The organism is Microbulbifer maximicatervae (SeqCode) (assembly GCF_052466985.1).
Map to the genome: position 1 here is coordinate 3,190,172 of NZ_CP174298.1, position 54,829 is coordinate 3,245,000.

The 54,829-nt window shown below is 52.3% G+C and carries 59 protein-coding genes, 5 tRNA genes and 2 rRNA genes (2 of these 66 cut by a window edge); 8 read left to right on the top strand and 58 right to left on the bottom strand.

Annotated elements, in window-relative coordinates; all coding sequences use genetic code 11:
* A protein-coding gene (locus ACJJI3_RS14085) for a mannose-1-phosphate guanylyltransferase/mannose-6-phosphate isomerase (RefSeq protein WP_282934378.1) crosses the window boundary here: on the bottom strand, nucleotides 1-49 show its 5' end (the start). Its footprint begins 1,358 nt before the window's first position; the window shows 49 of its 1,407 coding nt (coding positions 1-49); the start codon lies at nucleotides 47-49; the stop codon falls past the left edge of the window.
* A 159-nt stretch (nucleotides 50-208) separates the two neighbouring features.
* On the opposite strand from ACJJI3_RS14085, the gene uvrA reads away from it, so the two are divergent.
* From uvrA to ACJJI3_RS14115, 6 genes are all read left to right on the top strand, one after another.
* Nucleotides 209-3,034 carry an excinuclease ABC subunit UvrA gene (gene uvrA, locus ACJJI3_RS14090; RefSeq protein ID WP_444918924.1) on the top strand — a complete coding sequence of 942 codons (2,826 nt, stop codon included), beginning with the start codon at nucleotides 209-211 and terminating at the stop codon, nucleotides 3,032-3,034.
* 87 nt (nucleotides 3,035-3,121) lie between these two features.
* Nucleotides 3,122-3,721: a hypothetical protein gene (locus ACJJI3_RS14095; RefSeq protein WP_444940089.1), complete on the top strand. Its 600-nt coding sequence runs from the start codon at nucleotides 3,122-3,124 to the stop codon at nucleotides 3,719-3,721.
* 66 nt (nucleotides 3,722-3,787) lie between these two features.
* Entirely contained in the window at nucleotides 3,788-4,537 is a 750-nt protein-coding gene (gene pxpA, locus ACJJI3_RS14100) for a 5-oxoprolinase subunit PxpA (protein ID WP_444918922.1), read from the top strand.
* Nucleotides 4,534-5,262 (top strand): 5-oxoprolinase subunit PxpB, encoded by a 729-nt coding sequence (gene pxpB, locus ACJJI3_RS14105; protein WP_282934382.1) that lies wholly within the window; start codon nucleotides 4,534-4,536, stop codon nucleotides 5,260-5,262. The genes pxpA and pxpB overlap by 4 nt, the downstream gene beginning before the upstream one ends.
* Before the next feature lie 12 nt (nucleotides 5,263-5,274).
* Nucleotides 5,275-6,252, top strand: a complete 978-nt coding sequence (locus tag ACJJI3_RS14110) for a 5-oxoprolinase subunit C family protein (protein WP_444918921.1) — start codon at nucleotides 5,275-5,277, stop codon at nucleotides 6,250-6,252.
* 360 nt (nucleotides 6,253-6,612) lie between these two features.
* Nucleotides 6,613-8,067, top strand: a complete 1,455-nt coding sequence (locus tag ACJJI3_RS14115; RefSeq protein ID WP_413664286.1) for a pectin acetylesterase-family hydrolase — start codon at nucleotides 6,613-6,615, stop codon at nucleotides 8,065-8,067.
* A gap of 56 nt (nucleotides 8,068-8,123) precedes the next feature.
* On the opposite strand, the gene ACJJI3_RS14120 is transcribed toward ACJJI3_RS14115, so the two are convergent.
* The 30 genes from ACJJI3_RS14120 to rpsJ form a co-directional block, all read right to left on the bottom strand.
* The gene (locus ACJJI3_RS14120) at nucleotides 8,124-8,759 is read right to left on the bottom strand and encodes a hypothetical protein (RefSeq protein WP_444940090.1); all 636 of its coding nucleotides are present in this window, start codon (nucleotides 8,757-8,759) and stop codon (nucleotides 8,124-8,126) included.
* 133 nt (nucleotides 8,760-8,892) lie between these two features.
* Nucleotides 8,893-9,150: a YeaC family protein gene (locus tag ACJJI3_RS14125; protein ID WP_413664284.1), complete on the bottom strand. Its 258-nt coding sequence runs from the start codon at nucleotides 9,148-9,150 to the stop codon at nucleotides 8,893-8,895.
* Between the two features lie 72 nt (nucleotides 9,151-9,222).
* Nucleotides 9,223-9,609, bottom strand: a complete 387-nt coding sequence (gene rplQ, locus ACJJI3_RS14130) for a 50S ribosomal protein L17 (protein ID WP_108731671.1) — start codon at nucleotides 9,607-9,609, stop codon at nucleotides 9,223-9,225.
* A 123-nt stretch (nucleotides 9,610-9,732) separates the two neighbouring features.
* A complete protein-coding gene (locus tag ACJJI3_RS14135; protein ID WP_282934387.1) occupies nucleotides 9,733-10,737 on the bottom strand; it encodes a DNA-directed RNA polymerase subunit alpha in 1,005 nt (334 codons plus the stop codon).
* A gap of 44 nt (nucleotides 10,738-10,781) precedes the next feature.
* Nucleotides 10,782-11,402, bottom strand: coding sequence for a 30S ribosomal protein S4 (rpsD, locus tag ACJJI3_RS14140; RefSeq protein ID WP_108731669.1), 621 nt, complete (start codon nucleotides 11,400-11,402; stop codon nucleotides 10,782-10,784).
* Between the two features lie 15 nt (nucleotides 11,403-11,417).
* Nucleotides 11,418-11,807, bottom strand: a complete 390-nt coding sequence (gene rpsK / locus ACJJI3_RS14145) for a 30S ribosomal protein S11 (protein ID WP_020411406.1) — start codon at nucleotides 11,805-11,807, stop codon at nucleotides 11,418-11,420.
* 89 nt (nucleotides 11,808-11,896) lie between these two features.
* A complete protein-coding gene (gene rpsM, locus ACJJI3_RS14150; protein WP_282934388.1) occupies nucleotides 11,897-12,253 on the bottom strand; it encodes a 30S ribosomal protein S13 in 357 nt (118 codons plus the stop codon).
* Between the two features lie 344 nt (nucleotides 12,254-12,597).
* On the bottom strand, nucleotides 12,598-12,714 hold the full coding sequence (gene rpmJ / locus ACJJI3_RS14155) for a 50S ribosomal protein L36 (protein ID WP_010133825.1): 117 nt from the start codon (nucleotides 12,712-12,714) through the stop codon (nucleotides 12,598-12,600).
* Between the two features lie 41 nt (nucleotides 12,715-12,755).
* Nucleotides 12,756-14,102: a preprotein translocase subunit SecY gene (secY, locus tag ACJJI3_RS14160; protein WP_282934389.1), complete on the bottom strand. Its 1,347-nt coding sequence runs from the start codon at nucleotides 14,100-14,102 to the stop codon at nucleotides 12,756-12,758.
* An 11-nt stretch (nucleotides 14,103-14,113) separates the two neighbouring features.
* Entirely contained in the window at nucleotides 14,114-14,548 is a 435-nt protein-coding gene (gene rplO / locus ACJJI3_RS14165; protein WP_282934390.1) for a 50S ribosomal protein L15, read from the bottom strand.
* 1 nt (nucleotide 14,549) lies between these two features.
* Nucleotides 14,550-14,735: a 50S ribosomal protein L30 gene (gene rpmD / locus ACJJI3_RS14170; protein ID WP_020411402.1), complete on the bottom strand. Its 186-nt coding sequence runs from the start codon at nucleotides 14,733-14,735 to the stop codon at nucleotides 14,550-14,552.
* Between the two features lie 38 nt (nucleotides 14,736-14,773).
* Nucleotides 14,774-15,280, bottom strand: coding sequence for a 30S ribosomal protein S5 (gene rpsE, locus ACJJI3_RS14175; RefSeq protein ID WP_282934391.1), 507 nt, complete (start codon nucleotides 15,278-15,280; stop codon nucleotides 14,774-14,776).
* A 10-nt stretch (nucleotides 15,281-15,290) separates the two neighbouring features.
* A complete protein-coding gene (gene rplR, locus ACJJI3_RS14180) occupies nucleotides 15,291-15,641 on the bottom strand; it encodes a 50S ribosomal protein L18 (RefSeq protein ID WP_282934392.1) in 351 nt (116 codons plus the stop codon).
* Nucleotides 15,642-15,654: 13 nt separating this feature from the next.
* The gene (gene rplF / locus ACJJI3_RS14185; RefSeq protein WP_282934393.1) at nucleotides 15,655-16,188 is read right to left on the bottom strand and encodes a 50S ribosomal protein L6; all 534 of its coding nucleotides are present in this window, start codon (nucleotides 16,186-16,188) and stop codon (nucleotides 15,655-15,657) included.
* 12 nt (nucleotides 16,189-16,200) lie between these two features.
* Nucleotides 16,201-16,593, bottom strand: a complete 393-nt coding sequence (rpsH, locus tag ACJJI3_RS14190; RefSeq protein WP_282934394.1) for a 30S ribosomal protein S8 — start codon at nucleotides 16,591-16,593, stop codon at nucleotides 16,201-16,203.
* A gap of 40 nt (nucleotides 16,594-16,633) precedes the next feature.
* Entirely contained in the window at nucleotides 16,634-16,939 is a 306-nt protein-coding gene (gene rpsN / locus ACJJI3_RS14195; protein ID WP_020411397.1) for a 30S ribosomal protein S14, read from the bottom strand.
* A 9-nt stretch (nucleotides 16,940-16,948) separates the two neighbouring features.
* Entirely contained in the window at nucleotides 16,949-17,488 is a 540-nt protein-coding gene (rplE, locus tag ACJJI3_RS14200) for a 50S ribosomal protein L5 (protein ID WP_020411396.1), read from the bottom strand.
* 31 nt (nucleotides 17,489-17,519) lie between these two features.
* Nucleotides 17,520-17,831, bottom strand: a complete 312-nt coding sequence (rplX, locus tag ACJJI3_RS14205; protein ID WP_108731661.1) for a 50S ribosomal protein L24 — start codon at nucleotides 17,829-17,831, stop codon at nucleotides 17,520-17,522.
* A gap of 20 nt (nucleotides 17,832-17,851) precedes the next feature.
* Nucleotides 17,852-18,220: a 50S ribosomal protein L14 gene (gene rplN, locus ACJJI3_RS14210; protein ID WP_067151032.1), complete on the bottom strand. Its 369-nt coding sequence runs from the start codon at nucleotides 18,218-18,220 to the stop codon at nucleotides 17,852-17,854.
* Between the two features lie 46 nt (nucleotides 18,221-18,266).
* A complete protein-coding gene (gene rpsQ / locus ACJJI3_RS14215; protein WP_108731660.1) occupies nucleotides 18,267-18,530 on the bottom strand; it encodes a 30S ribosomal protein S17 in 264 nt (87 codons plus the stop codon).
* A 2-nt stretch (nucleotides 18,531-18,532) separates the two neighbouring features.
* Entirely contained in the window at nucleotides 18,533-18,724 is a 192-nt protein-coding gene (gene rpmC / locus ACJJI3_RS14220; protein WP_020411392.1) for a 50S ribosomal protein L29, read from the bottom strand.
* Nucleotides 18,724-19,137 (bottom strand): 50S ribosomal protein L16, encoded by a 414-nt coding sequence (gene rplP / locus ACJJI3_RS14225; RefSeq protein ID WP_282934395.1) that lies wholly within the window; start codon nucleotides 19,135-19,137, stop codon nucleotides 18,724-18,726. Before rplP ends, rpmC begins: the two co-directional genes overlap by 1 nt.
* A gap of 11 nt (nucleotides 19,138-19,148) precedes the next feature.
* A complete protein-coding gene (gene rpsC, locus ACJJI3_RS14230) occupies nucleotides 19,149-19,829 on the bottom strand; it encodes a 30S ribosomal protein S3 (RefSeq protein ID WP_282934396.1) in 681 nt (226 codons plus the stop codon).
* A gap of 19 nt (nucleotides 19,830-19,848) precedes the next feature.
* On the bottom strand, nucleotides 19,849-20,181 hold the full coding sequence (gene rplV / locus ACJJI3_RS14235) for a 50S ribosomal protein L22 (protein ID WP_282934397.1): 333 nt from the start codon (nucleotides 20,179-20,181) through the stop codon (nucleotides 19,849-19,851).
* Between the two features lie 15 nt (nucleotides 20,182-20,196).
* Nucleotides 20,197-20,475, bottom strand: a complete 279-nt coding sequence (rpsS, locus tag ACJJI3_RS14240) for a 30S ribosomal protein S19 (RefSeq protein WP_069946924.1) — start codon at nucleotides 20,473-20,475, stop codon at nucleotides 20,197-20,199.
* Nucleotides 20,476-20,512: 37 nt separating this feature from the next.
* Entirely contained in the window at nucleotides 20,513-21,337 is an 825-nt protein-coding gene (gene rplB / locus ACJJI3_RS14245; protein ID WP_108731657.1) for a 50S ribosomal protein L2, read from the bottom strand.
* 14 nt (nucleotides 21,338-21,351) lie between these two features.
* Nucleotides 21,352-21,648, bottom strand: coding sequence for a 50S ribosomal protein L23 (rplW, locus tag ACJJI3_RS14250; protein ID WP_282934398.1), 297 nt, complete (start codon nucleotides 21,646-21,648; stop codon nucleotides 21,352-21,354).
* Nucleotides 21,645-22,259 carry a 50S ribosomal protein L4 gene (gene rplD / locus ACJJI3_RS14255; RefSeq protein ID WP_020411385.1) on the bottom strand — a complete coding sequence of 205 codons (615 nt, stop codon included), beginning with the start codon at nucleotides 22,257-22,259 and terminating at the stop codon, nucleotides 21,645-21,647. Before rplD ends, rplW begins: the two co-directional genes overlap by 4 nt.
* Before the next feature lie 18 nt (nucleotides 22,260-22,277).
* Nucleotides 22,278-22,913, bottom strand: a complete 636-nt coding sequence (gene rplC / locus ACJJI3_RS14260) for a 50S ribosomal protein L3 (RefSeq protein ID WP_108731654.1) — start codon at nucleotides 22,911-22,913, stop codon at nucleotides 22,278-22,280.
* Between the two features lie 110 nt (nucleotides 22,914-23,023).
* Entirely contained in the window at nucleotides 23,024-23,335 is a 312-nt protein-coding gene (gene rpsJ, locus ACJJI3_RS14265) for a 30S ribosomal protein S10 (RefSeq protein WP_010133849.1), read from the bottom strand.
* Nucleotides 23,336-23,509: 174 nt separating this feature from the next.
* Here rpsJ and ACJJI3_RS14270 point away from each other — a divergent pair, with 174 nt between their 5' ends.
* Nucleotides 23,510-23,986 carry an aminoacyl-tRNA deacylase gene (locus tag ACJJI3_RS14270; RefSeq protein WP_282934399.1) on the top strand — a complete coding sequence of 159 codons (477 nt, stop codon included), beginning with the start codon at nucleotides 23,510-23,512 and terminating at the stop codon, nucleotides 23,984-23,986.
* Nucleotides 23,987-24,176: 190 nt separating this feature from the next.
* Here ACJJI3_RS14270 and tuf (ACJJI3_RS14275) read toward each other — a convergent pair whose 3' ends face one another.
* The 25 genes from tuf (ACJJI3_RS14275) to ACJJI3_RS14395 form a co-directional block, all read right to left on the bottom strand.
* A complete protein-coding gene (gene tuf / locus ACJJI3_RS14275) occupies nucleotides 24,177-25,370 on the bottom strand; it encodes an elongation factor Tu (protein ID WP_108731642.1) in 1,194 nt (397 codons plus the stop codon).
* 76 nt (nucleotides 25,371-25,446) lie between these two features.
* Entirely contained in the window at nucleotides 25,447-27,552 is a 2,106-nt protein-coding gene (gene fusA / locus ACJJI3_RS14280) for an elongation factor G (protein ID WP_282934400.1), read from the bottom strand.
* A gap of 90 nt (nucleotides 27,553-27,642) precedes the next feature.
* Entirely contained in the window at nucleotides 27,643-28,113 is a 471-nt protein-coding gene (gene rpsG, locus ACJJI3_RS14285) for a 30S ribosomal protein S7 (RefSeq protein ID WP_152451131.1), read from the bottom strand.
* Between the two features lie 110 nt (nucleotides 28,114-28,223).
* The gene (rpsL, locus tag ACJJI3_RS14290; protein ID WP_108731651.1) at nucleotides 28,224-28,598 is read right to left on the bottom strand and encodes a 30S ribosomal protein S12; all 375 of its coding nucleotides are present in this window, start codon (nucleotides 28,596-28,598) and stop codon (nucleotides 28,224-28,226) included.
* A gap of 250 nt (nucleotides 28,599-28,848) precedes the next feature.
* The gene (gene rpoC, locus ACJJI3_RS14295; RefSeq protein WP_444940091.1) at nucleotides 28,849-33,078 is read right to left on the bottom strand and encodes a DNA-directed RNA polymerase subunit beta'; all 4,230 of its coding nucleotides are present in this window, start codon (nucleotides 33,076-33,078) and stop codon (nucleotides 28,849-28,851) included.
* Between the two features lie 135 nt (nucleotides 33,079-33,213).
* A complete protein-coding gene (gene rpoB, locus ACJJI3_RS14300) occupies nucleotides 33,214-37,287 on the bottom strand; it encodes a DNA-directed RNA polymerase subunit beta (RefSeq protein ID WP_282934402.1) in 4,074 nt (1,357 codons plus the stop codon).
* A 298-nt stretch (nucleotides 37,288-37,585) separates the two neighbouring features.
* Nucleotides 37,586-37,954, bottom strand: coding sequence for a 50S ribosomal protein L7/L12 (gene rplL / locus ACJJI3_RS14305; RefSeq protein ID WP_282934403.1), 369 nt, complete (start codon nucleotides 37,952-37,954; stop codon nucleotides 37,586-37,588).
* Between the two features lie 77 nt (nucleotides 37,955-38,031).
* Nucleotides 38,032-38,526 (bottom strand): 50S ribosomal protein L10, encoded by a 495-nt coding sequence (gene rplJ / locus ACJJI3_RS14310; RefSeq protein ID WP_282934404.1) that lies wholly within the window; start codon nucleotides 38,524-38,526, stop codon nucleotides 38,032-38,034.
* A gap of 277 nt (nucleotides 38,527-38,803) precedes the next feature.
* A complete protein-coding gene (gene rplA / locus ACJJI3_RS14315) occupies nucleotides 38,804-39,499 on the bottom strand; it encodes a 50S ribosomal protein L1 (RefSeq protein ID WP_444895283.1) in 696 nt (231 codons plus the stop codon).
* Complete coding sequence (rplK, locus tag ACJJI3_RS14320) at nucleotides 39,500-39,931, bottom strand: 50S ribosomal protein L11 (RefSeq protein ID WP_108731645.1); 432 nt, start codon at nucleotides 39,929-39,931, stop codon at nucleotides 39,500-39,502.
* Between the two features lie 154 nt (nucleotides 39,932-40,085).
* A complete protein-coding gene (gene nusG, locus ACJJI3_RS14325; RefSeq protein ID WP_108731644.1) occupies nucleotides 40,086-40,619 on the bottom strand; it encodes a transcription termination/antitermination protein NusG in 534 nt (177 codons plus the stop codon).
* A 10-nt stretch (nucleotides 40,620-40,629) separates the two neighbouring features.
* Nucleotides 40,630-40,998 carry a preprotein translocase subunit SecE gene (gene secE / locus ACJJI3_RS14330; protein ID WP_108731643.1) on the bottom strand — a complete coding sequence of 123 codons (369 nt, stop codon included), beginning with the start codon at nucleotides 40,996-40,998 and terminating at the stop codon, nucleotides 40,630-40,632.
* Nucleotides 40,999-41,114: 116 nt separating this feature from the next.
* Nucleotides 41,115-41,190 (bottom strand) — tRNA-Trp (locus ACJJI3_RS14335).
* A gap of 97 nt (nucleotides 41,191-41,287) precedes the next feature.
* Complete coding sequence (gene tuf, locus ACJJI3_RS14340) at nucleotides 41,288-42,481, bottom strand: elongation factor Tu (protein ID WP_108731642.1); 1,194 nt, start codon at nucleotides 42,479-42,481, stop codon at nucleotides 41,288-41,290.
* Between the two features lie 129 nt (nucleotides 42,482-42,610).
* Nucleotides 42,611-42,685, bottom strand: a tRNA-Thr gene (locus tag ACJJI3_RS14345).
* 69 nt (nucleotides 42,686-42,754) lie between these two features.
* Nucleotides 42,755-42,828: transfer RNA gene (locus ACJJI3_RS14350), tRNA-Gly, on the bottom strand.
* A 56-nt stretch (nucleotides 42,829-42,884) separates the two neighbouring features.
* Nucleotides 42,885-42,968, bottom strand: a tRNA-Tyr gene (locus ACJJI3_RS14355).
* A 108-nt stretch (nucleotides 42,969-43,076) separates the two neighbouring features.
* Nucleotides 43,077-43,152: transfer RNA gene (locus ACJJI3_RS14360), tRNA-Thr, on the bottom strand.
* A gap of 192 nt (nucleotides 43,153-43,344) precedes the next feature.
* Nucleotides 43,345-44,034, bottom strand: a complete 690-nt coding sequence (locus ACJJI3_RS14365; RefSeq protein ID WP_444940092.1) for an SPOR domain-containing protein — start codon at nucleotides 44,032-44,034, stop codon at nucleotides 43,345-43,347.
* A gap of 14 nt (nucleotides 44,035-44,048) precedes the next feature.
* Entirely contained in the window at nucleotides 44,049-44,786 is a 738-nt protein-coding gene (locus ACJJI3_RS14370; protein ID WP_444940093.1) for a type III pantothenate kinase, read from the bottom strand.
* Nucleotides 44,783-45,784 carry a bifunctional biotin--[acetyl-CoA-carboxylase] ligase/biotin operon repressor BirA gene (gene birA, locus ACJJI3_RS14375; protein ID WP_444940094.1) on the bottom strand — a complete coding sequence of 334 codons (1,002 nt, stop codon included), beginning with the start codon at nucleotides 45,782-45,784 and terminating at the stop codon, nucleotides 44,783-44,785. The genes ACJJI3_RS14370 and birA overlap by 4 nt, the downstream gene beginning before the upstream one ends.
* Before the next feature lie 5 nt (nucleotides 45,785-45,789).
* Nucleotides 45,790-46,902: an alanine racemase gene (gene alr / locus ACJJI3_RS14380; protein WP_444940095.1), complete on the bottom strand. Its 1,113-nt coding sequence runs from the start codon at nucleotides 46,900-46,902 to the stop codon at nucleotides 45,790-45,792.
* A gap of 27 nt (nucleotides 46,903-46,929) precedes the next feature.
* Nucleotides 46,930-48,120: an ABC transporter permease gene (locus tag ACJJI3_RS14385; RefSeq protein WP_444940096.1), complete on the bottom strand. Its 1,191-nt coding sequence runs from the start codon at nucleotides 48,118-48,120 to the stop codon at nucleotides 46,930-46,932.
* Nucleotides 48,117-48,854: an ABC transporter ATP-binding protein gene (locus ACJJI3_RS14390; RefSeq protein WP_444940097.1), complete on the bottom strand. Its 738-nt coding sequence runs from the start codon at nucleotides 48,852-48,854 to the stop codon at nucleotides 48,117-48,119. The genes ACJJI3_RS14385 and ACJJI3_RS14390 overlap by 4 nt, the downstream gene beginning before the upstream one ends.
* Nucleotides 48,851-50,299: an alpha/beta fold hydrolase gene (locus ACJJI3_RS14395; RefSeq protein WP_444940098.1), complete on the bottom strand. Its 1,449-nt coding sequence runs from the start codon at nucleotides 50,297-50,299 to the stop codon at nucleotides 48,851-48,853. Before ACJJI3_RS14395 ends, ACJJI3_RS14390 begins: the two co-directional genes overlap by 4 nt.
* 154 nt (nucleotides 50,300-50,453) lie before the next feature.
* On the opposite strand from ACJJI3_RS14395, the gene ACJJI3_RS14400 reads away from it, so the two are divergent.
* Nucleotides 50,454-51,413: a hypothetical protein gene (locus tag ACJJI3_RS14400; RefSeq protein WP_444906491.1), complete on the top strand. Its 960-nt coding sequence runs from the start codon at nucleotides 50,454-50,456 to the stop codon at nucleotides 51,411-51,413.
* A gap of 791 nt (nucleotides 51,414-52,204) precedes the next feature.
* On the opposite strand, the gene rrf is transcribed toward ACJJI3_RS14400, so the two are convergent.
* Both rrf and ACJJI3_RS14410 read right to left on the bottom strand, forming a co-directional pair.
* Nucleotides 52,205-52,320 (bottom strand): 5S ribosomal RNA (gene rrf / locus ACJJI3_RS14405).
* Nucleotides 52,321-52,523: 203 nt separating this feature from the next.
* Nucleotides 52,524-54,829, bottom strand: a 23S ribosomal RNA gene (locus tag ACJJI3_RS14410); it runs 576 nt beyond the window's last position.

Genomic DNA, 54,829 nt, shown 5'->3' on the forward strand with positions numbered 1-54,829 from the left:
GTGGCCACAGGCGCGAGCCGGTGCCACCACAGAGAATCACAGGAATCATCGAATGCTATCTGCCTGAATGTCGGGTATTGCGAAAGACAATTTTCGCACATCAGGTGGCGAGTTTATACTTGACTGTTTTTCCGGCACCGCAGTTGTGATCGCCCCGCGCGGAGCAAGTCCGAGGCCCGGCCCAGTATTAGCAGCATATAGGTAGAGCGTGGACACGATTTATGTAAGGGGTGCTCGCACCCACAACCTGAAGAATATCGACCTGGACATTCCCCGCGATAAACTGATCGTTATCACCGGCCTGTCCGGTTCCGGCAAATCTTCCCTGGCCTTTGACACCCTTTACGCAGAGGGACAGCGCCGCTACGTGGAATCACTCTCCACCTACGCCCGTCAATTCCTGTCGATGATGGAAAAGCCGGATGTGGATACCGTCGAGGGGCTATCACCGGCTATTTCAATCGAGCAGAAGTCCACCTCACACAACCCCCGCTCCACTGTGGGCACCATCACAGAGATCTATGACTACCTGCGGCTGCTATTTGCCCGGGTTGGAGAACCCCGCTGCCCCGAGCACGACGAACCCCTGCAAGCCCAGACGATCAGCCAGATGGTGGATCAGGTACTGGCTTTACCGGAAGGCAGCAAAATTATGTTGCTGGCGCCGGTAGTTCGCGATCGAAAAGGTGAGCACCAGCACGTGTTTGAACAATTGCGCCGGGACGGATTTGTGCGGGCACGGATCGACGGGGTTATCTGCGACCTGGACGACACCCCCAAGCTGGATAAGCGCCGCAAGCACACCATTGAGGTGGTGGTAGACCGCTTTAAGGTGCGTGAGGACCTGCAACTGCGTTTGGCGGAGTCCTTCGAAACTGCCCTGAATCTCACCGACGGTATCGCCTCCATCAGTTTTATGGATGGAGACCAGGAAGATCGCCTCTTCTCTGCCCGCCACGCCTGCCCCGTCTGTGATTACTCACTGGATGAGCTGGAACCGCGCCTGTTCTCCTTCAACAACCCCGCGGGTGCCTGCCCCAGCTGTGACGGCCTGGGCGTCAAACAGTTCTTCGATGAAGACAAGGTAATTATCGATTCGGAAAGCAGTATTTCCGAGGGCGCCATTCGCGGTTGGGACAGACGCAACATTTACTATTACCACATGCTCGACTCCCTCGCCGAGCACTACGGTTTCGATCTGGATAAGCCCTGGAAAAAATTACGCAAAGCCCACCGCAAGGTTATCCTGCAGGGCAGTGGCGACGAAGAGATAGACTTCAGCTACGTCAATGATCGCGGCGATGTCACCGTGCGCCAGCACACCTTCGAGGGCATTATCCCCAACTTCCAACGCCGCTATCGGGATACCGAGTCCCAATCGGTACGGGAGGAGTTAGCCAAGTATCTGAGTACCCAAAAGTGCCCAGAGTGCCACGGTACCCGCCTGCGCCGCGAGGCCCGTCATGTCTTTGTGGATAACCGCACCCTGGCGCAAATTACTGAGCTGCCTGTAGGCGATGCGTTCGAGTATTTCGACCATGAGCTGGCTTTTAAAGGCGCTCAGAAAGAGATTGCCGATAAGATTCTCAAAGAGCTCCGCGATCGATTCCGCTTCCTCGTCGATGTCGGCCTGAATTACCTGACCCTAAACCGCAGTGCAGAAACCCTCTCCGGCGGCGAAGCGCAGCGCATTCGCCTCGCCAGCCAGATCGGCGCCGGCCTCGTGGGCGTAATGTATATTCTCGACGAGCCCTCTATCGGCCTACACCAGCGAGACAACGAGCGCCTGCTCAACACCCTCACCCACCTGCGCGATATCGGCAACACGGTTATTGTGGTGGAGCACGATGAGGATGCCATTCGCAGTGCCGACTTTATTGTCGATATTGGCCCCGGTGCCGGTGTCCATGGTGGAGAAGTCGTGGCAGCGGGTACAGCCGATAAAATTGCCAAATGCAAAAAATCCCTAACCGGTCAGTACCTCTCCGGCAAAAAGAAAATTGCCGTACCGGAAGAACGCTACGTACCCGACTCGGACTATTTGTTGCGCCTCGAAGGGGCCAGTGGAAATAATTTACAGGACGTCGATCTGGAGATCCCAGTAGGATTATTTACCTGTGTAACCGGTGTATCGGGCTCTGGTAAGTCCACCCTGATTAATACAACACTCTATCCACTTGCCGCCACTGCACTTAACAAAGCAACAACTCTTAAGGCCTCTCCCTATAAAGAAGTACACGGTCTGGAGCACTTCGACAAATGCGTGGATATTGATCAGAGTCCTATCGGGCGCACTCCTCGCTCAAACCCAGCAACTTATACCGGTATTTTTACCCCAATTCGCGACTTGTTTGCCGGCACCCAGGAAGCCCGCTCAAGAGGCTATAAACCTGGACGCTTCAGCTTTAACGTCAAGGGTGGGCGCTGCGAGGCCTGCCAGGGCGACGGGGTGATTAAGGTAGAAATGCACTTTTTGCCGGATGTCTATGTACCCTGTGATACCTGCCACGGCAAGCGCTACAACCGCGAGACCCTGGAGGTACACTACAAGGGCAAGAATATCCACGAAGTATTAGAAATGACCGTGGAAGATGCACGGGAATTCTTTGACCCTGTGCCCGCAATCGCGAAGAAGTTGCAAACCCTAATGGATGTCGGCCTCTCATATATCAAGCTGGGCCAGGCTGCCACCACTCTCTCAGGTGGTGAAGCCCAACGGGTAAAACTCTCCCGCGAGCTATCCAAACGAGACACTGGGCAAACCCTGTACATCCTCGACGAACCGACTACCGGCCTGCACTTTGCCGATATCCAATTACTGCTGGATGTTCTGCATCGCCTACGCGATCACGGCAATACCATCGTAGTGATCGAACACAACCTGGACGTGATCAAAACTGCAGACTGGATTGTAGACCTTGGCCCGGAGGGTGGCTCTGGCGGCGGGCAAATTATTGCCACCGGGACACCTGAGGATGTTGCGGAAATGGACATTTCCCATACCGGACGTTTTCTAAAAACCATGCTGAACTGATTGAACAAGAAAGGATGCTGAACTATCAATCGGCATCCTTTCTTATCAACTCACTTGAAAATAACAATTAGATAGGTGCGACAAGATATGAAGTTATTCAATCGCGACCGCTTAAATTTAGTGATCGCGGTAAGTGCAATTATGATTTCTCTGGCATCCTTCTACGCCACCTACTTGCAAGCCAGAGCTGCCAATCAACAAGTCAAAATAATGACAATGCCGGTTATCCAGTTCAGCCATGGAAACTATGATGAGAAGAGAAATCAGAATAGGATCACTTTTAATTTTCACAATGCTGGAGCTGGCCCAGCCATCCTAAAATCCGTTAGTTTTAAATATAGAAATGTAGAATACTCAAGCACCCATGATTTTTTGCAAGCCTGCTGTCAGGAGGAGCATAAAATGATGAAAAATAAATTTAATAGAAACCATAGAAATCACCACCCACCCCTTGATGAAGGCTTTCAAAGCTCTTCAGAAATAAATGAAGTTATCATTCCCGCACAATCTGAGTATCCTTTCTATTCTTTAAGTCGTGGCACTGCAACTTCTGAACTATGGGAAAAAGTTAATACGGAAAGATGGGAACTTTCGGTTTCCGCCTGCTTCTGCTCACCGCTGGGAAATTGCTATGAGTCAAATTCAAAGAAAATTTCAATGGAAGTCAGCCAGTGCCCTGACAATTAACCACTTTAATAGGCAGATTCTTAGCGTTAAAACCCATTCAAAATATATTACAGGCAGGATGCCACAGTGAACATTGATATCAACTGCGATCTGGGTGAAGGTGCTGATTTACACAGCTGTGACAGGGACGCCCAAATCATGCCGTTTATTTCCCGTTGCAATATAGCTTGCGGCGGTCACGCTGGCACTCCCGAGATCATGGGTAGATCAATCGAAAACGCCCTAAAAAACAGCTTAAAAATCGGCGCGCACCCCAGCTACCCCGACAGGGAAAATTTTGGCCGCAAATCTCTAGTTATTCCTCAAAATAAATTGCTCGACTCTCTTTGCACACAAGTAAACCAACTAGAAAATATCGCGCGCAGCCTAGGAGCAACTTTAGACCATATTAAACTACACGGCGCTCTCTACAATGATACAGAGTCAAACAGAGAACTCGCTAAAAGCATTATTACCCTACTCGACAAAGAATATCCTTCACTGAAAATTATTGGGTTAGCCAACGCTGCCATGCAGTTCGCTGCTGCCAAACAAAATAAAACATTTATTCGCGAAGGATTTATGGACAGGCAGTACCTCAGCAATAACCAACTAACTCCACGCTCAATGGCGGGCGCTGTTATTGCTGAGACAGAACAGTGCTTAGAGCAAGCTATCTGCTTGGCAAAGGGTTTAGAATTTAACGATTATCATGGTGAAAAATTACAATTCTCTGTGGATACCATCTGCCTCCACGGCGATAATCCCCAAGCGCCCATTATCGCCAGACAACTTAATCAACATCTCAATGCAAACGGCGTGAGTATAGCTCGGTGACACACCCTGCCCCCCATATACCACTAGCTATTACCATTAACGGAGATTGTGCAGTAGATATCCGCTTTTCCGGCAAACCATGCAAAGCTCTTAGCCGGACAATTATCGGTTTGAGAGCGGCTCTATTAAATGAAGTTCATCCAGGTATCATTGATATCATTCCTGCATACCAGTGCTTAACTGTTATTTTCAATCCTTCCCTATGGGATCACAAAACCTTATACCAATTACTCACTAAAACTACCGAGGACTTTCTAAACAACCCTGCCCCCTTCACCAGTAGACCACGCATAGTGCGTATTCCCGTATGCTACGAAGAAGGCTTTTCTCCAGACCTTGAGGCATTATCAGAACATACCAAATTATCGTCACAGGAAATCATCAAACGACATACCGCACAACGTTACTTAGTGCATATGTTGGGCTTTACTCCAGGCTTCTTATACCTTGGCGGACTTGACCCAAAGCTATATTGCCCCAGAAAAGAAACTCCCCGAACCAGAATTCCCGCAGGCGCTGTCGGGATAGGTGGAGAACAAACAGGCATCTACCCACAAGCTACACCGGGGGGATGGCAAATTATTGGCCAGACACCCCTTAGTCTTTTTCAACCTGCGGAACCCTCCCCATTTATCGCTGCACCTTTAGATGAAATTGAATTTTATGCAATAGATTCTCAGCAATTTCATATACTCTCGCAGAGTACTAAAAGTAGTTCACCCTAAAAAGGAGGGTCTATGGGTATTCACTTTCTTCGAGCAGGGCTACAGACAAGTATTCAGGACCTGGGTCGTCCAGGCATGATGCACTGTGGAATTCCATGGGGAGGTGCTGCCGACCCACTATCGATGAAAATAGCCAACCTGTTATTAGGAAACCCGTTAGGGCACCCAACCTTTGAGATCACCCTGCTCGGTCCTAGAATCGAATTCCTCTGCAATCTCACTATCGCTATAGCCGGAGGCCAATTCAGAGGCTCCTTAAATAACGAGTCAATTGATAATTTCCGAACCTATAGGGTTAAGCCTGGTGATATTTTGGATATAGCTCAAGCTATTTCCGGTGCAAGAACCTACCTTGCGATTTCTGCCAAGATAGACGCACCCAATATCTTAGGTAGCTCTGCAACTCACGTTATAAGTAAATTTGGCGCAAATAGTGGCAAACCGATCACATCTAACGAAGTCATCCACTTTAAAGAAGTCCACACCGCAAAAGAATCTGTACTAAATAAAAGGTTTCACCTTCACTACTCACATAATTCAAAGCTACGACTAGTGGCTGGACCAGAGAGCAATTTATTTTCCAAGAAATTTATTGAACACTTTTACGGCTCAACCTATCTGGTTTCTACCCAAAGCAATCGTATGGGCATTCGTCTATCCACTAAAAACAATTCTACAATTCATAAAATTACAAACGGAAAGCCACAACTATCATCAGCAGGACTCTATCCCGGCAGCATTCAAGTACCACCCGATGCCAATCCTATTATTTCCTTTATTGAGGGACAGACTATTGGCGGGTACCCCCGAATAGGCCATATTATAAAATCGGAACTTCATCGCCTGGGTCAGCTAGCCCCAAAAAACAAAATCACATTTCAAGAAATAAGCATTGAAGAATCGCGTGAAATTTTCAAAAAGAAACAAGACCTAATTAAAAAACTCCAACAGAGCCTAAATCTTAATCACAGGGAGGCACTATCCCTTTAATACAAGCATAAACATTATCAGATACAGAACTATTTAATGCTCAAAAATAACAGCATAAAGTAGAGAATAAAAATTACGCCAAAATAGACAAAATAATTTTATTAAAAATTTAAATGGAATATTTTTGGACAAAAAAGAAAAAATATTACAGAAATTCTGTGACCGGCAAGTTTCCCCTCATATCTTTCTAGACCAAAACATCATTATTAACTAACCTCATTGGGTTTTACCCAAACAGCGATTTGGACTAGCGTGCAAGTTGATTATCTATAGGGAGCAAATAAATCTCCAAACAATTATTGCAGGATCAACAAAGCACATTCCAAAGAGAAAACACACAATACCTTAAGGGGATTAATAATGATAAAAATTCTCCGTGGTTTTATTTCAATACTCTTAGCGAGTTCTCTACTTATCACAGCGCATGCAAATGCAGAACCGGGTGATTACAACTTCTGGACTACCCTAAAGCATTTGTTTGATCCACCCAATGCCGATGCGCCAGTCACCTCACAGCAAGCTGAAGGGATGTATCCACTAACTATGGATGATCCCAGTTTTAATGATGATTTTGATCCTGGCGACTACAACACCTGGCAAAAAATTGATGTACCTACCAGTACAGGTGCCATGTGTGGGAATGGATCACCCTATAAGTTCTTTGTTCACCGTGTTCCAGATACCAGTAACACCATTTTCTATTTCGAGGGTGGTGGGGCATGCTGGGACTATGAAAGCTGCTCAGGACAAGCTGGTATTCGCGGGGCTCGCAACCCCAATGGCATTCCCGATGATTACCTAAGCAATGTGCACTTGTTAGATTTTACAAATTTCGAGAATCTTACTACCGCTGGCGTATCCCCTTTGATTTATACACATCATCCCTACGACCAGTATAAAACTGGCGAGTGGAATATGGTTTACGTGCCGTATTGCACTGGGGATATCTACGTAGGCGATAAAACTGAAATATACGAGGACACTACTGGCGAGAACCCCGACCTTATCTGGCACCACAATGGATTACGCAACGTTCAGGCAGTTACTTCCTGGGTGAAAAATAATTTGCAAAAACCGAAGCAGATGCTCGCTGCGGGTTGTAGTGCAGGCAGTATTGGTGCTCTGTTTAATTATTCGAAGTTGCGCGAGGATATGAATGTCGACTATGGCTATCTCCTCGATGATTCAGGCCCTCTCTATCAGGCACCTTTAGACGGGAGTGACAGCACCCAATATCCCTCTTTACCGCTACATAAAGAAGTGCTGCGTTCTTGGACTACCTATACCGCCGATAGCGATGAAAGCTCGGAAAATCCCATCACTATGTTAAAAGCCATAACACCGGGATTCGAAGCCAATCAGCTAGCCTCACTTTATGCTGCGCTTTCCAATAAATTCCCCTCAGATCGACTGGGTATTACGCACTTTCTTGCTGACGGGAATTTTTCATCGTACTCCTACGAGAGATTTTATGAGGATATTTATAATGATCCCGATGCAGACTCCCGTTTAAATAAATTGCGACAGCGCTGGCAGAAAGATACCCATGAAAATTTGATTCCACTGCTGGATCAAACAAGTAACTGGGGCTATTACTTCCCGATGTTCCGCAACTTGAACGAGAGCCACTGCACAACCATTATCGATTTAAACTATGGTGAGATTGCCGAGCACGGGCTTGAATTAAAAGATTTCCTCGACAACATCGTCAATCATAACGGTGGAGGAATGATTCGGGCATACGAAACCGATGAGGTTTCAGATTATGAGGACAATAGTAACTGGTTTTATGATCTGATCGGCTTGTTTATGTAATTAAAATGCCCCCAGCGCTGCCGGTAACTAGCTGGCAGCGCTGAATGATAGAAAGCCTAACTGCCATATACCGCCTCACGGGCGTCCTGAAGGCGTTTACGTAAGTATTCATGTCTACTCATACCATCGGGAAAGGACCTCATCTGCTGAACTTCCTCAACGATCGAGCGCTCAAGATCCTTATAGGTGGAAAAGCCCGGAACCTCGACATGAGGGTCGTAATCCCTGATCACCGTTTGCGCTTTATCCCGATAAATATTAAATAGCTCTTCAGCTCTTTGGGTGAACTCTGCCTGGTTAAGGCTATTTTTTTCCAGCCAGGCCAACTTCATTGAAAGCGCTTCATAGCCTGTAATACGCGATTCCCGCTCTATTTTTTCAATTGCATCCCAGGCCTCTTCACCAGAGAGATTGCCCAGGTCTGCAAAGTAGTCCTTGAGCGCCTGCTTAACATTCTCACGGTCCAGATAAGCCTGAACCCGAGGATGATTTAATAACTCTTCGACCTCCGCATGTTCCAGCTGGGACCAGGGTATGCTGTCAGAAATATTCTTTACTAATTCACTATCATCTTTTAGCGGCTCTATCATCTGGCGCACCTTGGCCACACTTGAGCGCACATCAATATCGTAGTGATCAACCCCTACAACGGCGAGCGTTACTGCTCCGGCAAGCAAAATCAGCTTTTTCATAATTAGTTACCGAGCAAATTAGAAATTATGTATTTGTCTGTCGGTAACTATCTAAGCAGAGAATTGGGAGAGCATGAAAGAAAATAACGCCCTCACCAATGAATAAAGTGCCAATATCTTACAGACTGATTAGCTAGCCAACCCAGTTAACAGCTTGCTCATCGTCTTTTTTTCCTACACAGGGCTCATCCTTGGTCTTCGGCGCCACATAGCCTACCTGTTGCTCCCGCGGAAGGTTTGCGGACTCCCAATTGGAAACCGCTTCTGCGCAAAGGCTGCGTTGCTCAGGGGATAGCGCAACACCATTAGGCCATTTTCCAAGTTCAATGGCCCGCTTTAAGCTGCCCACAATCTCGGGATTCAAACTCTTTAACAGTTGCTCAAAAGACATACAAAAATCTCCTTATGGCAAAAAAAAGGCCGGTCAAAGACCGGCCTTCCGTAGCGCTATGGCTAATAACGCTTAAGCTTCAGCAGCTTCGTCTTCTACTTGAGGACGGTCTACCAGCTCAACGTATGCCATCGGCGCCTTATCACCAGCGCGGAAACCACACTTCATGATACGGATGTAACCACCAGGACGGGCTTCGTAACGAGGACCCAGCTCGTCGAACAGCTTACGCACAGCATCCTTATCACGGATACGAGCGAAAGCCAGACGGCGGTTAGCAACACTGTCTTTCTTAGCCAGAGTGATCAGCGGCTCGGCAACGCGGCGCAGTTCTTTGGCTTTGGCCAGTGTGGTTTTGATCAGTTCGTGCTCCACCAGAGAGGCGCTCATGTTCTTGAACATGGCCTTGCGGTGAGCGCTCGTGCGGCTGAATTTACGGCCACTATAGCGATGACGCATGACTCAATTCCTTACGACCTAAGTTGCTGTCACAGCAGGTCGTTCTGGAGCGGTGTCGCGCTAAGCTGTAGCACCGCTCGGGTTCTTTCTACTAATCACGACACCGTCGCGACTACCAAATGCTTACAGGGGGCTTAACTTGCTGTCGCCTTTCAGGCTGGCCGGCGGCCAGTTTTCCAGGCGCATACCCAGGGACAAACCACGGGAAGCCAGTACGTCCTTGATTTCAGTCAGAGACTTCTTACCAAGATTCGGCGTCTTCAGCAGTTCTACTTCAGTGCGCTGAATCAGATCACCGATGTAGTAAATGTTCTCTGCCTTCAGACAGTTCGCCGAACGTACAGTCAACTCCAGGTCGTCTACCGGGCGCAGTAGTACCGGATCAACTTCAGGCTCTTCAGCCTTCGGCTGTGCATCCTTCTCGCCTTCCAGGTCCACAAATACTGCGAGCTGTTGCTGCAGAATAGTGGCGGCGCGACGAATAGCCTCTTCCGGGTCCAGGGTACCGTTGGTCTCCAGATCCAGAACCAGCTTATCCAGGTCAGTGCGCTGCTCTACACGCGCGCTTTCCACGCTGTAGGAAACACGACGCACTGGGCTGTATGAAGCATCCAGCTGCAGACGGCCAATTGCACGGCTTTCCTCTTCTTCGCCACGACGAGCATCGGCGGGCTGGTAGCCACGGCCGCGCGCTACAGTGAGACGCAGGTTGAGCTCGACATCACCAGTAATATTGGCGATCACGTGCTCAGGATTAACGATCTCGATGTCGTGATCTACCTGGATATCTCCAGCAGTCACCGCACCTGGGCCCTTTTTGCTCAGGCTCAATACCGCCTGATCCTTACCGTGCATAACAACGGCGATTTCTTTCAGGTTGAGCAGGATTTCAATTACATCTTCCTGCACACCTTCGATCGCGCTGTACTCGTGCTCGACACCTTCGATTTCCACCTCGGTGACGGCGCAGCCCGGCATGGAGGACAGCAGGATGCGACGCAGCGCATTGCCAAGAGTGTGGCCAAAGCCACGCTCCAGGGGCTCCAAAATCACTTTGGCGTGATTCGGATTGTACTCGGTGACGTCAATACGACGCGGTGTCAAAAACTCGTTGACAGCAGTCTGCATAGCCATACCTGTTTACAGTTGCATTCCTTAAAGTGGACTTATTGTTACTTGGAGTACAGTTCCACGATAAGGTTTTCGTTGATCTCTGCCGGCAGATCGACACGATCCGGAGTGCGCTTGAAAGTGCCTTCCAGTTTGCTCGCGTTTACGTCTACCCACTCGACATCGCCACGCTGGGCAGCGAGGGAAACGGAATTCTGGATACGCAGCTGCTTCTTGGCTTTCTCACGTACAGCGATAACGTCGCCTTCTTTAACCTGGAAAGAAGGGATGTTAACGGTAGTGCCGTTTACAAGAATCGCTTTGTGGGAAACCAGCTGACGCGCTTCAGAGCGAGTTGAGCCGAAGCCCATGCGGTAAACCACGTTGTCCAGACGCTGCTCGAGAAGTTGCAGCAGGTTTTCACCTGTAGCGCCCTTCAGACGTGCTGCTTCCTTATAGTAGTTACGGAACTGCTTTTCCAGTACGCCGTAGATACGACGAACTTTTTGCTTTTCACGCAGCTGAATACCGTAGTCGGACAGACGACCACGACCAGCGCCGTGCTGACCGGGTTTGGATTCTGCGCGACACTTGGAGTCGTGCGGACGAACACCACTCTTCAGCTGCAGGTCAGTCCCTTCACGACGGGACAGTTTACATTTTGGTCCAATATAACGTGCCATTTTGTCAGCCCCCTCTTACACGCGACGCTTTTTAGGTGGACGACATCCGTTATGCGGGATAGGCGTCACGTCGGTGATGTTGGTGATCTTGTAGCCGCAGTTGTTCAGTGCACGAACGGCAGATTCGCGACCGGGGCCAGGGCCCTTAACTTCTACGTCGAGGTTTTTCAGGCCGTATTCCTGAGCTGCAGTACCTGCGCGCTCAGCGGCAACCTGGGCTGCAAACGGGGTGCTCTTACGCGAGCCACGGAAGCCAGATCCACCTGCGGTGGCCCAGCTGAGGGTATTACCCTGGCGATCAGTGATCGTCACGATCGTGTTGTTGAACGATGCGTGGATGTGGGCAATACCGTCGACAACGGTCTTTTTGACCTTTTTGCGAACAGTAGTTTTTGGCTTAGCCATACCAGTATCCTAAATCCTGTATCAAATCCCCTCGGCGATTAGCCGGACGGGGCATCTTGAACCGCGATTTCGCGCCTTTTAGTTAAGGCTTACTTGCGAATCGGCTTGCGCGGACCCTTACGGGTGCGAGCATTGGTCTTGGTGCGCTGACCACGCAGCGGCAAGCTGCGACGGTGACGCAGACCGCGATAACAACCCAGGTCCATCAAACGCTTGATGTTCATGGATATTTCACGGCGCAGGTCGCCTTCCACGGTCAGTTTTGCAACTTCACCACGGATGGTTTCGATCTGCTCTTCAGACAGTTCGCGGATTTTGGTGGATTCAGCGATACCAACCGCTGCCAAAATAGACTTAGCCGTAGTGCGACCAACCCCATAAATGTGGGTCAGGGAGATTACGGCGTGCTTGTGGTCTGGTACATTGACACCAGCAATACGTGCCATAGAGGCGTACTCCACGTATTGGAGTCACTGCTTTATATTAAGTATGTGACTCTACTTTGATTTCGGCGCTGACAGCGACTAAAAAACCGGCGGCGCCACCAAAAAGGCGCGCAAGAATAGCTTTTCAGACACTAATTTGCAATAGCCAACGTCCGCATCGGTCCCCCGAAGCGGATGAAGACGACAGTCAACGCCCCCAGTTGGAAGTTTGCTGTTGCTAACTTCCCACCCCAAAAAACTTCCCGGGGTGTTGCCATTCGATACGGGGCTGTATCGAGTAGCGAATTTTTCCAGCTTTTACAGAGGCGCCCTGTGGGCGCTCTCCGCAAGGGGCTGACCCCTTCTTAGCCTTGACGCTGCTTGTGACGTGGCTCAGCGCTGCAGATTACCCGCAGAACACCCTTGCGACGCACGATTTTGCAGTTACGGCAGATCTTTTTTACAGAAGCGCGTACTTTCATGACCTTACCTCAATTCAATCAAACTGCGAGCAGGCGACGCCCTAGCGACGACCGTAGCTTTGCAGGTTAGATTTTTTCATCAAACCCTCGTACTGGTGCGACAGCAGATGCGATTGTACCTGTGCCATAAAGTCCATCACTACGACTACAACGATCAGCAGTGAGGTACCCCCCAGATAGAAGGGAACGTTAAACCCAACCACCAGGAACTGCGGCAGCAGGGATACCAGTGCGATGTATACAGCACCCACCAGAGTGAGGCGAGTCAGCACGCTATCGATATAGCGGGCCGTCTGCTCTCCAGGGCGAATGCCTGGCACATAAGCACCGGACTTTTTCAGGTTATCCGCAACTTCATTCGGGTTGAACATCAACGCCGTGTAGAAGAAACAGAAGAAACCAATCAACAGTGCGAACAGAATAATGTTCAGCGGTTGCCCTGGTCCAAGCTGCAACGCCATCCACTGCAGGATCTCTGCACCGAGACCTTCCCCGCCCTGACCAAACCACTGTGCCAGTGTGGCCGGGAACAACAGGATACTGCTGGCAAAGATTACCGGAATTACACCGGCCATATTTACCTTCAGCGGCAAGTGGCTCGCCTGTGCAGCTGGAGCCGCAGAGTAGCGTCCCGCTTGGCGCCTGGCGTGGTTGATCGTAATGCGGCGCTGGCCGCGTTCCATAACAACCACAAAGAACACTACGGCAAGAGCGATGACGCCAATCATCAACAGCATGAGTATGTGCAGCTCACCCTGTCTCGCCTGTTCAAATGCCTGGCCGATGGCACCGGGTAAACCGGCGACGATACCGGCAAAAATCAGCATGGAAATGCCGTTGCCAACACCGCGCTCAGTGATCTGCTCACCGAGCCACATCATAAATACAGCACCAGTCACCAGTGACGTTACCGCCACAAAGTAAAAACCAAACGCGGGCTCAGATGAGTAAGCCAGGTTCTGCCCTGCCAGGCCGAAAGTCATACCGATCCCCTGAATCAGGGCCAGTATTACTGTCAGATAGCGGGTGTACTGGTTGATCTTACGTCTTCCGGCCTCCCCTTCCTTCTTCAACGCTTCCAGAGAGGGAGTCACCGCGCTCATCAACTGCATGATGATGGACGCGGAGATGTAGGGCATGATGCCCAGCGCCAGAATACTCATCCTTTCCAGGGCGCCGCCTGAAAACATGTTAAACAGGCCAAGGATGGTTCCCTGGTTCTGGTTAAACAGGTTTGACAGCTTTTCCGGATCAATGCCGGGCACCGGAATATGTGTCCCCAGTCGATAAACAAGAATCGCTAGAAACAGAAAACGAAGGCGAGCCCAAAGCTCGCCCAATCCCTTGCTGTTGCCCAGGGGATTTCCACCGGATCCTGGTCGTGCCATTGGCGCCTCGATTAGTCTTCTATTTTACCGCCAGCAGCTTCAATCGCTGCCTTTGCACCTTTGGTAACTCCCAGACCCTTAACGGTAACAGCTTTGGTCAGCTCACCTGAGAGGAACACTTTGGCGCGTTTAATATGGCTGCCGATAATATCGGCATTCTTAAGCGCTGCCAAATCGATTACGTCATTTTCTACCTTCGCCAGCTCAGCCAGACGTACTTCTGCGGTAAAGCGAGAAACACGAGCGGTGAAACCGTACTTAGGAAGACGCTTCTGCAAAGGCATCTGACCGCCTTCGAAGCCCGGACGAACACTGCCGCCGGAACGCGCTTTCTGACCTTTGTGGCCGCGGCCACCAGTCTTACCAATTCCGCTACCAATACCGCGACCAACGCGCTTGGCGCTGTGCTTGTGGCCTGGTGCTGGAGACAAGTCGTTCAAACGCATGTTATTCCCCCTCAACCTTAACCAGGTAGTTTACTTTGTTGATCATACCGCGCACGGAGGGAGTATCCTCCACTTCCACTGTGTGGCCGATGCGGCGCAGGCCCAGACCCGCAACGCACGCCTGATGACTTTTCAGGCGTCCGTTGATGCTTTTGGTCTGGGTCACTTTTATGGTCTTTTTAGCCATGGTCTTAACCCACCAATAACCTTAAATCCGAGCTGTAATTAGCCCAGAATCTCTTCGACAGATTTACCGCGCTTGGCAGCTACATCTTCCGGGCTCTGCATTTGCTCCAGAGCTTTGAAAGTTGCACGTACTACGTTCACCGGGTTGGTGGAGCCGTAACACTTAGCCAATACGTTGTGTACACCAGCCATTTCCAGAACGGAGCGCATAGCACCGCCGGCAATTACACCGGTACCCTGGGAAGCGGGCTGCATGTAAATCTTGGAACCGCCGTGGCGACCATTGGTAGCGTACTGGATGGTGTCACCATTCAGGTCTACCTGGATCATGTTGCGGCGTGCAGATTCCATCGCCTTTTGAATCGCTACAGGCACTTCACGTGCCTTGCCACGACCAAAGCCAACACGGCCATTGCCATCACCAACTACGGTCAGTGCGGTAAAGGCGAAGATACGACCACCTTTAACAGTCTTGGCAACGCGGTTGACCTGGACCAGCTTCTCCTGCAGGCCTTCGTCGTTGCTTTTGTCTTTCTCTCTAGCCATAACTCAACCCTTAGAATTTCAGACCGGCTTCGCGGGCAGCGTCAGCCAGAGCCTTAACACGGCCATGGTATCTGAAGCCGCTACGATCGAAGGCAACTTGTTCAACGCCAGCGGCTTTCGCGCGCTCAGCGATCAGTTTGCCAACTGCGGCAGCAGCGTCAGCGTTGCCAGTTTTACCAGAGCGCAGGTCCTTGTCCAGGGTAGAGGCGGAAGCCAATACCGCGCTGCCTTCGGCAGACAGGATCTGTGCGTAAATGTGGCGCGGGGTGCGGTTCACGGTGAGGCGAACGGCGCCCAGCTCACGGATCTTGGCGCGGGCACGACGTGCACGACGCAAGCGAGATGCTTTCTTAACGTTCATATCTATGCCCTACTTACTTCTTCTTGGCCTCTTTGCGATACACGCGCTCGTCGGCATAACGGACACCCTTACCTTTGTAGGGCTCCGGAGGACGGAACGAGCGGATCTCAGCGGCCACTTGGCCCAGCAGCTGTTTATTGCTGCTCTTCAGTACGATTTCAGTCTGGGATGGAGTTTCCGCAGTCACACCTTCCGGCAACTGATAATCGATCGGATGGGAGAAGCCCAGGGTCAGGTTAACCGCTTTACCGGCTGCTTTCGCACGATAACCAACACCCAGCAACTGCAGCTTCTTCTCGAAGCCCTTGCTTACGCCTATCACCATGTTATTGACCAAAGCACGGGTGGTACCCGCCAAGGCTCTGGCCTGCTTGGAGTTATTGCGCGCGGCAAAAGTCAGCTGGCTTTCAGCCTCGCTCACTTCTACATCACCGTGAATAACCATATCCAGGTTACCGCTACCGCCTTTAACAGCGATATTTTGACCTTTCAGGTCTACGGTTACACCTGCGGGGATAACTACCGGACTATTTGCTACTCGAGACATTGCAACCCCCGCTTAGAATACGGTGCAAAGCACTTCGCCACCGATACCAGCCTGACGTGCAGCGCGGTCAGTCATCACACCATTAGAGGTGGAAACGATCGCGACACCCAGGCCACCACGTACGGTAGGCAGAGCTTTTTTACCAGTGTAAGCGCGCAGGCCCGGACGGGAAACGCGATTGAGCTCGGCAATAACCGGCTTGCCCTGGAAGTATTTCAGAGCAATGGTCAGTTCCGGCTTAGCGCCTTCGCTTACGTTTAAATCAGTAACGTAACCTTCGTCTTTCAGGACTTTGGCCACTGCTACTTTCAGTTTGGATGATGGCAGGGTGACTTCCGCCTTTCCGCGCGCCAGGGCATTGCGGATGCGAGTCAGCATATCTGCCAACGGATCTTGCATACTCATCTTATGAGACTCCTCAAATCTGCCTTAAACCAGCTGGTAATTACCAGCTGGACTTCACGAGGCCAGGAACATCACCACGCATCGCAGCTTCACGAAGCTTGTTACGGCACAGGCCGAACTTGCGGTATACAGCGTGGGGGCGACCAGTAATACGACAGCGGCGTTGCTGACGTACCGGGCTTGCATCGCGCGGCATTTTCTGCAGCTTGAGTTGAGCCTCCCACTGCTCCTCTTCGGAAGCAGTGGAACTGGCGATGATCGCCTTCAGCTCTTGACGCTTCTCGGCGTACTTAGCTGCGGTTCGAGCGCGCTTGTTTTCGCGCGCAATCATGGATTTCTTCGCCATGGAATCCTCTTAACCCTTGAAAGGGAAGTTGAACGCTTTCAGCAGCGCACGACCTTGATCGTCGTTTGCAGCTGTAGTGGTAATACAAATATCCAGACCGCGGAGCTTGTCTACTTTGTCGTAGTCAATTTCCGGGAAGATGATTTGCTCAGTCACGCCCATAGAGAAGTTACCGCGGCCGTCGAACTGCTTCGGGCTAATGCCACGGAAGTCGCGGATACGCGGAATCGCGATGTCAACCAAACGCTCCAGGAACTCATACATGCGCTCACCGCGCAGAGTTACCTTGCAGCCGATCGGCCAACCGTCACGAATCTTAAAGCCCGCAATAGACTTGCGCGCTTTAGTAACGATGGGCTTTTGACCAGTAATTGCTGTCATATCGTTGACAGCGTGCTCCAGCACCTTCTTATCACCAATCGCTTCACCAACACCCATGTTGATGGTGATCTTGGTGATGCGCGGCACTGCCATCACATTCTCGAGACCAAGCTCTTCTTTTAGCTTGGCCACGAGGTCCTTAGTGTAGAGCTCTTTAAGCTTTGCCATGATCTACCAACCTGCTTTTGCGTCAAGAGCCTTAGATGGCTTCGCCGCTGGATTTGAAGACGCGAATCTTAGTGCCGTCTTCCAGTACTTTAAAGCCCACCCGGTCAGCCTTCTGGGTGTTAGGGTTGAAGATGGCTACGTTGGAAGCTTGGATAGCAGCTTCTTTCTCAACGATGCCACCTGCAATACCCATCTGTGGGTTTGGCTTTTGGTGCTTTTTGATCATCTGTATGCCGGAGACAATCAGACGACCGTCGTTCAGTACTTTACGTACTGAACCACGTTTGCCCTTGTCACGACCGGCGATAACGATCACTTCGTCGTCACGCTTGATCTTGCGCATAACTCTTCTCCGCTCGAGGCCTAGATAACTTCGGGAGCGAGGGAGATGATCTTCATGAACTTCTCACCGCGCAATTCGCGAGTTACCGGACCAAAAATACGGGTGCCAACCGGCGCCAGTTGCTGGTTCAGCAGCACCGCTGCGTTATCGTCAAATTTAATCAGGGAACCGTCCGCGCGACGCACACCTTTTTTGGTGCGAACCACAACGGCGTTCATTACCTGACCTTTCTTCACTTTACCGCGGGGGATGGCTTCCTTAACGGTTACCTTGATAATGTCGCCCACGCCGGCATAACGACGATGGGAGCCGCCCAGCACCTTGATGCACATGACGCGGCGAGCCCCACTGTTGTCAGCTACTTCTAAGTAGGATTCCGCTTGAATCATTGTCTCTCTCCGAAACCTTTCAATTCGGCAGTCAATGCGCTAGGGGTTATACCTTCGCCGCACGCTCTACAATTTTCTGCAAAGCCCAAGATTTGCTCTTGGACAGAGGACGAGATTCCTCGATGGTTACAACATCACCGATGCTGCAATCATTGTTCTCATCATGTGCCTTGAGCTTTGTGGACTTGTTTACAATTTTGCCGTAGATCGGGTGCTTAACACGGCGCTCGATCAAAACGGTGATGGTTTTATCCATCTTGTCACTCACAACCTTGCCGGTCAGAGTACGCTTCAGTTTTGCTTCAGCCATGATTAATTACCTGCCTTCTCGGTCAACACAGTCTTTATGCGAGCAATGTCGCGACGAGTCTGCTTCAGCAGATGAGTCTGAGCCAGTTGACCGGTGGATTTTTGCATACGAAGCTTAAATTGAGCTTCGAGCTGGTTCAGCAGTTCCTGGTTCAGCTCTTCAACTGACTTTTCGCGTAGATCTGCAGTCTTCATTACATCACCGAACGCTTAACGAAAGTTGTTTTTACAGGCAGCTTGGCCGCAGCTAGTGCGAAAGCCTCACGAGCCAGCTCCTCGGACACACCCTCCATCTCATAGAGGACCTTGCCCGGCTGGATCTGAGCTACCCAGTATTCAACGCCACCTTTACCTTTACCCATTCGAACTTCGAGGGGCTTATTGGTAATGGGCTTGTCTGGAAACACACGAATCCAGATTTTACCGCCACGTTTAATGTGACGAGTCATTGCGCGACGAGCCGCTTCGATCTGGCGCGCAGTAATGCGTCCACGACCGGTAGCCTTAAGGCCAAACTCGCCAAAGCTCACTTTAGAGCCGCGCTGAGCAAGACCGCGGTTGCGACCCTTCTGTACCTTGCGGAATTTTGTACGCTTTGGTTGCAGCATTTGCGTACCCCTTATTTAGCAGCTTTTTTGCGGCTCTTTACCGGCTTCTCATCGGGCACTTCGTCACCGATTACCTCGCCTTTAAAGATCCACACCTTGATACCGATGATGCCGTAAGTAGTCTTCGCTTCAACATTGGCGTAGTCGATGTTGGCGCGCAGGGTGTGCAGGGGCACACGGCCTTCGCGATACCATTCGGTACGCGCGATTTCTGCACCGCCAAGACGGCCACTTACTTGAATCTTGATACCTTCGGCACCCTGACGCATAGCGTTCTGTACGGCACGCTTCATAGCGCGACGGAACATAACACGGCGTTCCAGCTGCTGGGCAACGTTCTGGCCAACCAGAGCCGCGTCCATATCAGGCTTGCGCACTTCTTCGATGTCGATGTGCACAGGTACGCCCATCTGCGCGCTTACTTCTTTGCGCAGACGTTCTACGTCTTCACCTTTTTTACCGATCACGATGCCCGGACGTGCAGTGTGAATCTTCACACGTGCAGTGTTTGCCGGACGTTCAATCTCGATACGGCTCACAGAAGCGTGGGCCAGTTTTTTGCGAATGTATTCGCGAACTTTCAGATCCGTGTACAGCTTGTCTGCGTACTCGTCGCTGCCGGCATACCAAACAGAGGTATGCTTTTTAACGATACCCAGACGAATGCCGGTAGGATGTACTTTTTGTCCCATGGTTTTCTCGCCTGCTCTCTTATTTCTCGGCCACTTTCACAGTGATGTGACAAGTACGCTTAAGAATGCGATCAGCACGACCTTTAGCACGCGGCTTAATGCGCTTCATGGTCATACCTTCGTCCACAAAAATTGTGGAAACCTTCAGCTCGTCAACGTCAGCACCTTCGTTGTGCTCAGCGTTGGCAATGGCCGACTCCAGTACTTTCTTAATGATCGCCGCACCCTTTTTAGTACTGAAAGCCAGTATATCCAGGGCCTCTTCAACGCCTTTGCCGCGAACCTGATCAGCTACCAGTCGCGCCTTTTGCGCCGATAGACGTGCGCCGCGTAATTTTGCTGCTACTTCCATCTTTATAACCTCGGCTTAGCGCTTCTTCGCTTTCTTGTCCGCAGCATGACCGCGGTAAGTGCGGGTAGCAGCGAACTCGCCCAGTTTATGGCCAACCATTTCTTCGTTAACCAAAACGGGCACGTGTTGACGACCGTTGTGCACGGCAATCGTCAGTCCAACCATTTCCGGCATAATCATGGAACGGCGGGACCAGGTTTTAATCGGCCGACGATCGTTTGCTGCAATCGCTGCCTCCACCTTCTTGATCAAATGCAGATCAATAAAGGGACCTTTCTTTAATGAGCGTGGCACTGTCGATTCCTCTCTAGCTGCTCAGACATCGCGCGGCTTACTTGCCGCGACGACGTACTATCATCTTATCGGTGCGCTTGTTCTTGCGCGTTTTCTTACCCTTGGTCGGAACGCCCCACGGAGTAACCGGATGACGACCACCAGAGGTACGGCCTTCACCACCACCGTGCGGGTGATCTACCGGGTTCATCGCCACACCGCGAACGGTAGGACGAACACCACGCCAGCGTGCAGCACCAGCTTTACCCAGCTTGCGCAGGCTGTGCTCGGAGTTGCTCACTTCACCCAGGGTTGCGCGGCACTCAGCGAGAACCTTGCGCATTTCGCCGGAACGCAGACGAATGGTCGCATACTGACCTTCACGAGCCACCAGCTGCACAGAGGCACCAGCAGAACGGGCCAGCTGAGCGCCTTTGCCTGGCTTCAGCTCGATCGCGTGGATTACAGAACCTACCGGAACGTTGCGCAGAGGCAGAGTGTTACCCACAACAATCGGTGCGGCATCGCCGGACTGAATGGTGGCACCTGCTTTCAGGCCTTTCGGTGCGATAATGTAACGACGCTCACCGTCGGCGTAACACACCAGAGCGATGTGTGCGCTGCGGTTGGGATCGTACTCCAGACGCTCAACTTTAGCCGGAATACCGTCTTTGTTGCGCTTGAAGTCGATTACACGGTAGTGCTGCTTGTGGCCACCACCAATGTGACGGGTAGTGATACGACCATTGTTGTTACGGCCACCACTTTTGCTCTTGCTCTCCAACAGAGGAGCGTAAGGAGCACCCTTGTGCAGGTCGGTGTTAACAACCTTAACCAGGTGACGACGGCCGGCGGAGGTCGGTTTTGTTTTTACAATTGCCATTGTAACGGTCCCCTTTACTCAGCAGCTTCAAAATTGATATCGCTGCCCTCAGCCAGGCGAACGTAGGCTTTTTTCCAATCGCTGCGCTGGCCCATGCCATTGCGAGTGCGTTTGGTTTTGCCCTTTACGTTCACGGTGCGAACCTGCTCAACGGAAACGTTAAACAGCTTCTCAACCGCAGCCTTGATCTCAGCTTTTTCGGCGTCGGTGGTAACCTTGAAAACTACCTGATTGGCGCTATCGGCCAGTCCAGCAGCTTTTTCGGAAATTACCGGGCCCAGCAGTACTTTGTAGAGTCGCTCTTGGTTCATCCCAGCACCTCTTCAATTTTCTTGAGCGCAGAAACGGTAACCACGACCTTATCAAAGCGAATCAGGCTTACTGGATCGATCGCCTGTACATCGCGGACGTCGATCTTGTGCAAGTTGCGTGCGGCCAGGTAGAGGTTTTCGCTAACCTCTTCAGTCACGATCAGCGCATCGGACAGGTCAAACTGAGCCAGTTTGCTTACCAGCTGCTTGGTCTTGGGTGCGTCCACATCAAAGGACTCAACCACTACCAGGCGCTCCTGACGAGCCAGCTCAGACAGAATGCAACGCAGTGCAGCGCGGTACATTTTTTTGTTCAGCTTAACGCTGTGATCGCGCGGATCAGCGGCGAAGGTTACGCCACCGGAACGCCACAGCGGGCTGCGGATAGTACCGGCACGTGCGCGGCCAGTACCTTTTTGGCGCCATGGCTTCTTACCACCACCAGAAACATCAGAACGATTTTTCTGCGCCTTGGTACCCTGGCGAGCGCCGGCCATGTAGGCCACAACTGCCTGGTGTACCAGATCTTGGTTGAACTCACGTCCGAAAGTCACTTCAGAGACAGCTACTGTGCCTTTAGCGCCTTCGGGAGTAGCGATATTCAGTTCCATATCTATTTCCCCTCAGACTTAGGCTTTAACTGCCGGACGAACGATAACGTTGCCACCGGGTGCACCGGGTACAGCGCCTTTAACCAACAGCAGGTTGCGTTCGGCATCGACACGAACCACTTCCAGATTTTGCACGGTTACGCGCTCAGCACCCATATGTCCGGCCATCTTCTTGCCTTTCCATACGCGGCCAGGAGTCTGACATTGACCGATAGAACCGGGTGCGCGGTGAGACAGGGAGTTACCGTGGGTTGCGTCCTGGGTGCGGAAATTCCAACGCTTAACGCCGCCCTGGAAGCCTTTACCTTTGGAAGTGCCGGTTACGTCGATCATCTGGCCAGCTTCGAAGCTGGAAACAGTAATTTCAGAACCGATTTCGAAAGTCTCTTCGGAACCGTCAGTGCGCAGTTCGAAAAGATTTGTGCCAGCCTCTACATTGGCTTTGGCGAAGTGGCCCGCTGCGGGCTTGGAGACACGGGAAGCTTTGCGGCTGCCTACTGCTACTTGAACAGCGCTGTAACCGTCAGTTTCCTGAGTTTTCACTTGGGTGACGCGATTCGGAGCAACCTCAACAACGGTTACCGGAATGGATACGCCATCTTCAGTGAAGATGCGAGTCATGCCGCTCTTGCGGCCGACAATACCTATAGTCATCTTTTTTAACCTCTCAGTGCACGGGGCTTTAACCCACTGCGGCCGCCCAATTTCAGAGCGTTACACTACCCGGACCGTTTTCGCCCGGGATTCGGTAGTTAGTAAAAGTGTTAGCCGAGACTAATTTGGACCTCAACACCGGCCGCCAGATCGAGCTTCATCAGCGCGTCGACGGTTTTCTCGGTAGGCTCAACGATGTCCAGCAAACGCTTGTGAGTACGGATCTCATACTGATCGCGAGCGTCTTTATTAACGTGCGGGGAAATCAGTACGGTGTACTTCTCTTTGCGAGTCGGCAGCGGGATAGGACCGCGAACTTGTGCGCCAGTGCGCTTAGCCGTCTCTACGATCTCCTGAGTGGACGCATCGATCAGCTTGTGATCGAAGGCCTTCAGGCGAATACGGATACGTTGACCCTGCATGGAATCAAACTCCAATTATTAACTAAAGAACGTCCTCTTACGCAGCCCCGAGGGCGGGCGAAAAGGAGCGCGAATTCTACGGGGAGCGCAGCAGGCTGTCAACTGTACAGGCTGATCAAATTTCAATCTGCCGAAACTACAATTGAGTACTCCAAGCGGAACGAGGTATCCACAATGACTATCGCCGCAACACTGAGTCAATATTTAAATGACCAATCGGTCGATTACCATCTGATTCAGCACCCGCACACTCGCACCAGCCGGGAAAGCGCCCGCGCCGCCCATGTGCGAGAGGATCAGGTGGCAAAAGCGATTTTGCTTCAGGATATAGAGGGTTACGTAATGGCTGTGATCCCAGCCAGCAGCAGCCTCGACATGCGCTCTCTTCACAATGAGACAGGGCGAAACTCACTGCAAATGGTCTCGGAAACCGAGCTCGGCGCCATATTCCCAGACTGTGAACTGGGCGCCCTGCCCGCCCTAGGCCAGGCTTACGGAATTACCACCCTGCTAGACACCAGCCTTGGACACCGTGAAACCATTTACTTTGAGGCCGGTGACCACGAAGAGCTGGTCGAGATGAGCGGCCCTCAATTCACCAAACTGTTTGCGGGCAGCAGAAGCTGTGATTTAAGCCGGGATTGGCCATAAGCTCGCTAGATTAAAAGCAAATATTAGCGGCCGCAGATATGCCGGAAAGGATTCAATATTGAGCCCCTAACAGAGAGGGGTGATGCTCGCAGCACCAAACAACACCAGCTGGTGCAAGTAGGCAATTATCAGGCACAAAAAAAGCCGCAGCGCGTCCGCTGCGGCTTTTTATTTAGATCAGGAGTAACTATTACTCGATGATCTTGGCAACAACGCCCGCACCTACGGTACGACCACCTTCGCGGATAGCGAAGCGCAGGCCGTCTTCCATGGCGATCGGAGCGATCAGGGTAACAACCATTTGAATGTTGTCGCCCGGCATTACCATTTCAGTACCTTCCGGCAGCTCTACCGCACCAGTTACGTCGGTAGTACGGAAGTAGAACTGAGGACGGTAGCCTTTGAAGAACGGGGTGTGACGACCACCTTCGTCCTTGGACAGTACATACACTTCCGCTTCGAACTTGGTGTGCGGAGTGATGGAGCCCGGCTTAGCCAGTACCTGACCACGCTCTACTTCGTCACGCTTGGTGCCGCGCAGCAGTGCGCCGATGTTCTCACCAGCACGACCTTCGTCGAGCAGCTTGCGGAACATTTCAACACCAGTACAGGTAGTAGTGGTGGTTTCTTTGATACCAACGATTTCGATCTCGTCGCCAGTGTTGATCACACCGCGCTCTACACGACCAGTTACAACAGTACCACGGCCAGAGATAGAGAATACGTCTTCGATCGGCATCAGGAACGGCTGATCTACAGCGCGCTCTGGCTCAGGGATGTACTCGTCCAGAGTCTCTACCAGCTTCTTAACAGCGGTAGTACCCATTTCGTTGTCGTCTTCGCCGTTCAGGGCCATCAGAGCGGAACCAACGATGATCGGAGTGTCGTCACCTGGGAACTCGTACTGATCCAGAAGTTCGCGAACTTCCATTTCTACCAGCTCGAGCAGCTCTTCGTCGTCTACCATGTCCGCTTTGTTCAGGAATACAACGATGTAAGGTACACCTACCTGACGGGAAAGCAGGATGTGCTCACGAGTCTGCGGCATGGGGCCGTCAGCTGCGGAACATACCAGGATAGCGCCATCCATCTGAGCAGCACCGGTGATCATGTTCTTAACGTAGTCGGCGTGTCCCGGGCAATCTACGTGAGCGTAGTGGCGAGTCGGGGACTCGTACTCAACGTGAGAAGTAGCGATGGTGATACCGCGCTCACGCTCTTCCGGTGCATTGTCGATACCGTCGAAAGCAACAGCGTCACCGCCCCAAACTTCCGCACATACGCGGGTCAGAGCAGCGGTCAGGGTGGTTTTACCGTGGTCAACGTGACCGATGGTGCCCACGTTCACGTGGGGCTTGGAACGTTCAAACTTTTCTTTTGCCATCTTTAGATGTCCTCTAGCTAAAAGTTTGCCAAAGGGGCCCCAGCTGTTGGCCCGGCCCCCTTTAAGCAGAAGTTAATTAGGCCTTGGTCTTGGCGATGATCTCATCGGCAACATTTTTCGGCGCTTCGGCGTACTTCAGGAATTCCATGGTGTAGGTAGCACGGCCCTGAGTAGCAGAACGCAGGTCGGTTGCGTAACCGAACATTTCTGCCAGAGGTACTTCCGCATTGACAACCTTACCGGAGGGGTTGTCTTCCATACCCTGAATGAGGCCACGGCGACGGTTGAGGTCACCAACCACATCACCCATGTTCTCTTCCGGAGTTACCACTTCCACCTTCATCATCGGCTCGAGCAGCACCGCACCGCCCTGACTGGACAGCTTCTTGGTCGCCATAGAACCGGCGATCTTAAACGCCATTTCATTGGAGTCCACATCGTGGAAGGAACCGTCGTACAGAGTCGCCTTCAGGCCCAGCAGCGGGTAGCCAGCCAGAACACCGTTCTTCATCTGCTCTTCGATACCTTTCTGTACCGCAGGAATGTATTCCTTCGGTACCGCACCGCCCACGATTTCGTTAACGAATTCCAGACCTTCCTGAGACTCGTCTTCGGCGGGCTCAAACTTCACCCATACGTGACCGTACTGACCGCGACCACCGGACTGACGAACGAACTTGCCTTCGATCTCAGAGGTGTTGCGGATAGTTTCACGGTAGGCAACCTGAGGCTTACCGATGTTCGCTTCAACGTTGAACTCACGCTTCATGCGGTCAACGATGATATCCAGGTGCAATTCACCCATACCGGAAATAATGGTCTGACCGGTTTCCTCGTCAGTCTTCACGCGGAAGGACGGATCTTCCTGGGCCAGCTTGCCGAGGGCAATACCCATTTTTTCCTGGTCCGGCTTGGACTTGGGCTCAACCGCAACAGAAATTACTGGCTCGGGGAACTCCATACGCTCCAGAACAATCTTGTTGGCTTCGGAGCACAGGGTGTCACCAGTGGTTACGTCTTTCAGACCAATCGCAGCAGCGATGTCACCAGCCAGTACTTCTTTAATTTCCTGACGATCGTTGGAGTGCATCTGCACCATACGACCGACACGCTCTTTCTTCATTTTTACGGAGTTGTATACCGCAGTACCGCTCTCCAGCTTACCGGAGTAAACACGGAAGAAAGTCAGGGTACCAACGAAGGGGTCGGTAGCAATTTTGAACGCCAGTGCAGCGAACGGCGCGTTGTCGTCAGCTTCGCGGCTCTCAACAGTTTCGCCATCTTCCAGAGTACCTTCGATCGCCTTAACTTCAGTCGGCGCCGGCAGGTATTCGATAACTGCGTCCAGTACAGCCTGTACACCCTTGTTCTTGAACGCAGAACCGCCCAGAACCGGTACAATTTCGTTGGCCAGGGTACGCTGACGGATAGCTGCCTTGATTTCTTCTTCGGACAGCTCACCTTCTTCCAGGTATTTTTCCATCAACTCTTCGCTGGCTTCAGCAGCCGCTTCTACCAGGTACTCGCGCATTTCGTCGCACTCGTCCTGCAGCTCAGCGGGGATGTCAGCGTAGTCGAAAGTCATGCCCTGGTCGGCTTCATTCCACAGAATGGCCTTCATCTTCACCAGGTCAACAACACCCTTGAACTCGTCCTCAGAGCCGATGGTCATCTGCAGAGGTACAGCATTCGCGTTCAAGCGGTCTTTCAGCTGGCTCACAACGTTGCGGTAGTTCGCACCGGCGCGGTCCATTTTGTTTACGAATACCATGCGCGGTACTTCGTATTTGTTCGCCTGGCGCCATACGGTTTCAGTCTGAGGCTGAACACCAGAGGAGCCACACAGTACAACAACAGCACCGTCGAGTACGCGCAGGGAGCGCTCAACTTCAATAGTGAAGTCAACGTGTCCTGGGGTATCGATGATGTTTACGCGGTGCTGGTCGAACTGCTGCTGCATGCCAGACCAGAAACAGGTAGTTGCAGCAGAAGTAATGGTGATACCACGCTCCTGCTCCTGCTCCATCCAGTCCATGGTGGCAGCACCTTCGTGTACTTCACCAATTTTGTGGGATAGACCAGTGTAGAAAAGTACGCGCTCGGTAGTAGTGGTTTTACCGGCGTCTACGTGGGCACAGATACCGATGTTACGGTAACGTGCGATGGGCGTTTTACGTGCCACAGTTGTATCCTCGATATAACGGCAAAAGGCAGCCTGGAATTTTCCGTGCTGCCTTTCGGTATTAATTTCCGATGTTGGTATTCATCAGACTTAGAAGCGGTAGTGAGAGAATGCCTTGTTGGCTTCTGCCATGCGGTGTACATCTTCACGCTTCTTGACCGCGCCACCCTTGTTTTGGGCTGCATCGATCATTTCGTTGGCCAGACGCTGAGCCATAGATTTCTCACCGCGCTTACGGGAGAACTCCACCAACCAACGCATTGCCAGAGCCGTACGACGCGAGGGGCGCACTTCTACAGGCACCTGATACGTCGCACCACCAACACGGCGGGACTTTACTTCCACCATAGGCGCGATATTTTCCAAAGACTCCTCGAATACTTCGATCGGATCTTTGTTCAATTTTTCAGAAATAGTTTCAAGTGCACCGTATACGATACGCTCTGCAACTGACTTCTTGCCGCTGATCATGACGTGGTTCATGAACTTGGCCAGGGTGACGTTCCCGAACTTGGGGTCCGGTAGCACTTCGCGCTTGGCGACTACTCGTCTTCTCGGCATGGGTATTGCCTCTCTTCAGGGTTATTCTGAGACGCCGCCGTAAAACATTACAATCCGGCGAGCTCAGCCTTACTCCGGTTGGAAACCGAAACGCAAATCGTTAAAGGTGATTAACCTTTAGGACGCTTGGCGCCGTACTTAGAACGGCCCTGCTTGCGATCGTTTACGCCGGCACAGTCAAGTGCACCGCGTACAGTGTGGTAGCGCACACCCGGCAGGTCTTTTACACGACCGCCGCGAATCAGTACCACGCTGTGCTCTTGCAGGTTGTGGCCTTCACCACCGATGTACGAAGTTACTTCGTAACCGCTGGTCAGACGCACACGGCAAACCTTACGCAGTGCAGAGTTCGGCTTCTTCGGTGTAGTGGTGTACACACGAGTGCAAACTCCGCGACGCTGCGGGCTAGCCTGCAGAGCAGGAACGTCGCTTTTTTCAACTTTGCGTTTTCTCGGCTTACGAACCAACTGGTTGATCGTTGCCATTAAAAATCACTCCAAAAATAAAATGCCCCCACCTCTAACAGTGAGGGCCTATCGTCTGTGTGTATCGTCCGATCCTGGGATCAAACGGAACACCCCACATAAGCGGGGGCCGCATTCTATAAGCGACAACCCGCCTAGTCAATCGGCGACGGAAGTAAGTGCTTACATCACAGACAGTCGCCAATATCAGATTGGGCACCTAAGTGCCCCAACCTACCCCACTCCACCAACAGATAGAGTGGGATACGCCTTATTCGCCTGAGGACTTCAGTGCCTCAGTCAGAGCTGCTTCAACCTCAGCTGCGGAAGGTCCTTCACCGAAGGCCTCTTCCAACTGCAGGCTGCGCTTGCGCTTGCGCTCGCTGTGGTAAGCCAGACCGGTACCAGCCGGGATCAGGCGACCCACAACCACGTTTTCTTTCAGGCCGCGCAGGCTGTCTTCCTTGCCGGTTACCGCCGCTTCGGTCAGAACGCGGGTGGTCTCCTGGAACGAGGCCGCCGACAGGAAGGACTCAGTTGCCAGGGACGCTTTGGTAATACCCAGCAGCAGGCGTTCGAACTGAGCGGGCTGCTTGTTCTCGGCACGCAGCTGTTCGTTCTCTTCGATCACGCGCTGGTATTCAACCTGGTCGCCCTTAATCAAGCTGGAATCACCCATCTCGGTGACTTCAACTTTACGCAGCATCTGACGCACGATGGTTTCGATGTGCTTATCGTTAATACCTACACCCTGGAGGCGGTAAACCTCCTGGATCTCGTTGGTGATGTAGCGAGCCAGCTCTTCAACACCTTTCAGGCGCAGAATATCGTGCGGGTTAGACGGGCCATCGGAGATAACCTCACCCTTCTCTACGGTTTCACCTTCGAACACGGTCAGCTGGCGGTGCTTTGGAATCAGAACCTCGTAGTGGTCCTTACCATTGGCCAGCGGCTTGCCGTCGCGCGGGGTAATCTGCAGACGAACCTTGCCTTTGGTCTCTTTACCGAAGGAAACGGTACCGGAGATTTCCGCCAGAATGGACGGCTCTTTCGGCTTACGCGCTTCAAACAGGTCGGCAACGCGGGGCAGACCACCGGTAATATCCTTGGTACCGCCGGATTCCTGCGGAATACGTGCAATTACGTCACCCACGTTCACCTGCTTACCTTCAGCCAGGCTGAGGATCGCGCGCGGCGGCAAGGCGTAGTGCGCAGGCGCATTACTGTTAGCCAGAGTCAGCTCTTCGCCGTTCTCATCCAGCAGGGTTACCGCTGGGCGCAGATCTTTACCCGCTGCTGGGCGCTCGGCCGGATCGATAATCTCGATAGAGGACAGGCCGGTGATATCGTCGGTCTGCTTGCGGATGGAGAGCCCTTCTTCCATACCGGACAGTTTCACCCAACCGGCAACTTCGGTGATGATCGGGTGGGTGTGCGGGTCCCACTTGGCCACAATCTGGCCACCATCTACCTCGGCACCTTCGTAGACGCTGATCACAGCACCGTAAGGCAGCTTGTAGCGCTCTCGCTCGCGACCGGCGCCGTCGGCAATCGCCAGCTCACCAGAACGGGACACGGCTACCAGAGTGCCAACTTCGGTCTTAACCGTCTTAACATTATGCAGACGTACGGTACCGCCCTGCTTCACCTGGATGCTGTCCGCAGCAGAGGCACGGCTTGCAGCACCACCGATGTGGAAGGTACGCATGGTCAGCTGGGTGCCCGGCTCACCGATGGACTGTGCGGCAACAACGCCCACAGACTCACCCGGGTTGGCGCGGTGGCCACGGGCCAGGTCGCGGCCGTAACACTGGGCACAGATACCGTGTGCAGTCTCACAGGTGATCGGGGAGCGAACCAGAACCTCATCGATGCCCATGGCTTCGATGCGCTCTACCCACTTCTCGTCGATCATAGTGCCGGCAGAAACGGCGATTTCGTCACTGCCTGGCTTCAGTACATCGCGGGCCACTACACGACCGAGGATACGGTCACCGAGAGATTCGATAACATCACCGCCCTCGATTACCGGCGCCATGGTCAGACCGTCGTCGGTGCCACAATCCAGCTCGGTAATTACCACGTCCTGGGCCACGTCAACCAGACGACGGGTCAGGTAACCGGAGTTAGCGGTTTTCAGTGCGGTATCCGCCAGACCTTTACGAGCACCGTGGGTCGAGATGAAGTACTGCTGTACAGTCAGGCCTTCACGGAAGTTTGCCGTAATGGCGTTCTCGATAATGGAGCCATCCGGACGGGCCATCAGACCACGCATACCAGCGAGCTGACGGATCTGAGCTTCAGAACCACGAGCACCGGAGTCAGCGTACATGTATACGGAGTTGAAGGAGTCCTGCTTGGTCTCGTTGCCCTCGCGGTCGATCACCTTCTCTTTCTTGATACCGGCCATCATCGCCTGGGTTACCTTGTCGTTGGTGCGGGACCAAACGTCGATAACCTTGTTGTACTTCTCACCCTGGGTTACCAGGCCGGAAGCAAACTGGCTTTCAATCTCTTTCACTTCTGCTTCAGCGGCATCGATCAGCTCAGCTTTCTCAGCCGGAATCTCAAAGTCGTTCACACCAATGGAGGAACCGGACTTGGTAGAGAAGTCGAAACCGGTGTACATCAGCTGGTCGGCAAAAATAACCGTCGCCTTCAGGCCTACCTTGCGGTAGCACTCGTTCAGGGCGCGGGAGATCGCCTTTTTCTTCATCGGCTGGTTGACGTGCGCAAACGGCAGGCCTTCCGGCACGATGTTCCACAGCAGCGCGCGGCCTACAGTGGTGTCCTGAATGGAGATAGTCTCGTGCTTCTCACCGTCTTCGCCGACGATATTTTCGCGGATACGTACCTTGATCTTCGCTTGCAGACCAACCTGCTTGGCGTAGAAAGCGCGGCTCACTTCTTTGATATCGGAGAAGAACATGCCTTCGCCTTTATCGTTAACGCGCTCGCGGGTCATCCAGTACAGACCCAGTACCACGTCCTGGGACGGTACGATAATCGGCTCACCGTTAGCAGGCGACAGGATGTTGTTGGTGGACATCATCAGCGCGCGGGATTCCAGCTGCGCTTCGATCGTCAGCGGTACGTGTACCGCCATCTGGTCACCGTCGAAGTCGGCGTTATAGGCCGCACAAACCAGCGGGTGCAGCTGGATTGCCTTACCTTCAATCAGTACCGGTTCAAACGCCTGGATACCCAGACGGTGAAGGGTCGGTGCACGGTTAAGCAGTACTGGGTGCTCGCGGATCACTTCGTCGAGGATATCCCAAACGACAGCTTCCTCGCGCTCAACCATCTTCTTGGCAGCTTTGATCGTAGTGGCCAGGCCACGGGATTCCAGCTTGCCAAAGATAAACGGCTTAAACAGTTCCAGTGCCATCTTCTTGGGCAGACCACACTGATGCAGACGCAGGGTCGGACCTACCACGATCACGGAACGACCGGAGTAGTCAACACGCTTACCCAGCAGGTTCTGACGGAAACGACCCTGCTTACCTTTAATCATGTCAGCCAGGGACTTCAGCGGGCGCTTGTTGGAGCCGGTGATGGCGCGACCGCGACGGCCGTTATCCAGCAGTGCGTCAACAGATTCCTGCAGCATGCGCTTTTCGTTGCGCACGATAATGTCCGGCGCGTTCAGCTCAAGTAGACGCTTCAGACGGTTGTTACGGTTGATCACACGACGGTAGAGGTCGTTCAGATCGGAGGTCGCGAAACGACCGCCATCCAGCGGTACCAGCGGGCGCAGATCCGGCGGCAGAACCGGCAGAGCCTTCATCACCATCCACTCCGGGTTGTTGCCGGACTTGTAGAAGGCTTCCAGCAGCTTCAGGCGCTTGGACAGTTTCTTGATCTTGGTTTCGGAGTTGGTCGCCGGGATCTCTTCGCGCAGGCGCTGGATTTCTGCGGGCAGCTCGATGTCCGCCATCAGCTCCTGGATCGCCTCGGCACCCATTTTCGCTTCAAACTCGTCGGCGAACTCTTCCATCGCCTCAAAGTACTGCTCGTCATTCAGCAGCTGGCCGCGCTCCAGGGTAGTCATACCCGGCTCGGTAACCACGTAAGATTCGAAGTACAGCACGCGCTCGATATCGCGCAGGGTCATGTCCAGCAGCAGGCCGATACGGGACGGCAGGGACTTCAGGAACCAGATGTGTGCAACCGGGCTGGCCAGCTCGATGTGACCCATGCGCTCACGGCGAACCTTGGCCTTGGTCACTTCAACGCCACACTTCTCACAGATAATGCCGCGGTGCTTCATGCGCTTGTACTTACCGCACAGGCACTCGTAGTCTTTTACCGGGCCAAAGATCTTGGCACAGAACAAGCCTTCACGCTCAGGCTTAAAGGTACGGTAGTTGATGGTCTCCGGCTTTTTCACTTCGCCGTAGGACCAGGAGCGAATCATGTCCGGTGATGCCAGACCGATACGAATCGCATCAAACTCTTCCAGCTGCTCCTGGGACTTCACCAGATTTAATAAATCTTTCAAGGCCTTTCCTCCACTAGGGGGTAGTCAACCCGGCACTCGCACTAGCCGCCGGGCTAGCCAGCTGCCCCACTGCTTCGAGGGGCGCTGGCACTTGTCTCATTTCACCTGCCAACAGGCTTCGGTACGGGTTCGGATTTACTCGTGCTCAAGCTCGAAGTTCATACCGAGAGAGCGGATTTCCTTAACCAGTACGTTGAAGGATTCCGGCATGCCCGGCTCCATGCGGTGGTCGGAGTCCACGATGTTCTTGTACATCTTGGTACGGCCTTCCACGTCATCGGATTTAACCGTGAGCATTTCCTGCAGGGTGTATGCAGCGCCGTAAGCTTCCAGCGCCCACACTTCCATCTCCCCGAAACGCTGACCACCGAACTGGGCTTTACCACCCAGCGGCTGCTGGGTAACCAGGCTGTAGGAACCGGTAGAACGCGCGTGCATCTTGTCGTCTACCAAGTGGTTCAGCTTCAGCATGTACATGTAGCCCACAGTTACCGGACGCTCGAAAGCATCGCCGGTGCGGCCGTCGTGCAGGGTGATCTGACCGGAATCCGGGATATCGGCAAGACGCAGCAGCTGCTTGATCTCACTTTCATCGGCACCGTCAAATACCGGGGTCGCCATAGGTACACCGCGACGCAGGTTTTGCGCCATGGTCATGACTTCCTCATCGGAGAACTCGTCGAGTTCTTCCTTGCGTCCGCCAGTGGAGTTGTAGACCTCTTCCAGGAATCCGCGCACCTTGGCGATTTCCTGCTGCTCCTTGATCATCTTGTCGACTTTAACGCCGAGGCCTTTAGCGGCCATGCCCAAGTGCATTTCCAGAACCTGACCAACGTTCATCCGCGAGGGAACGCCCAGCGGGTTCAGGACGATATCTACCGGCTCACCGTTTTGGTCATAAGGCATGTCCTCAACGGGCTTGATTACGGAGATAACACCTTTGTTACCGTGACGACCGGCCATCTTGTCGCCCGGCTGGATGCGGCGTTTGATCGCCAGGTAAACCTTGACGATTTTCAGCACGCCCGGAGCCAGGTCATCGCCGGACTCCAGTTTCTTCTTCTTGTCTTCGAAGGCTTCGTCGAGCAGCTTGCGACGCTCTTTCAGCTGAGCTTCCGCTTTTTCCAGCTGATCGTTCAGGCTGTCGTCTTCCATACGCAGCTTGAACCAGTCTTCGCGCGGCAGAGCGGCGAGGACTTCAGCGGTCATCTCATCGCCCTTCTTAACACTCTTACCACCGGCGGCCTTTTGGCCCAGCAGAGCCTGTTGCAGACGCTCGAAGGTCGCACCTTCAACGATGCGGTATTCTTCGTTCAGATCCTTGCGAACCTCGTCCAGCTGTGACTTCTCGATATCGAGGGAGCGCTGGTCTTTCTGCAGGCCGTCGCGGGTAAATACCTGAACGTCGATCACCGTACCGCGGGTGCCACTGGGCGCGCGCAGGGAGGTGTCCTTAACGTCGGAAGCTTTCTCTCCGAAGATTGCGCGCAGCAGTTTTTCTTCCGGAGTCAGCTGGGCTTCGCCCTTCGGAGTGACCTTACCGACCAGGATATCGCCAGCGCCTACTTCTGCGCCGATGTATACGATGCCGGACTCGTCCAGCTTATTCAGGGCAGATTCGCCAACATTGGGGATATCCGCAGTAATTTCCTCACTGCCCAGCTTGGTATCGCGGGCAATACAGGTCAGCTCCTGAATGTGGATGGTGGTGAAGCGGTCTTCCTGTACAACGCGCTCACTGATGAGGATGGAGTCCTCAAAGTTGTAACCATTCCAGGGCATAAATGCGATGCGCATATTCTGGCCCAGAGCCAGCTCACCCAGGTCTACAGAGGGACCATCGGCGAGAATATCGCCACGGACTACACGATCGCCAGTATTAACGATCGGGCGCTGGTTGATACAGGTATTCTGGTTGGAGCGGATGTATTTGGTCAGGTTGTAGATATCCACACCTGCATCACCGGCTTCCACCTCAGCGTCGGCCACGCGAACAACCACACGGCTGGAATCAACGCGCTCAATAATGCCGCCGCGCTTAGCAACCACACACACGCCGGAGTCGCGCGCTACAGTGCGCTCCATACCGGTGCCCACCAGCGGCTTTTCAGCGCGCAGGGTCGGTACCGCCTGACGTTGCATGTTCGATCCCATCAATGCACGGTTGGCGTCATCGTGCTCGAGGAATGGAATCATCGCCGCAGCTACGGAAACCACCTGCTTGGCGGAAACATCCATATACTGGATTTCGCCCGGTGCTTTCAGGGTAAATTCGCCCTGGTGACGTACGCTGATCAGGTCATCAACAAAGTTGCCGTTGTCGTCTACTTCCGCAGACGCCTGGGCAATAATGAAGTTGGCTTCATTGATCGCGGACAGGTACGCAATTTCATCAGTTACCTTGCCGTCAACCACTTTGCGGTAGGCGCTCTCGAGGAAACCGTAATGGTTAGCGCGGGCGTAAGTAGCCAGGGAGTTAATCAGACCGATGTTCGGTCCTTCCGGCGTCTCAATCGGACATACGCGGCCGTAGTGAGTCGGGTGCACGTCGCGCACCTCAAAGCCAGCGCGCTCACGGGTCAAACCACCCGGGCCGAGGGCGGAAACACGACGCTTGTGAGTCACTTCCGACAGCGGGTTGTTCTGGTCCATAAACTGGGACAGCTGCGAGGAACCGAAGAATTCCTTCACGGCAGCGGCAACCGGCTTGGCATTGATCAGGTCCTGAGGCATCAGGCCTTCGGACTCCGCCATGGACAGGCGCTCTTTAACAGCGCGCTCTACACGTACCAGGCCAACGCGGAACTGGTTTTCAGCCATTTCACCTACGGAACGCACGCGGCGGTTACCCAGGTGATCGATATCATCGACCATGCCCTGACCGTTGCGGATATCGATCAGAGTCTTCAGAACTTCGACGATATCTTCTTTGCTCAGAGTGCCGGGGCCAGTCTCGTCTTCGCGACCCAGGCGGCGGTTGAACTTCATGCGGCCAACAGCCGACAGGTCGTAACGCTCGTCGGTAAAGAACAAGTTCTCGAACAGCGCTTCTGCGGACTCCTTGGTGGGCGGTTCGCCCGGGCGCATCATACGGTAGATCTCTACCAGCGCTTCCAACACAGTGCGAGAAGGCTCTGCACGCAGGGTGTCGGAGATAAACGGACCGCGATCCAGGTCGTTGGTGTACAGGGTTTGGAAACTCTTAACGTTCAGTACACGCAGCTTGGCGATTACTTCATCAGTAATCTCGGTGTTACAGTCGATCGCGATCTCACCGGTGGACTCATCGATGATGTCGTTCGCCAGTACACGGCCAAACAGGTACTCGAGCGGTGCTTCCAGCTTTTCTACGCCGGCCTTTTCCAACTGACGGATATGACGCGGGGTAATACGGCGACCCTCTTCGACAATCACCTTGCCCTGGCCGTCTTTGATGTCAAAAGAAGCAACATCACCGCGCAGGCGAGACGGAATCAGCTCCAGGCTGACACGGTCTTCCAACAGCTCAAAGGTGCTGGTCTCGAAGAACATTTCCAGCATTTCCTGGGAGGTGTAACCCAGGGCACGCAGCAGAATAGTCGCTGGCAATTTACGGCGACGATCGATACGCACAAACACCAGGTCTTTCGGATCGAACTCGAAGTCCAGCCATGAGCCACGGTAGGGGATGACACGCGCGGCGTACAACAGCTTACCGGAAGAGTGAGTCTTGCCTTTGTCGTGATCGAAGAATACACCCGGGGAACGGTGCAGCTGGGATACGATAACGCGCTCGGTACCATTGATTACGAAGGTACCGTTGTCGGTCATGAGCGGAATCTCGCCCATGTAAACTTCCTGCTCTTTAATGTCCTTAATGGACTTATTCGCAGATTCTTTATCGTAAATAATCAGACGCACGCGCACGCGCAGCGGACATGCATAGGTAACGCCGCGCAGGGTACATTCCTTAACGTCAAAAGCGGGCTTACCCAGCGTATAACTTACGTACTCCAGGGCGGCATTGCCGGAATAGCTGACAATCGGAAATACAGATTTAAACGCCGCTTGCAGGCCAACGTCCATACGGTCGTCGGGGCGCTTGTCGGCCTGTGTAAAGTTGCGATAAGAATCGAGCTGTATCGCAAGCAGAAAGGGCACATCCATGACCTTAGGCAGTTTGCCAAAATCCTTGCGGATACGTTTTTTCTCAGTATATGAGTAAGCCATTCAAATTCCCCAGCTTGATCAGTGACAAGACTTCGTGGGACTCCAGTCCAGAGCCCCTCCGGGCGAGAAGCCTCTGGTCAATGCAACTTGCCTGCACTGGCCAGAAACCTCTCCGCTTGCTTTTGGGTAGCGCTACTGCGCTATGGTTAAATGAGGTTTGCCACGGTTTTTAAATCCCGCCGGCACCGGTAAAAACCTCAGTACCGCAAACGGCAAAAAGGCCGGCGGACAAAAGTCCACCAGCCTTACCGCTACCCGCCGCTTTACGCGACAGCTAGCGGGAGACGCAAGAACCGAATTACTTCAGTTCTACAACTGCGCCAGCTTCTTCCAGCTCTTTCTTAGCTGCTTCAGCTTCGTCTTTGCTTACGCCTTCTTTCAGCGGGCTCGGAGCGCCGTCTACCAGACCTTTAGCTTCTTTCAAGCCCAGGCCAGTGATGCCGCGAACAACTTTGATCACGTTCACTTTCTTGTCGCCTGGGGAAGTCAGGATTACGTCGAAAGAGTCTTTCTCTTCAGCGGCAGCTTCGCCACCAGCTGGGCCAGCTACAACTGCTGCAGCAGCAGTTACGCCGAATTTCTCTTCCATTGCTTCGATCAGCTCAACAACATCCTTAACGGACATTTCGGCAACAGCATTGATGATATCTTCTTTAGTCAGAGACATGATTCAGTACCTGAATTGGTTTGAGCAGTAGCTGCTCGTATTTCGTTTTGAAACTGCGATTCGCTCTAGCGAAAAAATTACGCAGCTTCCTGCTCTTTTTGGTCGCGAACGGCCGCAATAGTGCGAACCAGCTTGCCAGCAGATGCTTCTTTCAACACGCTCATCAGCTTGGCGATCGCCTCGTCGTAAGTCGGCAGGCTTGCCAACAATGCGACGTCGGTGATCGCGCCTTCGAAGGCAGCACCTTTCAGTTCCAGCTTGTCATTGCCTTTAGCGAACTGGCTCAGGATGCGCGCGCCGGCACCTGGGTGTTCGTTAGAGAATGCAATGATGCTAGGACCTACGAATTTGTCAGTCAGACATTCGTATTCGGTACCTGCCAGAGCGCGACGCGCCAGAGTGTTGCGGACGACTTTCAACCAAACGCCGTTCTCGCGAGCCTCTTTGCGCAGAGTGGTCATGTCATTCACGGTTACGCCGCGGGAATCCGCAACAACCGCAGACAGAGCACCTTCAGCAGCTTGCTGGACATCTGCGACAATCGCTTTCTTGTCTTCGAGTCCAATAGCCATAGTGTCACTCCTGGATTTGAAAAAAACCGGACTTAAACGTCCGATCCGTTCCGGTGCATAAAGCTCAAATCCAGTAAAAATACTGGTTTGGGCGACACCGTCTGCGTAGGCTCGAACCTCGCAATGGCCAACCTGGCCGAAGTTCGGATTAAGCCAGGCACGTTAAACCTCAACGCACCTGACACCTACGGTCTTTGACGGCCCACCTTCTGCCGAAGCATTCAGGTGGACCCCAAAGTTCGATTTACTGAGAGGTGATCACACCCCGCAGTGATATTTAGATGTTCAGGGAAGACTGATCGATAACCAGACCCGGGCCCATAGTGGTGCTCAGGGTGATCTTCTTCAGATATACACCTTTTGCAGAAGCCGGCTTGGCTTTCTTCAGGTCGGCAACCAGAGCTTCCAGGTTCTCTTTCAGAGAGTTCGCATCGAAAGCAACTTTACCGATACCACCGTGGATAATGCCGCCTTTGTCAGCGCGGAAACGCACCTGACCAGCTTTGGCATTTTTAACCGCAGTAGCAACGTCTGGAGTTACGGTGCCAGTCTTCGGGTTCGGCATCAGGCCGCGCGGGCCGAGGATTTGACCCAGTTGACCTACAACGCGCATCGCATCGGGGGAAGCGATTACTACGTCGAAGTCCATCTTGCCTGCTTTAACGTCGGCAGCCAGCTCGTCCATACCGATCAAGTCAGCGCCCGCTTCTTTAGCGGCGTCAGCGTTAGCACCCTGGGTGAAAACAGCTACGCGAACTTCTTTACCAGTACCGTGCGGCAGAGTAGTTGCACCGCGAACAGCCTGGTCGGATTTACGTGGGTCGATACCCAGGTTTACAGAAGCGTCTACAGTTTCTGCAAACTTAACATTGGACAGCTCTTTCAGCAGAGCTACGGCTTCTTCCATACCGTAAGCCTTACCAGCTTCAACTTTTTCAGCGATTACGCGCTGACGCTTGCTCAATTTAGCCACTTAGAGACCCTCCACTTCGATACCGGCGCTACGAGCGGAACCGGCGATAGTGCGCACGGCCGCGTCCAAGTCGGATGCAGTCAGGTCTGCTTTCTTCATTTCTACGATCTCTTCCAGCTGAGCGCGGGTTACTTTACCCACTTTCTCAGTGTTCGGACGACCGGAACCGCTCTTGATCTTGGCAGCCTTGCGCAGCAGTACAGCGGCGGGCGGCGACTTCATGATGAAGGTGAAGGAGCGGTCGTTGTATACAGAGATTACAACTGGAACTGGCAGACCTGGCTCGAGGCTCTGGGTCTGGGCGTTGAACGCCTTACAGAATTCCATGATGTTCACACCGTGCTGACCCAGTGCGGGACCAACGGGCGGACTCGGGTTGGCCTGACCGGCCTTAACTTGCAGCTTGATATAAGCTTCTACTTTCTTAGCCATTACAGCTCTCCTCTAGTTGGGTATTAACGCCCGCCACTCAGCCATAAGGTTTAAGGGCAAGCTCCCCGAACCCCGAAATGAAAACTCATTTTTCGGGGACGCGAAAACCCCCTTCCACCTCGCGGCGAAAGGGGGCAAAAAATTTATACTGGAATCAGGTCTTCTCTACCTGACTGAACTCCAGTTCAACCGGGGTGGAACGTCCGAAGATCAACACAGCCACTCGCAAGCGACTCTTCTCGTAGTTAACCTCTTCAACCACACCGTTGAAATCATTAAACGGACCGTCAATAACTCGAACCATTTCACCGGGCTCAAACAGAGTCTTGGGCTTGGGCTTATCGGCGGAATCGTCGATGCGATTCAGGATAGCCTGCGCTTCGCGGTCAGTAATCGGGGCTGGCTTATCCGCCTTACCGCCGATAAAACCCAGTACTCGGGGAGTTTCTTTCACCAAGTGCCAGGTATCGTCATTCAATTCCATTTCTACCAGGACATAGCCCGGGAAAAACTTGCGTTCACTCTTACGCTTTTGCCCTGCGCGCATCTCAACCACTTCTTCCGTGGGAACCAGGACTTCACCAAACAGGTGGTCCATTTCGTTCAGCTCAATGCGCTCTTTCAGGGAGCTGGCGACACGCTTCTCATAGCCCGAGTAAGCCTGGACCACATACCAATTCTTTGACATGTATCAACCTTTAGCCGATAAATTTGGAAGCCGCCCAACCCAGAGCCGAATCAAGCGCCCACAAGATAAGCGCCATAATCAACACGAAAACAACCACAATCGCTGTGGTCTGGGTTGCTTCTTGGCGGGTCGGCCAAACCACACGCCTGACTTCAGTTTGCGCTTCGCGCAACAGTTGCCACAACGCATTGCCTTTGGCGGTATTTACAGCCACAACCAGAGCTACCAGACAGATGGCAGTTACTGCCAACACTCGGTAAAACAAAGGGAATTCGGCGTAATATGAATTGCCTGCAACAGCACCGCCCACCAGCAGCACTATTAACAACCACTTCAGACCGTCAAGACGAAAGGTTTTCGCTTCTGTTTTAGCATTCATATAAGAAGCCCTTAGCGCACTATAGATAATCTTTTAGCGCTCATAAACACAAAAGCCCCACTGACAAGTAGGGTTTTGCGACACCCCTAAGCTTATCTAAGCGGAGTGATTAAAAATGGCAGGCCAGGAGGGACTCGAACCCCCAACACCCGGTTTTGGAGACCGGTGCTCTACCAATTGAACTACTGGCCTGTACAGTGTGAGCACTTTCGCACTCAAAGATGAGAGAGCTACAGGAACTCTCCCACCTGGTGCACCACATAGAATATTGCGATGCAGAAATCAAAGATTACTCAATGATCTTAGCAACAACGCCCGCACCTACGGTACGACCACCTTCGCGGATAGCGAAGCGCAGGCCGTCTTCCATGGCGATCGGAGCGATCAGGGTAACAACCATTTGAATGTTGTCGCCCGGCATTACCATTTCAGTACCTTCCGGCAGCTCTACCGCACCAGTTACGTCGGTAGTACGGAAGTAGAACTGAGGACGGTAGCCTTTGAAGAACGGGGTGTGACGACCACCTTCGTCCTTGGACAGTACATACACTTCCGCTTCGAACTTGGTGTGCGGAGTGATGGAGCCCGGCTTAGCCAGTACCTGACCACGCTCTACTTCGTCACGCTTGGTGCCGCGCAGCAGTGCGCCGATGTTCTCACCAGCACGACCTTCGTCGAGCAGCTTGCGGAACATTTCAACACCAGTACAGGTAGTAGTGGTGGTTTCTTTGATACCAACGATTTCGATCTCGTCGCCAGTGTTGATCACACCGCGCTCTACACGACCAGTTACAACAGTACCACGGCCAGAGATAGAGAATACGTCTTCGATCGGCATCAGGAACGGCTGATCTACAGCGCGCTCTGGCTCAGGGATGTACTCGTCCAGAGTCTCTACCAGCTTCTTAACAGCGGTAGTACCCATTTCGTTGTCGTCTTCGCCGTTCAGGGCCATCAGAGCGGAACCAACGATGATCGGAGTGTCGTCACCTGGGAACTCGTACTGATCCAGAAGTTCGCGAACTTCCATTTCTACCAGCTCGAGCAGCTCTTCGTCGTCTACCATGTCCGCTTTGTTCAGGAATACAACGATGTAAGGTACACCTACCTGACGGGAAAGCAGGATGTGCTCACGAGTCTGCGGCATGGGGCCGTCAGCTGCGGAACATACCAGGATAGCGCCATCCATCTGAGCAGCACCGGTGATCATGTTCTTAACGTAGTCGGCGTGTCCCGGGCAATCTACGTGAGCGTAGTGGCGAGTCGGGGACTCGTACTCAACGTGAGAAGTAGCGATGGTGATACCGCGCTCACGCTCTTCCGGTGCATTGTCGATACCGTCGAAAGCAACAGCGTCACCGCCCCAAACTTCCGCACATACGCGGGTCAGAGCAGCGGTCAGGGTGGTTTTACCGTGGTCAACGTGACCGATGGTGCCCACGTTCACGTGGGGCTTGGAACGTTCAAACTTTTCTTTTGCCATTGCAGCCTCCTATATATAGGCGAGCCGATAACGGCACCACCCACGTCCAGAACATGCACATCCGACCCGGAAAATCCGACCCCGGACACAAACAACCGCAAGAGCTTTCACTCTTGCGGTCATATAAAATGGAGCTCATGGGCGGATTTGAACCGCCGACCTCACCCTTACCAAGGGTGTGCTCTACCCCTGAGCTACATGAGCTAAAATCTTACCGATAACGGCACCTTAAAATGTTGCACCCTGGAGAGCATTCCAACCAACCCCAAAACTTGGAGCGGGCAGCGGGGATCGAACCCGCATCATCAGCTTGGAAGGCTGAGGTTCTACCATTGAACTATGCCCGCTTTCGGGACCTCCATGCGAAACCCTTAGATTTCGCGCAACACCCTAAGGTGTAATATGGTGCAGGGGGGTGGATTCGAACCACCGAAGCTTTCGCGTCAGATTTACAGTCTGATCCCTTTGGCCACTCGGGAACCCCTGCTCAAAGCGGTGTGCATTGTCTACACATCTCACTGCGCTGTCAACAATTTTTCTTTAAATTTCACACACTTAGCAGCGAAACCTAATTTTGACAGCAACGGGATGAAAATGGAGCTGGCGAGAGGAGTCGAACCCCCGACCGGCTGATTACAAGTCAGCTGCTCTACCAACTGAGCTACGCCAGCCCTATCCCGTTCATTGCCGAAGTTGTTAAGTCACCCTCGTCAATGGAGGCGGGATTCTATGGGAACTTATCTCGACACGCAACACCCTTTTTGCAGATAAATCATATTTTTTATGTCGCCTATTCCAACTTGTTGAAAAAAACAGCGATTCGAGACGCCACCTGATGATTTTCTGATAAATCTGCTTTTTTGTTAGCCAAGTACTTCAGAACAAAGATTTGGGCGCCGATCCAGGTCCGGGTATTCACTTTGCAATTGTCGCCAAAATTCTTCTGCAAGACTTTCTGTGCTGCCGGGGGGCATAACTATCCACCGCTCCATATAGGTTTGCGGCTCCTCCTTGAACTGCGCGGTAACCCCCCTCTCCTTCAAAACGCTGGTATGGGACTCAGCTCGGGCTCGCTCACTGAAAATCCCAAATGAAATGCCATTTTCCAATGCGCCCTTGGGAATGACATAGCTGTCGATCCCCTGAGACTGTAGTTCACGCAAGCGGTTGTAGGCCTCCCGCCTCGAACTCAGTGGCGGCAGATATACCCAGTAGCGCATCTGCCCCTGCATTTCTATATCACGCAGCTCGGCTTTAACCTGAAGGGACCGGATTCGCTGCAAGAGATCCTCGCCCTGGTACTCCTCCGCGAAAGGCCCCAACAGCGTACAAAGCTGCTCAACCTCAAAGGACTCCTTACTCAGTGCCCCAGCCTTCTCTGGAGCAGGCAGCTCTTCAGGGGATATTTCGCTAACGAGGGTAATTTTCTTTCCCTCCGACTCGAGAGGGATCGGGCTCTTGCCGCTACTTAACTGCGGAGATGGCGCTACCAACATATACCAGGCAAAAAGCACAGCGTTCAGGGCAACTAAAGAAAGGGCTATCCAGCGCATAACAGAGTAAATTTTTATGGATTACTAAGGGCCAACCCATCCATCACCAAATCGGGAACCAGGCGATGTTCGTGCTGGTAAACTGCGGAAAGCAACTGCGCATCCCCGCCGGTTAACCACAATAAAGGGGGGGAACCGGAGTGGACCTGCAATTCTTCCATTGCTCGATCAACCGCACCCAACACCATCAGCAAGAGGCCACGGTTTATCGCCTCATTGGTATTGCGTCCCGCGCCCAATGTTTTTGTCAGGGTCAGTGCCTCATGACTCTTTGCTGCATGGGTATCGACACTGAGAACGCGATTCATCAATCCGAAACCGGGAACGATATATCCCCCAATGTGGCGCCCGCTATTGTCCAGCAAATCTAAGGTGACCGCACTGCCGCAATCCACAATTAATGATGCTCGGGGAGATTGCTGGTAGGCCGCCAACATTGCCAGCCACCGATCCACCCCCAGGGCGGAGTGGTCTTCATACCCACAGATAACGCCGGCACATTGAGGTGCCACTGCGGAGAATTCAGCCTCAAGTGTGAACAGGTCTCGGGCCACCTGACTCAAGAATTCAGCAACAACGGGACCGGCAACATTCACTACCCGAAAACGGCAGGGGGTTAAGTCTGCCCAACCCTCAGGTAAAATCTGCTGGCGCAACTGCCCAGTTTCGATATCACCACGGGCTATCACCTCGCCTTCGACCAGGTAGCGCCACTTACCCCGTGTATTGCCGACATCCAGCTCTAGAATCACACCTGCCCCCGCAACGAGATTTCCCCCCCATGAAATGACTTTTGCCCTTTATCAGTCTCGAGTAACAAGGCTCCTTTTTCATCGACACCGGCCGCAACACCTTCCCAGCTCAAATTACCTGACCGCAACTGAACTGGCTGCCCGGCAAACTGGTCTAGGGTTGACCACGATTCCCGGTAAGCAGCGAACCCCCCTTCCGGGTAAGTTTCCAGCATCGGTAACAGCTCGCTGAGTATCGCCGCAGTTAATTCACTGCGGCCAATACCAGGACGGACTTGCTGGAGATCTGCCCATGGTTGGTCAATCTCCTCAGCTGTCTTTGCATTGAGACCATTATTCAACCCAATGCCGATAACCACTGAACAGCGGTCGGTTAAATCCCCTTTTAGCTCAAGTAATACACCGGCCAATTTACGGCCCTGGCACCACACATCATTTGGCCACTTCAGGCGCACACCCGGTACAGAAAAACGCTCGAGCGCTTTTGCCACAGCAACACCGACGGCGAGACTCAACCCCTCCAGGCTTTGTACACCGCCATTAAACTCCCAGCCCACTGAGAGGCTGATACTTGTGGCATACGGGCTGACCCAATTGCGGCCACGGCGACCCCGGCCGGCACTTTGCCGCTCGGCGAGAATCGCTACCGCGTGCCCCTTACCTTGTTCAAAACGCTCCAATAACAGCGAGTTCGTTGAACTCAACTCATCAAAAACCCGCAACTCGCACAGTAGCGCTCGGGCTGAACCATCCAGCTGATTGGTAACAGTCTGCTCAGATAGCAAGTCGAGACCTCCCGGCAAGCGATAACCTCGCCCCTTAGCAGACTCAAGCGTCAGGCCGTAGCTCTCGAGCTTTTGTAGTTGTTTCCAAACAGCGGCTCGGCTGACACCAAGCGCATTCCCGAGGGATTCTCCCGAGTGTATTTCCCCATCCGCCAGCAGCTCCAGCACCGGGCGAAGCTGTTCTAATGGTGTTTTTGCGGCGACGTCCTGCAATTTGTTCAACCTTTTACATAATGGCGGCCATAGCGATGCCCGAGGCTCGTCAGGACTTCATAACCGATAGTCCCGGCATACCCAGCGACTTCATCCACCGTAAGCTGGTCATTGAGAATCTCGATCGACTGAAGGGAGTCCCGCTCCTCTTCGCTGAGACCCGAAATATCGAAAGTGGTAGAGTCCATTGATATACGCCCGACAATTGGCAGAGGGCGGCCGTGCCCCCATCCGCGCCCCCGCCCCCCTTGGGCTCGTATAATGCCATCGGCATATCCACCCCGAGCTACCGCAAGCCAACTATCTCCGGGAACTTCCTGGGTCGCACCATACCCCACAGACCGGGATTGACTGACATAGCGCTTTTGGACAATTGGCAAGCCCAAAGTCACCGTTGGACGCATCGGGTTTTCAGCCTCAGGGACAGGGTTAAGGCCGTACAGTGCGGAGCCCGGTCGGGCAATATCAAAGTGATAGTCCTCACCCAAAAAGATGCCGGATGAGTTCGCAAGACTGAGCTGAATATCCGGGCACAGTTCCCGCAAGCGATCGCCCGCGGTCTTAAACTCGTTCAACTGAAGCTTGTTATGCGGATGCTGGGGCTGGTCTGCACAGGCAAGATGACTGAAGAACATCCGAACATCGGCGGACTCCAAGAGAGGGCGGTCCTTGAGCAGTAATTCGAACTCATCTGGGGTCAATCCCAATCGAGTCATGCCGGTATCAATTTTTACGGCACAAGGGGCCTCCAACTGAGCGCTCTCGCAGATTTCAACCCAGCTCTTCAATTGATCCAGAGTAAACAATGTGGGGATCAAACCCGCGCGAGCGCACTCTAGTTCAGCACCAAGCCTGACACCGGTAAAAATGACTATATTCACATCGTTGCCGAGGTCACTGCGCAAGCGCTCCCCCTCGACTTGGGTGGCCACAAAGAAATCGCGGCATCCCTGAGCGTATAGCGCCGGTGCAACATGAGCCATTCCCAAGCCGTAAGCATCCGCTTTAACCACAGCACCGCACCGGGTGCCGGCTTTCAAGCGATTAGCCAGATCCTGATAGTTATCTGCTATAGACCTCAGGTTGATACTTAATAACCCTTCACGAAAGTCACTCATACCAGTACAACTCTCTAAATCAGTAAGCTAGGTAGCTCCGAGCAGACTCTCTCGCTGCAGCGCTCGGGCACCGCCTAATATACACCCAACAACCAATAAAAGGCTGACCAGTGAGCCAGCGATTATCAGTGATATGGAGACCGTATCCCCAACCAGTAGAGCCTTAAACCACTGCTGTTGCGCGACCAGCGGGACCAACTGCCAGGCAGGCTCCTCTAGCTCTATGGATGACATATCCAATATTAACAACATAGTGACAGGTAAAATCTGCAATATACTCAATTGAGTTTGGGCATCTTTAAATGACTGGGAACGCAACGCTAACAATATTTGCACTACGGCAACCAATAGAGCCAGTGGGAGCAGGGCTAGCGCCATAGCAACCATGCCACTCAGCGTAGTTGCATGTTGTATCCCCATTTCAGCCAAGGGCAAAAATGGAAAAACAGCCATTAGTGAAACTAACGCAAGAATTGAAGATAACCAACTGATACTGGCTACAGCGAGCACCTTGGCCAGGACCACCTGCCAGGCGGCCAGAGGTTGTTGCAGTAATACCTCAAAACTCATTCTCTCCCGCTCACCGGCAGAGGCATCAATGGACGAGGACAGGCAACCTATAAACAGCGTCATTATCAAGAGTGTCGGTATTGAACCAACAATCCAGGCACTGCGGGTAGACGGGGTACTGACATCCCTAACCTGGACTTGCCAGGGTGCTATTGTTTTTAGTGGGACTCCCCTAGCGACCATTCTTTGTTGAACAATGAGCTGTTGTAGCTCACCCAGCTTTTGTTGAACATGACTCGCGCCTTGCCCGCTGAAACGATCGGAGCTATCAACATACAAATAAACCTTGGGGCTGCGGAAATTGCGATAATCGGTAGAAAAACCTTCATCAATTTTCACAACTGCATCGTAACCTTCATCAAGTAAAGCTATCGGGTCCCCTTCTGACAGGCTATCCAGTTCCACCCGCCCTTTACTCAGCTGTTGCTCTAATACTGGTAAATCCTGCCCGCCTAACAACGCTAGCTGAAATGTCCTCTCCCCTTGGGACTTAAACATAAACAGAGTCATCGATGCGATCATTCCGGGAAATGAAATGGCAAACAGCAAAGATAAATAAAGTGCTCGCCGGTCACGCCAAACCTCTAAAGACTCCTTCTTCAGAAGAGCAGACATGGCGGGAGTAAATAATAGGTTTAAAAATTTCATGCCATCACCTCCCCTTTAACCTCGTAAGCCAGAGTGACGAAACTATCTTCCAGGTTTTTACAGCCTGTGCGTTCTACAAGCTCATCGGGGGTACCACTATCGACAATAGCACCGTTAGCCATCACCAATACTCTATCTGACAACTCAGTAACTTCAGCCATAATATGGCTGGAAAATAAAATGGCTACGCCCTCAGAGCGCAACCGCAGAAGTGTTTTCCGCAGCAGTCTCGCTGCAAGGACATCAAGCCCGCGAGTCGGTTCATCGAGTATCAAATGCGTAGGCCGGTGGACTAGTGCCCGCGCCAGCGACACTTTCATTCTCTCCCCCTGGGAAAAGCCTTTTGTCCGACGTTGCCACAAATCTTCTAATTCCAGCTCTTCTCGAACAGAATTCAATGCGCGCTTAAGCTCTGCCCCAAATAATCCCTGCGCACTGGCAAAAAATGATAAGTACTCCGCTACAGTAAGTCGTTCATACAAGCCTTCACGATCGCCGACAACGCCCAATTGCCGCTTTATTTCTAATGGCTTTTCGGCCACATTAAGCCCACTAACAAATACTGTACCTTCATCCGGTTTTACCAACCCCGTTATAATTCTCAGGCAAGTAGTTTTACCGGCTCCATTGGCCCCCAGCAAAGCGGTTATTTGGCCATCAGGTATATTGAAATTCAGGTCTTTGAGTACTTTCTTTCCAGAGAATTGCTTGTGAATAGATTTAACAGCAATCATTTGTTATCCCCTTGGCTCGATAGCAACTCACTGGATACCGCTTTATCAATTTCAGGTCCAAAAGCACCCGCCATAAAAGGTGGTCTTTGAATATCCGCAATACAATCACTATCTAAAGAAGCAAGTGGAGATTTTAGAAAATCATCTATTAGCTTTGGTATACAACCGCGCATACTATTGATATGTCCACCACCTGGAACCACTACCTGTTTTAATTCTGAAAGATACCCCAAGCTTTGTTCCGCATAATAATGTGGGGTAATAGGGTCAGCCTCCCCGGAAATAATTAACACAGGATGATTTCTTTCTTCCGGGACTTCGTAAGTGATAGGAGATACGGGCCATACCTTGCAACCCTCAGCAAAAATCTCAAAAAAAGCATCACCTAAAAAGCTATCGCGAATATCTGCAGCCAGCTCTTCCCCTGTAGTGCGATTTAATTCTTCAGCGCAAGCAACTGATAAGGTGAGCCCCATAGACATACTTCCATCATCAGATAAAAGTCCAACCAACCCCGATAGCGGTAAATAATTACCCTCCTCAGCCTGGCTAATAGCGTATGGTAACTGCGCTGCCGTTTCAGGTGCGTAGAGCGCGGTCCTTATCAGGTTTTGTATGAAGCTACGGGGAACACTTGTTTCCATTGTGCGACCAGAGTGGGGGTCCGGGAAGTTCGATGCTCTTCCATCCCAGTCCCTAAGCAAGCTATCCAGGTCAGATCTCCAATCGCCAAATTCGGAGCACACCGGATCCTGACTGCAGTCTTTCTCCAATTTTAGCAGCGCCTTTTCAGCAGCTTGCGCAGTAAGAAAAACTTTTGAATCAATCGGGGCTACAGCATCCAGGATCAGGACACTTAAACTTTCGGGATACCATTGCTGGTAAAGAAGCGCGGTGCGAGTTCCCCAAGAACCTCCCCACAAAGCAATTTTTTTATGTCTCAACTGAAGGCGCACTTCCTCCAGATCATCAACCGCTTGACGGCTATGCAGTGTTTTAGCAAAGGAGGAGTTTTCAAGGTAGCAAGTTGAGAATTGATCGGTGACCGCCTCCAGATCCATATGGACTTCTCCGTCGATCCCACAGTCAAATGCAGCCGAGTAACCCGAACCGCGCCTATCGACAAGTACGATCGCCCTACTCTGATTGACTTTATATAAGGCATTTAGAATCGGGGTCAGATAACTCGCTGCCTGACCGGGGCCACCGGCCAGTAAATAAAGTGGCTCCAGTCCAATGTCATTAACTGCTGGGGCTATCATTATCGCTAGATCTACTGCAGCTTCTCCTTCACCAACCGGTATCTTTGTACAGTGCAGAGCATGGCTCCAGCCGTCCAGGTAGCAGGACTCGAAGTTATTCTCTTCTCTCTCTTCTGCAACTGCTGGAGATAGCCCTATAAACAAGCTGATCGCGAAGATCGCAAACCTCTGTATCCAAACCACTGCCAACCCCCTATCCAACGAATTTATCCCAACCAGTGTATCGAACTGCTCCTAAGCTGTCGTCATCCAACAAAAGGCAGATAATTGCATTTGCATTAGCGCCCACCCCTGCACAGTGGTATGGTTTCTTATTTACTTGCCCATGATTGCACCCATGAGCTTTTCAGACCGAGAAAAACACCTAATCCGGGCCGCCTTTGCCTGGGGCCAAATCACACAACAGGAAGGCTATACACTTTCTGATCTTGAAATTGAAAAATCAGTTCTCTTCCGACGATTACTTGGCGGTCGGCCGCCATTGGCATTCCCGCCACCATTGCGTCACGGATTTCCCTGGTATGACGTTATTGAAGGGCGTAGCGAACACTTAGTGAGTGCATCCGAAGCCTCACCTGAATGCAGCATCATTGCACCGGGCTGTAAGCTCGGGGATACCTGCATTCTTATTGACGGCGCCTTTTGGCGCGTAGTCGAAACTGTTCGCGAGCACGAAGAATATATCGTTGAGTGGGGCCAATACCCAATGCAGTGGCGCTTGAAAAAGCATTGGGAAGTAAACTATGAAATGACACAACAGCTTCATAGTTTTCGTAAAGATAACCCCAATGCCGAAGTGAGCTTTGACAACTATTTAAGCCAAAGGGAGTACCGGGAATTTCGCATAGACGATGATCAGACGGTATGGCTCTGTGAATGGCAATTAAGCCGCACCAGCCTCTCTGGTTGGGTTTGGGTTGGGACAATACTACCTGTTCCCGATTATCAGCTCGTTCCAGTGTTCGACGATGATCACGGCCCGGTTATTCTCGGCGAGGATGGTAATTCCAATGGGCAGGCCTGGCTGCGTATTGAAGATGCCACAGATGAATACCGCTTCGTTAAACTACTGGGAACCTACGACTACCAGTCGCTAATTACTGCGAGCACCACTGAGCTGAAGACCTTTTTACAAGACCTACAGCAAGAAGAGTCAGCAGACATTGAAGTATTGGATTGGCACCAGAACAATGCCGCACGACGCTTTGCTCTCCCTGCCGAGCTGGTTCCACTGGAAGACCTCAGTTTGAATGATATGAACTTTGACCTCGTTCCAGATAACGCCTTTGCTTACTAGCCCACCCAAGCCCCACCTGGTGGGGCTTTTTTTATCCCCAAATTTTTCTCCTCTCGCATACTGGCGTACCAATCAGCCGCAGTAATCCACAGATTTATCGCTCATAACACTGTTAATAACTGATGTCCGTTTTATGGCGTCTTTGTTACCAACAGAAACCATGGATAGAGCTGTGTATAACTCCGGGATATCCCCGGCCAGCCCCGTGGTTGCTTGGCTCTATTGAAGGCGGGTAAAAAAGCAGCACTTTTTGCGCGGATTTCCACAGCCAGGTGTTACTAACAGAAAGTCTGGATAGAGTTGTGCATAACTTTAATAAACGGGCTACAGGCCCCGTGGTTACAGGGGATCACTGCAGAGACTAAAAAATCACCGATATTTTTACCGGCTAAATTTAATTTTTGGCGGGAGTGGTATGGGTACTTTTCTGGTTTTTACGAGGGTTATTTTTGTTGGATTATTTTTGTTGGATTATTTTTTGAGTGAGTGTAAAGGCGCTTGGAGAGAAGATCGGTAAAGACCTATTTTTATAGGCTTTTTAGGAGGGCGTCTGTTAAAGGTGCTCAAGTAATTTTAGCTTTTTCTTTTTTACTTACTGACTGACTTTTAAATAGAAAGTTGAGTATTAAAGTTTTTCAGAGCTATTTTATTTTTTCTATTTAATTTCGACTAAGTAATTTCTGCTTTCTCTTTTTTGTTTTTTGTTTTTTGTTTTTTGTTTTTTGTTTTTTTAAATATTTTTCAGCCATAAAAAAAAGGCCACCCTATTGGGTGGCCCTTTCGGATTAGAAGCCTGACGATGACCTACTCTCACATGGGGAAGCCCCACACTACCATCGGCGATGTTGCGTTTCACTTCTGAGTTCGGCAAGGGATCAGGTGGTTCCACAACTCTATTGTCGTCAGGCAAACTGGCTTGGGTTGGCGTTGGTCTTATAAGCAATGTGCTTGGCCTGCCGTGTTATCGCTGTTTGCCTCGGTCATGTTGTTGACCGGCGATAACCCCAAATAAGTCGGTAAAACAATCTGTAGTAATACACCGCAAGCGATCGTATGTCTCTAACTCACAATCCGCTAGCTTAGCTAGTCGTTAGTAACCATCTCTGTTGTATGGTCAAGCCGCACGGGCAATTAGTACTGGTTAGCTCAACGCCTCACAACGCTTCCACACCCAGCCTATCAACGTGGTAGTCTTCCACGGCCCTTCAGGAGGCTCAAGGCCTCAGGGAGATCTTATCTTGAAGGAGGCTTCCCGCTTAGATGCTTTCAGCGGTTATCCCGTCCGAACATAGCTACCCGGCAATGCCACTGGCGTGACAACCGGAACACCAGAGGTTCGTTCACTCCGGTCCTCTCGTACTAGGAGCAACTCTTCTCAAATCTCCAACGCCCACGGCAGATAGGGACCGAACTGTCTCACGACGTTCTAAACCCAGCTCGCGTACCACTTTAAATGGCGAACAGCCATACCCTTGGGACCGGCTTCAGCCCCAGGATGTGATGAGCCGACATCGAGGTGCCAAACACCGCCGTCGATGTGAACTCTTGGGCGGTATCAGCCTGTTATCCCCGGAGTACCTTTTATCCGTTGAGCGATGGCCCTTCCATACAGAACCACCGGATCACTATGACCTACTTTCGTACCTGCTCGACATGTCTGTCTCGCAGTCAAGCGCACTTATACCATTATGCTCATTGCATGATTTCCGACCATGCTGAGTGCACCTTCGTACTCCTCCGTTACTCTTTGGGAGGAGACCGCCCCAGTCAAACTACCCACCATACACTGTCCTCGATCCGGATAACGGACCAGAGTTAGAACCTCAAACATACCAGGGTGGTATTTCAAGGACGGCTCCACAACAACTAGCGTCATTGCTTCAAAGCCTCCCACCTATCCTACACAAATAGGCTCAAAGTTCAGTGCAAAGCTGTAGTAAAGGTTCACGGGGTCTTTCCGTCTAGCCGCGGGTACACTGCATCTTAACAGCGATTTCAATTTCACTGAGTCTCTGGTGGAGACAGCGTGGCCATCGTTACGCCATTCGTGCAGGTCGGAACTTACCCGACAAGGAATTTCGCTACCTTAGGACCGTTATAGTTACGGCCGCCGTTTACCGGGGCTTCGATCAAGAGCTTCGCCGAAGCTAACCCCATCAATTAACCTTCCGGCACCGGGCAGGCGTCACACCCTATACGTCCTCTTACGAGTTTGCAGAGTGCTATGTTTTTAATAAACAGTCGCAGCCACCTGGTCACTTCGACCGGCCTCAGCTTAGGGAGCAAGTCCCATCACCAAAACCGGCGTACCTTCTCCCGAAGTTACGGTACCATTTTGCCTAGTTCCTTCACCAGAGTTCTCTCAAGCGCCTTGGTATTCTCTACCTGACCACCTGTGTCGGTTTAGAGTACGATTCACTATTACCTGAAGCTTAGAAGTTTTTCCTGGAAGCAGGGCATCAACCACTTCACCCACTAAGTGGGCTTCGTCATCAGTTCTCAGCCTTAGGGACCCGGATTTGCCTAAGTCCCCAGCCTACAACCTTAAACATGGACAACCAATCGCCATGCTGGCCTAGCCTTCTCCGTCACTCCGTCGCAGTAATAGCGAGTACAGGAATATTAACCTGTTTCCCATCGACTACGGCTTTCGCCCTCGCCTTAGGGGTCGACTAACCCTGTCCCGATTAGCGTTGGACAGGAACCCTTGGTCTTCCGGCGGGGAGGTTTTTCACCTCCCTTATCGTTACTCATGTCAGCATTCGCACTTGTGATACCTCCAGCAGACCTCCCGATCCACCTTCAACGGCTTACACAACGCTCCTCTACCATGCTCCTAAGAGCATCCGCAGCTTCGGTTATCAGTTTGAGCCCCGGTATATCTTCCGCGCAGGCCGACTCGACTAGTGAGCTATTACGCTTTCTTTAAAGGATGGCTGCTTCTAAGCCAACCTCCTAGCTGTCTGGGCCTTCCCACATCGTTTCCCACTTAACTGATATTTGGGACCTTAGCTGGCGGTCTGGGTTGTTTCCCTTTCCACGACGGACGTTAGCACCCGCCGTGTGTCTCCCGCGATTGCACTCCTCGGTATTCGGAGTTTGCATGGGGTTGGTAAGTCGGGATGACCCCCTAGCCCAAACAGTGCTCTACCCCCGAGGGTGAGACGCGAGGCGCTACCTAAATAGCTTTCGAGGAGAACCAGCTATCTCCCGGCTTGATTAGCCTTTCACTCCGATCCACAGGTCATCCCCTAATTTTTCAACATTAGTGGGTTCGGTCCTCCAGTTGATGTTACTCAACCTTCAACCTGCCCATGGATAGATCGCCGGGTTTCGGGTCTATTGCCTGCAACTAAACGCCCTATTAAGACTCGATTTCTCTACGGCTCCCCTAAGCGGTTAACCTTGCTACAGAC

Coding starts and splice junctions, on each gene's coding strand:
- rpsQ (WP_108731660.1), bottom strand. CDS start 18,530: ATGGCTGAAGCAAAACTGAAGCGTACTCTGACCGGCAAGGTTGTGAGT.
- rplK (WP_108731645.1), bottom strand. CDS start 39,931: ATGGCTAAGAAAGTAGAAGCTTATATCAAGCTGCAAGTTAAGGCCGGT.
- rplW (WP_282934398.1), bottom strand. CDS start 21,648: ATGAACCAAGAGCGACTCTACAAAGTACTGCTGGGCCCGGTAATTTCC.
- rplB (WP_108731657.1), bottom strand. CDS start 21,337: ATGGCAATTGTAAAAACAAAACCGACCTCCGCCGGCCGTCGTCACCTG.
- rpsD (WP_108731669.1), bottom strand. CDS start 11,402: ATGGCACGTTATATTGGACCAAAATGTAAACTGTCCCGTCGTGAAGGG.
- rpsJ (WP_010133849.1), bottom strand. CDS start 23,335: ATGCAGGGTCAACGTATCCGTATTCGCCTGAAGGCCTTCGATCACAAG.
- ACJJI3_RS14135 (WP_282934387.1), bottom strand. CDS start 10,737: ATGCAGACTGCTGTCAACGAGTTTTTGACACCGCGTCGTATTGACGTC.
- rpsN (WP_020411397.1), bottom strand. CDS start 16,939: ATGGCGAAGAAATCCATGATTGCGCGCGAAAACAAGCGCGCTCGAACC.
- rpmJ (WP_010133825.1), bottom strand. CDS start 12,714: ATGAAAGTACGCGCTTCTGTAAAAAAGATCTGCCGTAACTGCAAAATC.
- secE (WP_108731643.1), bottom strand. CDS start 40,998: ATGAATGCTAAAACAGAAGCGAAAACCTTTCGTCTTGACGGTCTGAAG.
- ACJJI3_RS14365 (WP_444940092.1), bottom strand. CDS start 44,034: ATGCGCTGGATAGCCCTTTCTTTAGTTGCCCTGAACGCTGTGCTTTTT.
- rplE (WP_020411396.1), bottom strand. CDS start 17,488: ATGGCAAAGCTTAAAGAGCTCTACACTAAGGACCTCGTGGCCAAGCTA.
- rpsM (WP_282934388.1), bottom strand. CDS start 12,253: ATGGCACGTATTGCTGGTGTCAATGTACCAGACCACAAGCACGCCGTA.
- ACJJI3_RS14115 (WP_413664286.1), top strand. CDS start 6,613: ATGATAAAAATTCTCCGTGGTTTTATTTCAATACTCTTAGCGAGTTCT.
- rpsL (WP_108731651.1), bottom strand. CDS start 28,598: ATGGCAACGATCAACCAGTTGGTTCGTAAGCCGAGAAAACGCAAAGTT.
- tuf (WP_108731642.1), bottom strand. CDS start 42,481: ATGGCAAAAGAAAAGTTTGAACGTTCCAAGCCCCACGTGAACGTGGGC.
- rpsK (WP_020411406.1), bottom strand. CDS start 11,807: ATGGCTAAGCCAAAAACTACTGTTCGCAAAAAGGTCAAAAAGACCGTT.
- ACJJI3_RS14110 (WP_444918921.1), top strand. CDS start 5,275: ATGGGTATTCACTTTCTTCGAGCAGGGCTACAGACAAGTATTCAGGAC.
- ACJJI3_RS14270 (WP_282934399.1), top strand. CDS start 23,510: ATGACTATCGCCGCAACACTGAGTCAATATTTAAATGACCAATCGGTC.
- rplL (WP_282934403.1), bottom strand. CDS start 37,954: ATGTCTCTGACTAAAGAAGATATCATCAATGCTGTTGCCGAAATGTCC.
- secY (WP_282934389.1), bottom strand. CDS start 14,102: ATGGCACGACCAGGATCCGGTGGAAATCCCCTGGGCAACAGCAAGGGA.
- rplR (WP_282934392.1), bottom strand. CDS start 15,641: ATGAACGTTAAGAAAGCATCTCGCTTGCGTCGTGCACGTCGTGCCCGC.
- rpsE (WP_282934391.1), bottom strand. CDS start 15,280: ATGGCTAGAGAGAAAGACAAAAGCAACGACGAAGGCCTGCAGGAGAAG.
- rpsH (WP_282934394.1), bottom strand. CDS start 16,593: ATGAGTATGCAAGATCCGTTGGCAGATATGCTGACTCGCATCCGCAAT.
- rplO (WP_282934390.1), bottom strand. CDS start 14,548: ATGCGTTTGAACGACTTGTCTCCAGCACCAGGCCACAAGCACAGCGCC.
- rplX (WP_108731661.1), bottom strand. CDS start 17,831: ATGCGCAAGATCAAGCGTGACGACGAAGTGATCGTTATCGCCGGTCGT.
- rplV (WP_282934397.1), bottom strand. CDS start 20,181: ATGGAAGTAGCAGCAAAATTACGCGGCGCACGTCTATCGGCGCAAAAG.
- ACJJI3_RS14385 (WP_444940096.1), bottom strand. CDS start 48,120: ATGAAATTTTTAAACCTATTATTTACTCCCGCCATGTCTGCTCTTCTG.
- ACJJI3_RS14400 (WP_444906491.1), top strand. CDS start 50,454: ATGAGCTTTTCAGACCGAGAAAAACACCTAATCCGGGCCGCCTTTGCC.
- rplP (WP_282934395.1), bottom strand. CDS start 19,137: ATGCTGCAACCAAAGCGTACAAAATTCCGCAAGGTACAGAAGGGTCGC.
- ACJJI3_RS14095 (WP_444940089.1), top strand. CDS start 3,122: ATGAAGTTATTCAATCGCGACCGCTTAAATTTAGTGATCGCGGTAAGT.
- ACJJI3_RS14390 (WP_444940097.1), bottom strand. CDS start 48,854: ATGATTGCTGTTAAATCTATTCACAAGCAATTCTCTGGAAAGAAAGTA.
- tuf (WP_108731642.1), bottom strand. CDS start 25,370: ATGGCAAAAGAAAAGTTTGAACGTTCCAAGCCCCACGTGAACGTGGGC.
- rpsG (WP_152451131.1), bottom strand. CDS start 28,113: ATGCCGAGAAGACGAGTAGTCGCCAAGCGCGAAGTGCTACCGGACCCC.
- rpmD (WP_020411402.1), bottom strand. CDS start 14,735: ATGGCTAAAAAGACCATAAAAGTGACCCAGACCAAAAGCATCAACGGA.
- rpmC (WP_020411392.1), bottom strand. CDS start 18,724: ATGAAGACTGCAGATCTACGCGAAAAGTCAGTTGAAGAGCTGAACCAG.
- rplN (WP_067151032.1), bottom strand. CDS start 18,220: ATGATTCAAGCGGAATCCTACTTAGAAGTAGCTGACAACAGTGGGGCT.
- rpsC (WP_282934396.1), bottom strand. CDS start 19,829: ATGGGACAAAAAGTACATCCTACCGGCATTCGTCTGGGTATCGTTAAA.
- rplQ (WP_108731671.1), bottom strand. CDS start 9,609: ATGCGTCATCGCTATAGTGGCCGTAAATTCAGCCGCACGAGCGCTCAC.
- rpoB (WP_282934402.1), bottom strand. CDS start 37,287: ATGGCTTACTCATATACTGAGAAAAAACGTATCCGCAAGGATTTTGGC.
- ACJJI3_RS14125 (WP_413664284.1), bottom strand. CDS start 9,150: ATGTCTTTTGAGCAACTGTTAAAGAGTTTGAATCCCGAGATTGTGGGC.
- nusG (WP_108731644.1), bottom strand. CDS start 40,619: ATGTCAAAGAATTGGTATGTGGTCCAGGCTTACTCGGGCTATGAGAAG.
- rplF (WP_282934393.1), bottom strand. CDS start 16,188: ATGTCTCGAGTAGCAAATAGTCCGGTAGTTATCCCCGCAGGTGTAACC.
- rplC (WP_108731654.1), bottom strand. CDS start 22,913: ATGACTATAGGTATTGTCGGCCGCAAGAGCGGCATGACTCGCATCTTC.
- ACJJI3_RS14120 (WP_444940090.1), bottom strand. CDS start 8,759: ATGAAAAAGCTGATTTTGCTTGCCGGAGCAGTAACGCTCGCCGTTGTA.
- rplD (WP_020411385.1), bottom strand. CDS start 22,259: ATGGAACTGAATATCGCTACTCCCGAAGGCGCTAAAGGCACAGTAGCT.
- alr (WP_444940095.1), bottom strand. CDS start 46,902: ATGAGTGACTTTCGTGAAGGGTTATTAAGTATCAACCTGAGGTCTATA.
- rplJ (WP_282934404.1), bottom strand. CDS start 38,526: ATGGCTATTGGACTCGAAGACAAGAAAGCGATTGTCGCAGATGTCCAG.